Source organism: Telluria sp. ZB4P34, from assembly GCF_059686055.1.
Window position 1 is genome coordinate 1 of the sequence record NZ_JCASIF010000013.1, and the last position, 56,715, is coordinate 56,715.

Sequence of the window (56,715 nt, forward strand, 5' to 3'; positions counted from 1 at the left end):
GGCTATTGGTGCTGCCATGCGCAAACTGGCACATCTGTGCTTTGGTGTCGTCCACTCCGGCAAGCCCTATGATCCAAAATACGCGATGTAGGGCTTGACGGGCAAGACGGTATCTACGAAAAGCCCTTGTGCTACAGTTCTCAGCATCATGCTGAAACCACTCGCCATCTTCGCCGTTACCGCTGTCATCGCCAGCGCCGCCCAGGCAGCGGTCCCGATCTACGGCTTCGTCGTCAAGAACACCTACCCCCACGACCCCAAGGCCTTCACCCAGGGCCTGTTCTTCCGCGATGGCCACCTGTACGAGACCACGGGCCGCAACGGCACGTCCTCGCTGCGCAAGGTGGATCTGGCGAGCGGCAAGGTGCTGCAGAAGGCCGACATGCCGGCGGACGTCTTCGGCGAAGGCTCGACCCCGGTGGGCAAGGACATCGTCGCCCTCACCTGGACCTCGCAGGTGGGCTACGTGTTCGACATGAAGACCTTCAAGCTCAAGCACACCTTCAAGTATGTCGGCGAAGGCTGGGGCCTGGCCAGCGACGCCAGGCACGTGTACATGAGCGACGGCAGTTCCTTCATCCGCATCCTCGAACCGAAGACGCTCAAGGAATTGCGCCGGATCCAGGTGATGTATCAAGGAAAAGCAATTGCCCAGCTGAACGAACTCGAGATGGTCGACGGCGAGCTGTTCTCGAACGTCTGGGGCAGCGAGCTGATCATCCGCATCGACCCGGCCACCGGCGCCGTCAAGGGCGTGATCAACCTCGAGGGCCTGCTGCCGCCGGCGCAGCGCGGCACGCCGGACCCGGACGCGGTCCTGAACGGCATCGCCTGGGACAGCAAGGGCAAGCGCCTGTTCGTCACCGGCAAGCTGTGGCCCAAGCTGTACGAGATCGAACTGGTGCCGCAGAAACGCTGATCAGCCCTGGCTCGTGACCTCGATGACCACCTTGCCGAAATGCGAGCCCGATTCCATGTAGCGGTAGGCGTCCGCGGCTTGCGCGAACGGGAACACGCGGTCGATCACGGGCTTCAGGCCGGTAACGTCGGCGAAGCGCATCACGTCTTCCAGCATGCTGCGGCTGCCCACGAAAATGCCGACCATGCGCTTGGCCGTCGCCAGCAGCGAGGCCGGGTTCACTTCGCCGCCGAAGCCGCTGACGCCGCCGATGATGGCGATCGTGCCGCCCATCGCCGCCGCCGACACCGAGCGGTTCACCGTACCCTTCCCGCCTACCTCGAGCACCACGTTCGCGCCCCTGCCCTGCGTCATGGCCAGCACTTCCTCGTGCCACTCGGGGATGGCCTGGTAGTTGATGGTGTGGTGGGCGCCGAGCTCGCGGGCGCGCTGCAGTTTCTCGTCGCTCGACGAGGTGATGATGGTGCGCAGGCCCGCCGCCCTGGCCAGTTGCATGCCCAGCACCGATACGCCGCCGGTCCCGAGCAGCAGCACCGTGTCGCCCGGCTTGAGCCCGTTGCTGGATACGAAGATCGCATTCCAGGCCGTGACCCCCGCGCAGGGCATGGTCGAGGCTTCGACGAAACTCAGCGAACCAGGGATCTTGGCCAGCGCATCCTCGTGCAGCACCACCTCTTCGGCCAGCATGCCGTCGATGTCGCCGCCGAGGGCATGGCGGATCTTTTCCGCCGAGGTCATGCCGTCCTGCCAGTAGGGGAAGAAGGAACCGGCCACGCGGTCGCCCACCTGCACGCGCGTGACGCCGGGGCCGACCGCCAGCACCTCGCCGGCGCCGTCCGAGCAGGGAATGATCGGATCGTCCACCGTGACCAGGTAGTTGCCGCTGGCGACCATCAGGTCGCGGTAGTTCAGCGACACGGCATGCACGCGCAGGCGCACCTCGCCATGGCCGAGTTGACGGTCGGGGTAGTCGATGCATTGCAACCCGTCGATGTTGGCGCCGGGGAGGATCTGGTAAGCCCGCATGCTGTTCTCCTTGAAAGGTGTCGAGGTAAGGATCACATCGGGGTCACATCGGCTTGGCCACCATCAGCCAGAAGATCACCACGAAGGCGATAAAGGCCGGCACGCCGAGCGTGACCCAGATTCGGAAGTAGCGCCAGTACTGCGGCGTGAGTTCGGTCCCCAGGCGCGCCGCCTCCTGCGCGATGTCGCGCATGCGGATCTGCAGCCACACCACGGGTAGCCAGCAGGCGCCGGCCAGCACGTACAGGATGATCGACCACATGATCCACTTGCTGTGCAGCGGGTAGCCGGCCAGGTGGATCATGTAGAAGCCCGTCAGGGGCTGGGCGATGGCGGTGGTGGCTGTGAACAGCCAGTCGGCCACCACCACGTACTTGGCCACGACGGCGATCGCGCGCACGTCGCGGCTGACGTTCGCGAACAGCATGTACCAGGCCGAACCGATGCCGGTCCCGAACAGGAAGGTCGAGGACAGGATGTGCAGCCATTTCACGACGACGTAGTCCATCTATTTTTCCTCCAGTTCGTAGAGCAGCCAGATGGCCGCCAGCATGGGCAGGTTCTTGGTGAGCGGCCCGTAGGGATGCAGCAGGAATTCCGGCAGCCGGATGGCGATGACGACCGTATAGAAGCCGATCAGGCCGAGTTGCGCCAGCCATAGCCAGCGCCGCCTTGCCAGGAACAGGATACCCAGGCCGAGCGCCAAATCGAAGGTGGCGGCGCCGTACAGCATCAAGGGCTGCAGTTCCGACGGGACGCCGGTACGTGCCAGCAGTTCGTAGCTGGCCTCGACCGGATACAGGCCGAAGGACACGATAGCGGTGATGATCCACACCGCCACGATGGAGAGGCGCAGCACGGGCAGCAGCCAGCCCAGCTTCGCGCGGGTTTGTTCGGCGCCGGGATCGCGGATGAATTCCTGCACAGGGCGCGGTGGATGCCCGAGCAGCTGGGTGGTCATGCTCACGTCGCCCGCATTGCCGCGGTTGAGCATGCGCAGCGCGTCCTCGTCCAGCAAGGCGCCCGGCAGCACGCGGCCGAACTTCGCCATCATGCGCGCCAGTGGACCGGGCAGCGGCGCCACCAGCTGGCGTCCCATCCCCATGGCCGTGCGCAGCGCCTGCAGGTAGTCGGTGAAGGGCATCGCCTGCGGTCCCACCAGGGGCACGCGCAAGGCCGTGCCGGCGCCCGGCGGCAGCGGCAGGCGATGCTTGAGCAGGCCGACGATGGCGGCGACCAGGTCGTCGACGTGGATCGGCTGCACCAGCTGGGGCGCGCTGCCGAAGCGCAGCGTGAGCGGCATGCTGGAAAGTACGCGGAAGGCCTTGCTGCTGGCGCCCTCGCTGCCGTACACCAGCGAAGGCTGCACGATGTAGGCGCGCACCGGCAGCGAGGCCAGGTAGTCGTCGGCCGCCTTCTTGGACAGGTGGTAACGGGTGTCGGCGTTGCGGTCCGCGCCCAGGGCCGACAGCTGGACCACCATCTGCACCTCATGCGATTCGGCGCAGGCGGCGAACAGGGCGCGCGGCGTCTCGGTATGCAGGCGCTCGAAGGTCTGGCTGCCCGATTCGCGGAAAATACCCACCGTGTTGATCACCACGTCGACCCCGCCGATCTCGTTCATGCGCGCCAGCCAGACGGATTTATCGGTATCGTGGGCGAAGTCCGCATGGATGGTGGACAGGCGCGGTTCCGTACCGCTGCCGGGCCGGCGCTGCGCGCACACGACGTGGTGGCCTTCCGCCAGCAGCGCCTGCAGCAAATGTTGTCCGATGAAACCGCTGGCTCCCGTCAGCAAGATCCGCATCCATGCTTCCTTTCACTCAAGCAAACTTAATCAAGAGGACCATATGCAAACGCAACCCTGGAACTCGGCAATTCAGCGCGGCCTCGTCGGCGGCGCCGCCTCCAGCATCCTGTCGACGGTGGCGCTGGCGGCCCTCGGCAAGAAGGAAGTCGGCAGCGTCTATGCGCCCACCAATGCGATCAGCCACTGGATCTACGGCGACAAGGCAGCGCGTCACAGCGGTCTGTCGATGCGCTACACGGCGCCGGGCTACCTGATCCACCATGCCAGCGCCACCTTCTGGTCGGTGCTGTTCGAACGCTTCGCCGGCAAGTATCTCGATCGCAATTCGCCGGCCGGCATGCTGACCGCGTCGGCGGCCACCGCCGCCTTTGCCTGCTTTGCCGACTACAACCTGACCCCCAAGCGCTTCCACCCCGGCTACGAAAAGCACCTGTCCAAGCCCTCGCTGGCGATCGTGTATGCCGGCTTCGCGCTGGGGCTGGCCGCAGGCGCTGCGCTGATGCGTCGCAAGTAGTCTAGAGCAGGCGGGAAAAACGTGCCGCCGTATGTCTATGCCGCATTACATCTACCCATTGATAGCACATGGGATCCTCGGCTTCCTCGACGTGCTGGTCAACCACGAATGGCTGTCGAAACTGCCGTCGCGGCCCGAGTGCGTCGCCGAGGAGCGCCTGCACAGCGCGCGCGAATTCATGTTCGCGGCGCTGTTCGCCTCGCTGGCCTGGTTCGAGTGGCACGGCGCCTTCGTGTGGTGGATCGTGGCGCTGTTCGCCGCCGAACTGCTGGTATCGGCGCGCGACGTGGTGGTGGAGGGCGACGTGCGCCAGTTGCCGGCCAGCGAACGCTTCCTGCACCTGTTCCTGTTCATGAATCTCGGGATCATGTATACGCTGACCGGGCAGGTGCTGACCGGCTGGCATGCGCTGCCGACCGGGCTGGCGCCGGTGTATCACGGCTGGGCGAGCTGGGTCTTGAGTGCGATGGCGCTGGGCGCGCTGGGATGGGCGATGCGGGATGGGCTGGCCGCGGTGCGGCTGGCGCGCAAGGCGGCTGTCGTATAAGTAAAGTAGGGTGGGCAGGTTCCCTGCCCACCCTACGAATTTAGTGAGCGGCTTTTTTGCCGCGCATGCGCTGTACGACCATCACGACCGCGAGCACGAGGGCGCCGACCACGACGCCGGCCAGCGCATCGACCAGCGTCGGGGTAATCGCCGCCAGCACGCCGCCGATGCCCGGCACGCCCGCCGTCATGTGGGCCGCGCTTTCCGAGAAGTGGTGCAGCGGGGCCCAGGCGTGGGCGATGATGCCGCCGCCGACCATGAACATGGCCGCGGTGCCCGCGATCGACAGGAATTTCATCAGCTTGGGCGCGGTGGCCAGCAACAGCTTGCCGGTGCCGCGCGCCAGGCCGTTCGCCTTCTGGCTGAGCGAGATACCGGCGTCGTCCATCTTGACGATGGCCGCCACCAGGCCGTACACGCCTACCGTCATGGCCAGCGCAATGGTGACCAGCACCATCACCTGCCGGTCGAAGGACGCGCCTTCCACGGTGCCGAGCGAGATCACGATGATTTCCGCCGACAGGATGAAGTCGGTGCGCACTGCGCCCTTGATCTTCTCCTTTTCCATCGCAACCATGTCCACAGCCGGGTTGGCCACGGCGGCAACCAGTTCGGCTTTGTGCTGGGCGTCCTCTTCCTTGCTGTGCAAGAACTTGTGGGCCAGCTTCTCGAAGCCCTCGTAGCACAGGAAGGCGCCGCCGATCACCAGCAAGGGGGTGATCAGCCAGGGAACGAAGGCCGAGATCGCCAGCGCCGCCGGCACCAGGATCGCCTTGTTGACGAAGGAGCCTTTTGCCACCGCCCACACCACCGGCAGTTCGCGCTCGGCATTGACGCCGGTAACCTGCTGCGCATTGAGCGCCAGGTCGTCGCCGAGCACGCCGGCGGTCTTCTTCGCCGCCACCTTGCTCATCGCCGCCACGTCGTCGAGGATCGTTGCAATATCGTCCAGTAATGCGAGCAAACTGCCTGCAGCCATTGGTCATACTCCAATCATGTCAAGTTCGCCACATCTTACCCGAGCCCGTAAAGCCAGTCACACGGTTCAGCGCGGCTTTTTGCATTTCAGTCGCGTAAATCTGCATCTCGTCGCTTTTGGCGGGCGGACCAGTACGTACGTATCTATAGTGCAAGCTGTTGGCTGCGGTACTGCAGCCTCGCCACCGAAGGAGATGCCATGAATACCGAATCGACCCTGCAAACCGCACACGTTGCGGCCCCCGTGCGCCGTGCCCGCCCGCCGAAGCGCAAGACCCGCATCACGATCTACCTCGACGACGAAGTCCTGAGCGAATTCCGCAACCTGTCGGAACGCTGCGGCACCGGCTACCAGACCCTGATCAACGCTGCGCTGCGCCACCGCCTGGCAGTGCCGAGCGTCGAAAGCAGCCTCGCCTGAGACCTGCAAGCCTGGTCCTCTCGCGTTCGCCTCCGGGGGAGCTGAGTTGGTCGCTCAGTTGGCCGCTCAGTTCCCCACTCGGTTCCCCACTCAGTTAGCCAATTACATAGAGCAATAATTATGCTAATCTTCCTCCTCTTTTAACCCCGGAGGGACTTATGAAAAAAGGCGAACTGATCGCGGAATTCGCGAAGCGCACCGAGATGTCCAGCGCGGCCGCCAACGGCGCCGTCAACACGATCATCGAGATCATCACCGAACGCCTGAAAAAGGGTGACACCGTCGGCATTACCGGCTTTGGCACCTTTTCGATCACCAAGCGCGCTGCGCGCAAGGGCCGCAATCCGGCAACCGGCGAAGTGATCAAGATCGCTGCATCGAAGACCCCGCGCTTCGCAGCCGGCGCCACGCTGAAGGCAGCCGTCAACCCGAAGAAGAAGTAAGCAGTACCTGGCCACCAGCGCAGCGCGCCGGCCCACCCGGACGCGCGCGCTGGCCCGCTTTGCCGTATTCTCCTTCGCTTCTCCCTTTCCCTCTCTCCCCCATTCCCGCAGCAGCATGAGCTTCGCCACCTGGATCGCCTTCGTCATCGCCGGTTCGCTGATCGCCATTTCGCCCGGTTCCGGCGCCGTGCTGTCGATGTCGCACGGTCTCGCCTACGGCCTCAGGAAAGCCAGCGCCACCGTGCTGGGACTGCAGTTCGGCCTGATCCTGGTGCTGGTCATCGCCGGCGCCGGCGTCGGTTCGCTGTTGCTCGCATCCTCGCTGGCCTTCACGGTCGTGAAGATCGTCGGCGCGCTGTACCTGATCTACCTCGGCATCTCCCAGTGGCGCGCGCCGGCGGTGGCGGCTACCGATGCCGGCGCCGTAAGTACCGCCGGCCTGCCCGCGCATCCGGGCTTCGGCAAGCGCGTCATGACCGGCTTCCTCACCAACGCCACCAATCCGAAGGGCATCATCTTCATGGTGGCCGTGCTGCCGCAGTTCATCACGAAGGACGCACCGCTGCTGCCGCAGCTGGCCATCCTCGGCGTCACCATGGTGACCATCGATTCGATCGTCATGCACGGCTACGCCGCGCTGGCCTCGTCGATGCAGCGCTTCTTCCGCGACGTACGCGCGGTGAAGCTGCAGAACCGCATCTTCGGCGCCGTGCTGGTGCTGATGGGCTCCCTGCTTTTCCTGGTCGAGCCCGGCCGGCGCGCCTGACAGCCAGGTGGCAGCGTCCAGGCAGGCCTGAGTTTCCCGGCAGTTTTGAAACTTTCTGTAAGTTACGTATTCCCTGCAGGCCTTCGTGCGTTGTAATCAGGTGCCGTCCTTCGTCCCTACCTAGCGGAGCCATCCATGAAGATCAGAATCGCCAAGACCGCCGTGATGCTTGCCATCGCGGCCTACTCCACTGTCGCCCTGGCGCAGGATAGCTCGTTGGAAACGGAGCCGCCGGGGCGCGTGGGCCGCGTCTCCCTCGCCCAGGGCAAGGTCAGCATCAATGGCGGCGTGGGAGATACCGCGACGGACGCCCTGGTCAACTGGCCAATCACCACCCGCAACCTGATCACCACCGAGCCGAACGGACGCACCGAGCTGCGCATCGGTTCGACCGCGATCCGCCTCGATGGCGACAGCTCGCTCGAAGTGACAGAGCTGGACGACGACAGCGTACGCCTGCGCCTGCACTACGGCAGCGCTAGCATCCGCATCCTGAGCGAGGACGTGCTGCCCGAATTCGAACTGAGCACGCCCCAGGGCCGGGTGCGCATGACCCGGCCCGGCCGCCTGCGCGTGGACGCCGAGCGCGTGCGCGACACCAGCGTGGTGAGCGTATTCGACGGCCAGGCCCAGGTGGATGGGGGCGGCGCCAGCCTCACCATCCGCGCCGGCCGCAGCGCCGAACTGCGCGACGACGACGTGCGTACGCTGCAGGCGCGCCGCGATGCCTTCGATGACTGGGCGCTCGCGCGCGACCGCGCAGTCGATGGCGCGCGCTCGGCGCAATACGTCACCACCGAGATGACCGGCTACGAGGAACTCGACCGCCACGGCACCTGGCAGGAAGACCTCGAGTACGGCCCGCTGTGGATCCCGAGCGTATCTACCGGCTGGGTGCCCTACCGCGACGGCCGCTGGACCTGGGTCGCCCCGTGGGGCTGGACCTGGGTCGACAACGCGCCCTGGGGCTATGCGCCCTTCCACTACGGCCGCTGGGTGCACGTGCGGAACCGCTGGGCCTGGGCGCCGGGCCACAAGGAATACCATGGCCGCCGTCCGGTCTGGGCGCCGGCGCTGGTCGGCTGGGTCGGCGGCAGCGGCTGGAGCGTGAATTTCCATGCGCACGGCTCGCGCCCGGCCACCGGCTGGTATCCGCTTGGCCCGCGCGACCACTTCGTGCCGCACTACCGCCTGTCGGACGAGCGCCTGCGCCGCCTGAACAGCTGGCGCTGGCATGAGCGCAAGGACCGCGGCGACCGCCCGCGCCGCGACCGCAATAAAGACGGCATTCCCGACTACCGCCAGCGCGGCCTGACCGTGGTGCCGCATGCGAACTTCGGCCAGCGCGGCCCGGTCGTGGTGCCGAACGCGCCGCGCGCCACGCCGCCGCAGGGCCTGCCGCATACGCCGGGCACGGCGCCGCCGCCGCCTCAGGGATGGCGCGACCGCGCCGCGCGCCGCGATATCGACCGCGACGGGATTCCCAACCGCGTCGACCGCGACCGCGATGGCGACGGCATCCCGAACCGCGTCGACCGTGACCAGGACGGCGACGGCATCCGCAACCGCGTCGACCGTGACCGCGACGGTGACGGTATCCGCAACCGGGTCGACCGCGACAGGGACGGCGACGGCATCCGTAACCGCTTCGAGCGTGACCGCGACGGCGACGGCATTCGCAACCGGGTCGACCGCGATCGCGACGGCGACGGCATCCCGAACTATGTCGACAGCGACAACCGGGGCCGTAGCCGCTCCGACCGCGGCCAGCGTCCGCCGCTGCTGACGACCGACCCGGCGCCGCGTGCGCCGGTGGTGGCTGCACCGATCGCGGCGCCGGGCCAGGCGCCCTTCCAGCCCGGTGCGGTCACGAGCTCGCCCGCGCCGGCGCCTGCCGTGCAGGAGCCCTCCCGTCCGCAGCCGTGGGTGCGTGGCAACCGTGGTGATGGCGACCGTCCGGATCGCTGGGAGCGTGGCGACCGGGGTGAACGTGGCGAACGTGGTGAGCGTTTTGAAGGCCGCCGCGAGCGTCCGCAGCCGATGGCGGCAATGCCGCAGCCGTCCGCGCCGAGCATGCCCCCGCAACAGGCGGTCGCTCCGCCGCCTCCGCGCGTGATGGCGCCTCCGCCGATGGCTGCGCCTGCGCCTGCGCCGGAAGCGCCGCGCGCGCGCCTGGAGCGCCGCTCCGAGACGCTGGACAACGACCGTCCAAACGAGCGGGCGCGCTGACCGACCTGCCAGGATGAAGAGCCGGACGAACTGTCCGGCTTTTTTTCGCGCGCTCCCGTCGCCCGCCGCGCCGTCTATTCCGCGCCTGGCGTCGCTTATCGGCCAAATCTGCAGTCCGTCACATTCCGCTCGCGGCGTGGCGGGCAGCCCGGTACAGTGGCATTACTCGCTCGTAGGCAGCAGGGCTGCTCCGAGCGAACCCCTGTCCCGCTATTCCCTCCCAATCAGGAAATAGTTTAGGCCGGCCACAGCGCCGGCCTTTTTTTTTACGACAGTGCGGCACCATGTGAGAAGGGCTACAATGCCGCTTTGCACAGGACGAACGCCATGGACCCCAAAGAATCCCTCATCGAATACCCGAGCGACTTCCCGATCAAGGTGATGGGCGCCACGCACATCGATTTCGAAGCGACGATCGTCGAGATCGTCACGAAGCTGGATCCGACTTTCCATGCCGGCAAGGTGGAAAGCCGCCCATCCTCCAAGGGCAACTACACCGGCCTGACCGTGACCGTGCGCGCCACCAGCCGCGAGATGCTGGACGAGGTCTACCGTGCCCTTTCCTCGCACGAAATGGTGAAAATGGTCCTGTAAGGATCAACAGGGCGGCGGGCACAACGCATCGCGCTGACTTATAATGACAGGGCTGTCCATATTCCCGCCCTATATCCACATGTCCGCTACCCGTCCCGCCACGCCGCTGATCCGCGAGCTCGGCCGCGCCGACTACGAACCGACCTTCGCCGCGATGCGCGCCTTCACCGATGCGCGCACGCCCGAGACGCGCGACGAATTGTGGATCGTCGAACATCCTCCCGTGTTTACGCTCGGCCTGGGCGCCGACCGCGCGCATGTGCTGGCCCCCCACGGTGTGGCGGTCGTCCAGACCGACCGCGGCGGCGAAGTGACCTACCACGGTCCCGGCCAGGTCGTGATCTACCTGCTGATGGACCTGCGCCGCAACAAGCCGGGCGGCAAGCTGTATGCGCGCCAGTTTGTGGAAAAAATCGAACAGGCGGTCATCGAGGTGCTGGCGGCGTATAATCTCGCGGGCGAACGCGTGGCCGGCGCGCCCGGCATCTACATGGCGGACGGCCCCAGGAAGGGCGCGAAGATCGCCGCACTCGGCCTCAAGGTGCGCGGCAACGGCTGCACCTACCACGGCGTGTCGCTGAACGTGGCGATGGACCTGGCCCCGTTCACGTGGATCAACCCGTGCGGCTACTCCGGGCTGGCCACGGTCGACATGCGCAGCATGGGCGTGGAAGTCCCGCTGGCGGATGTCCAGCAGGCGCTGGCGCTTCAGTTGATACATCAGCTTGGGCGCCAACTGGACTCGACCGAAGCGGCCGTCCCGGAAACGAACAACCTCTGAATGGAAGCCCGCCAGGGCTCGAGCCAAATGACCACCGATACCAACACCGGTACTGCCCAAGCAGCCTACGACGCCACTGAAAAGCAGAAGGGCGCCAGCAAGACCTCGCGCATCCCGATCAAGATCGTCCCGATCGCCGACGCCGAGCGCCTGAAAAAGCCGGACTGGATCCGCGTGAAGGCAGCCACTGCGTCCTCGCGCTTCTACGAGATCAAGGACATCCTGCGCGCGAATAAACTGGTGACGGTGTGCGAGGAAGCCAGCTGCCCGAACATCGGCGAATGCTTCGGCAAGGGCACCGCGACCTTCATGATCATGGGCGACAAGTGCACCCGCCGCTGCCCGTTCTGCGACGTCGGCCACGGCCGCCCGGACCCGCTGGACGTGAACGAGCCGGCCAACCTGGCCAAGACCATCGCCGACCTGCGCCTGTCCTACGTCGTGATCACCTCGGTGGACCGCGACGACCTGCGTGACGGCGGCGCCGGCCACTTCGTCGAGTGCATCCAGAAGACCCGCGCCCTGAGCCCGAGCACCAAGATCGAAGTGCTGGTGCCTGACTTCCGCGGCCGCCTGGAAAAAGCCCTGAACATCTTCGCCGATGGCCTGCCGGACGTGATGAACCACAACCTGGAAACCGTGCCGCGCCTGTACAAGGAAGCGCGCCCGGGCGCCGATTACCAGCACTCGCTGGTGCTGCTGCGCGACTTCAAGAAGATGTACCCGAACGCGGTCACCAAGTCGGGCCTGATGGTGGGCCTGGGCGAGACCGACGAAGAGATCCTGGAAGTGATGCGCGACATGCGCGCCCACGACATCGACATGCTGACCATCGGCCAGTATCTCGCCCCGTCGAACTCGCACCTGCCGGTGCGCCGCTACGTGCACCCGGACACCTTCAAGATGTTCGAAGAAAAAGCCTACGAGATGGGCTTCGTGCACGCTGCCGTGGGCGCGATGGTGCGTTCCTCGTACCATGCCGACCAGCAGGCGCACGAGGCGGGCGTGGCGGCATAAGCTGTTCCAGGACCACGGTGTTACCCGATCCGGCCGGCCCCGCGACATGCGGCGCCGGCCGGTTTGTTTTGTCAGGGCCTGTGCGCGTGCGCCTGCCGCCGGTAGCGCGCCGGCGACGGCAGCCCATGCAGGCGGAAGTGGCGCCGCAGCGATTCGGCCGAGCCGAGGCCGGACAGGTCGGCGATGGCGTCGATCGCCAGGCCAGGACGCGTTTCCAGGATCTGCGCGGCAAGCGTGACGCGTTCGCCCACCAGCCAGGCCAGCGGCGACAGTCCCGTGCGCTCCTTGAAATGGCGCTGGAAGGTGCGCGTGCCGAGCCTGGCCCGGACCGCCATCGAGGCCACCGTATGGTCCGCACGCAGGTTCTCGCGCACCCAGTCCATCAGGTGGGCGATGCCGTTCGCGCCGGGCGAGGGCACGGGACGGGCCACCAGCTGCGCCTGGTCGCCGTCGCGGTGGGCGGGAATCACGAGGCGCTGGGCCACGCGGCCGGCCAGCTCGACGCCGTAATCCTGACGCACCAGGTGCAGCAGCATGTCCAGGCCCGCGGCCGACCCGGCCGAGGTGACGACCTGCCCATCCTCCGCATACAGCACGCCCTGCTGCACGGCGATCCTGGGAAAGGCCTGGGACAGCCGCTCGAGGTAGCGCCAGTGGGTTGTCGCTTTTTTACCGTCCAACAGGCCCGCATGCGCCAGCACGAAGACGCCCGAACAGATGGTGCACAGGCGTGCGCCGCGGGCGTGGGCCCGTCGCAAGGCGTCGACCAGCGCGGCAGGAGGCGCTTCGGCGGGGTCGCGCCAGCCGGGGATCACGATGGTGTCGGCTGCATCGATGGCTTCCAGGCCGTGGTCCACCTGCACGCGCAGGCCGCCGAGGGCGCGCAAGGGCCCGGGTTCGGCCGCGCAGACGGCATAGGTGTACCAGGGCACGCCGAGTTCCGGCCGCTCGAGGGCGAACAGTTCGACGGCGCACCCGAATTCGAAGGTGCACAGGCCGTCGTAGGCAAGGATGGCGACATGGTGGAGCATGGCGCGATGTTACCAGTTTCTGTCACGCCAGCCACTACCCGGCCGCCCAGCCGGCTGCGACACTGCAGGCTCTTTCATTGAGGAGTACATGATGGCATCGAAGGTTTCCGCAATCCCGGCAGCAGCAAGCGACAAGGCCCTGGCGCACTTCAGTGCGGCCCTCGAGTTCGAGACCGACTGTTCGGACGTTTATCACGCGATGGCGGACGGTGAGCAGGATTTCGTCCTGCTCGACACCCGCAGCCATGCGTATTATGCGCAAGGCCACGTACCCGGCGCATTCAGTCTCCCGGCCGGCAAGATCATCGCCAGCAAGCTGCAGGAGTATCCGATGGACACCCTGTTCGTGGTGTACTGTGCCGGACCGCATTGCAATAGCGCGCACCAGGGCGCCAAGCGGCTGGCCGGGTTGGGGCGTCCGGTCAAGCTCATGATCGGCGGCATCACCGGCTGGCTGGACGAAGGGTATGCCCTGGAAACCGGAGACGCGTGAAGGCGATACGCCTTGCGCTTGGGAACCGGAGCCGCGCCTGATGGTTCGCTGCGATATAGTAATGTCAACCAGACATCACGCAAGCGAACATGAGCCATTCCGATTCGACTACCGACGACACCCAGCACGACGACACCTTCCTCGAACGCGAACTCGACTTCGCCGAACGCGGCATCGAACTGGTCAAGATGGAAGGCCGCGTCTTCCTGCGCTTCTCGGGCGAGGTGCGCTACGAGGGCCTGCGCGTGCCCTACCGCCTGGTGCCGTCGCGCGGCGTGCTGGCCAAGCCGAGCAAGTGGCGCAAGATGGACATGCTGGCGCGGCGCGACCTGCTCGCGGAGCGCGCCACGGCGGACGCCCTCGAACAGCTGCAGACCGAGGCCGAGGCCTTCGTGCGCGCGATCGCGGAAGAAGCCGACGACTTCGGCTGGGACCCGATGCTGTTCCTGGACGTGCTCGACGAGCTGGAAACCTCGGAGCCCGCCGAATACGTGTTCCAGCGCATCTCCCAGCGCCTGACCCACGCCGTCGAGCGTGAGCAGGAAGAGCGCCACGCCGCGCGCACCAAGGAAAGCATCAACCTGGCCGAGTACCCGGAATCCTTCGAGGTGGCCAGCCGCATGCAGCGCAAGTTCATTGCCCTGCTCGGGCCCACCAACTCCGGTAAAACCCACCGCGCGATGGAGACGCTGGCCAAGGCTGCCAGCGGTGTGTATCTCGCGCCGCTGCGCCTGCTGGCGCTGGAGAACTACGAGCGCCTGCAACATGCGCGCCCGCACGGTAAAGAGATCAAGGTCAGCCTGGTTACCGGCGAAGAGCGCCGCATCGCGGAAGATGCGACCCACGTCGCCAGCACCGTCGAGATGCTGGACACCAGGACGCCGGTCGAGGTAGCCGTGATCGACGAGATCCAGATGCTGGCCGACCGCGACCGTGGCGCCGCCTGGACCGCGGCCGTGTGCGGCGCGCCTGCATCGACCGTGTTCCTGGTCGGTGCGCCGGAAGCGCGGCGCGCGATCGAGGCGCTGGCCGCGCGCCTGGAGGTGCCGCTGGAAGTGCACGTATTAAAACGCATGGCGCCGCTGGCGATGGAGCCTTCGCCTGTCCGTAAGCTCGGGAACCTGCGCCGCGGGGACGCCGTCATCGCCTTTTCGCGGCGCGAAGTCCTGATGTGGCGCGACATGATCACCGAGAAGGGCATGTCGGTCGCCACCGTGTACGGCAACCTGTCGCCGGAAGTGCGGCGCGCCCAGGCCGAGCGCTTCCGCGAAGGCCAGGCCGACATCGTGGTCGGCACCGACGCGCTGGCGATGGGCCTGAACATGCCGATCGCGCGCATCGTGATGACCACCGCCGTCAAGTACAACGGCGTCGAGGAAGAAGAGATTTCGGCGGCGCTGGCGAAGCAGATCGCCGGGCGGGCAGGGCGCTACGGCGTGCACGAGGAGGGTTTTGTCGCGGGCTACGACGACGACACCCACGAGGTGATGCGCGCGCTGATGAAGGAGAAGATCCCGCCGGTGGCCGCCACCGGTTTCGCCGTGGCGCCTTCGCTCGAGCAGCTGCACCGCATCTCGTCGGTGACGGGCGAGACCTCGCTGGTAAAACTGCTGCGGCGTTTCGTGCACAACATCGACGTGCCGGACGGGTTCTTCTATCCGCGCATCACCGAGGAGCAGAACGAGCGGGCCGAATGGCTCGACACCCTGCCCCTGTCCGTGGCGGAGAAATTCATGCTGTCGCTGGTGCCGATTTCATCCAGGGTGCCGGTGCTGCAGAGCGCCTGGGAGCACTGGGCGCTGTCGCTGGCCAAGAAGAAGATCTGCAAGCTGACGCCGCCGACGCAGGAGCTGTACTACATGAACCTGCAGGAGGTCGAGGATACCTGCCGCATGTACTCGGCCTACGCCTGGCTGGGCTACCGCGAGCCCGAACACTTCCCCAGCATCGCGCTGGCGCAGCAGCTGGCGCGCGAGGCGTCGGAGCGGGTGGATGCGATGCTGCAGCAGCAGAATACGGCGGCAAGGCAGCGGGGTGGATCGTCGGGCGGAGGCAAGCGCAGGCGCTGAGCCTTCGCCGGCACAGGAGGGGCACACGGTGTACGATGCCGCTTTTAATCAAAGCGACCACACCGTGAATCCGAAATACACTCCTGCTTCCTTCAACGAATTCGGCAAGTCCTTCCTTCCGGGACATCTCGGCATCGAGATCAAGGAAGTGGCCGAAGGCCGCGTCTGCGCCGAGCTCCCCATCCAGCCCCACCTGCTGGCCCCGAACGGCTACCTGCACGCCGGCAGCGTCGTCACGCTGGCCGACACCGCAGCCGGCTACGCCTGCGTCGCCCACCTGCCGGAGGGCGCGAACAGTTTCACCACGATCGAGCTGAAATCGAATCACCTCGGCACTGCGCGCCAGGGCACGATCGCCGTCGTGGCGACCGCCGTGCACCTGGGGCGCACGACCCAGGTGTGGGATGCGACCGTCACCGACAAGGACAGCGGCAAGACCATCGCCCTGTTCCGCTGTACCCAGATGATCCTGTATCCGAAGGCTTAAGAAGCCAGTTCTTTTTCGATCAGCTTGTGCAGGGTCGGGAAATCCGGCTCGCCCACGTACTGCTTGATGATCTTGCCGTTCTTGTCGATCACGAAGGTCGTCGGGGTCAGGCTGACGTCGCCGAACTGCCTGGCGATGTCGCCGGCCGAGTCGATCGCGACGGTGAAGGGCAGCTTGCGCGTCTCGGTGAAGTTCAGCACGTAGTTGGGCGGGTCGTACTGCATCGCCACCGCCACGAACTCCAGGCCCTGCGCCTTGTACTTGTTGTAGGTCTCGACCATCTGCGGCATCTCCTTGACGCAGGTGACGCAGGAGGTGGCCCAGAAATTCACCATCACCACCTTGCCGCGCAGCGACTCGGTAGAGATCTTGTCGCCGGTGATGCTGATGAAGGTGACGTTCGGCGCGGGCGTGCTGCTGAGGGTGGTGTAGCCGACCCCGGCCAGCGCCAGCACCACGGCACAGGCGATGGCGGGCTTGATCCAGGGGCGGACGGGTTTGGATGCGGTGGATGCGGTCATGGCGGAAGCGGATGAAGAAACGGCAGGACCGCAGTCCTGCCGTTGGCATTAGCTCTGTGCGGGAGCACTCTGGTTGGCGCGGGGATCTTCGTCGGCGATGTACTCGAAGATCTTGACGACCCGGACTACACCCGGCACGCCCTTGGCGACGTCGGCCGCGACATTGCCTTCACGCGGGGTGACGAGGCCCTGCAGGTACACCACGCCGCGTTCGGTCGTCACCTTGAAGGCGGTGGCCGAGACGGTCTTCCTGTCGACCAGGCTGGCCTTGACCTTGGTGGTGATCAGGGCGTCGTTCGAGCGCGAGGTATAGCTCGACGGGCCGGCGATTTCCAGCTCGTTGATCACGGAAACGACGTTCTCGACCGCGCGCACTTCGCGCTCGGCCGCCTGCTTCATGGCTTCGTCGCGCACTTCGCCGGTCAGCAGCACCTTGCGGTTGTAGCTGGTGACGTTGACGTGGCCGTTCTCGCCGGTGAGCTGGCGCAGCTTGAGCTCGGCCTTGACGTTGATTGCCTTGTCCTCGGTCTGCATGCCGATCGTGCGGCGGTCGTTGGCCGACAGGACCGCGGTGGCGGCGCCGCCGACGGCCATGGCCACGCAGCCCGACAGCGAAGCCGCCAGCGCAGTGCCCAGTACGATTTTCGACAGCAGGCCGGCCAGCGGGCGTGGTTTGGTCATTCTTCTTCTCCTCCGAACAGTGCGACGTCGATGCCGTCGCAGATGCAGTGAATGGCGCACAGGTGGACTTCCTGGATGCGTGCAGTGCGTGCGTGAGGCACGTTGATATGGATGTCGGCGTCGGTCAGCAGCTTGGCCAGTGCGCCGCCGTCCTTGCCGGTGAAGGCGACGATGCGCATCTCGCGTTCCAGCGCCGCCTCGACCGCGGCCAGCACGTTGGCCGAATTGCCCGAGGTCGAGATCGCCAGCAGGACGTCGCCGGCCTGGCCGAAGGCTTGTACCTGCTTCGAGAAGATTTCCTTGAAGCTGTAGTCGTTGCCGACCGCCGTCAGGATCGAGGTGTCGGTGGTCAGCGCGATCGCGGGCAGCGGAAAGCGCTCGCGCTCGAAGCGGCCAACGAGCTCGGCAGCAAAGTGCTGGCAGTCGGCGGCGGAACCGCCGTTACCGCAGGCCAGGATCTTGTTGCCGTTGGACAGGGCGCCGAACATGAGTTCGACGGCCTGCGAAATGGGTTGTGCCAGAGCAGCAGCCGATTTCATCTTGAGATCGGCGCTCTCCTGGAAGTGAGCAAGGATGCGTTGAGTATTCATAACCGGGAATTATAGTGCAGTGGCAACCCAGCTCGGGCAACCACCGTAAGATTTGCTTACATTTCAATGAGCTTGGGTCAAACTCCGATCAAACTCAGTTGATCACGTCCTGCAACCATTCCAGATTGTCAGCATCGATGGCAACCACGTCGAAGCGGCAGGGCGGGGTGACGGGAAAACGCAACAGGTAAAATTGTGCCGCCCGTACCAGGCGGCGTATCTTGGCCGGCGTGATGCTGGCGGCCGCGCCGCCGTGCCCGCGATCGGCGCGCTGGCGCACCTCGACAAACACCAGGGTATCGCCATCGCGCATCACCAGGTCGATTTCACCGCCCTTGCAGCGAAAATTCTCCTCGACCGGCTGCAAGCCGTGGCGCCGCAGGTGGCGCAGGGCGACCTGCTCCCAGTCGCGGCCCTGGGCCTGCCGTGGGGACAGGCGCAGCGGCCACATAATTAGAACCTATCCCAGTAGGGAATGAGTCGTTGCTGACGCGCCTGACAAGCGGGGGCTGTGTAGCATGGCACCCCATGCCATGCTACCTCGTCGTTGCATGGCATAGGGTACGGCCTCCTCGCGCCTTGCCCGCGCTTGTCATGCATCGCATACGCGCATGTCGTCATCAACTTCGTCCTCCCTACTGGTATAGGTTCTTAGCGTCCGAAAGCGACGGTCTCGTACATGCCGTCGCGGTAGACCGTGCCGGTCTCGACGCGGCGGAATGCGGGGGCGCCCCCTCCTGCGCCCATGTCGATCGACAGGCGTCCGGTCACCCCGTCCAGCTCGAACGATCCGTCCGGACGCAGGGCCAGTTCGCGCGCGATGCGGAAGGCGTCGATGCCGAGGGCGTACAGGCGCTGCATGTCGAAGCCGTCGGTGGCGCCGCCCCAGCGCGGGTAGCTCGCCACCAGCGGGTGTTCGGGCTGCACGGTCCAGGGCAGGTCGAGGACGCGCACGCCGCTGAGCTCCGGCGCGCTCATGGCCGGATCGCGGCCCGGGTTGATCGAAGCGGTGCCGTAGGTCGGCAGCGAGGTGCCGATCGCGCTGCGCACCTGGCGCAGCCCGACGGCGTCGAGCGCGGCAAATACCAGCTGTGGCGGATCGACCTGCATGCGCGTGCGCAGTTCGGCCAGCGCGTTGGCGTCGATATAGCCTTCGCTGCTGGGCAGCTCGACGACCGCGTTGTTCAGGCCCAGCTGCGACCAGCGCGCCGTAAATGCGCCCGACAGGCGCTGTTGCCAGGCTGCCTTCCCGGTCAGCACCAGGGCGCGGCCGGCCGGCTGTTCGGCGGCGGCCCAGTCGGCCACCTGGCGGGCTTCGTCCTCGAGCGACAGGCCGACCACCAGCATGCGGCGCGGCAGTGGCCCATCGACCTGCGGATGGTTGAGGGCAATGGTCGGTTTCGTCACGGCGCCGCTGGCGGCAAGCGCGGCCACGGCAGGACGGGCGAGGGGACCGACCACGATGTCGTGCTGCTCGGCCGCGCGGGCATAGGCATCGAGCGTCGCCTGGGCCGAGTCGCCGGTGGGAATCACGTTGACCGTCACGCCCGTGCGCTCGCGTTCGTAGCCGGCCAGGAAGCCGGCACGGACCGCTTCGGCGGGCTGCGCCAGCGCGTCGGATTGCAGGGGCAGCAGCAGGGCGATGCGGGTGCCGGTGCGGGTGAGGTCGGACGCCAGGGGGCGGCCATCGGCGCCCGGCGGCAGGTCGACCGGGTTGGTGCGAACCGGCGCGGCCGGTGGCGGAGGAAGATAGCCGGGTTCGGCAGGCGCCGGGCTTGCGCTCGGCGCGGCGGGCGCGCAAAATCCGCCCGGTACGCCACAGCCCCTGTCCGGCGGCAAAGGCGTACTGGTGCACGCAGTGAGCGACCCCGTCAGCAGACCCATCGCTGCAGTTGCCAGCAGCACCCTGATTTTCTTTTTCTTCAGCATCGGAACCCCTTATGACAGAACAGCAGACCATCGACATCGCCCGGCTACCCGTCATGGGCGAAGCGGCCCAGCAGTCCTATCCTACCGCAACGCTGTATGTCGTGGCTACACCGATCGGCAACGTCACCGACATCACGCTGCGGGCACTGCACCTGCTGGCGCTGGCGGATGTCGTGGCCTGCGAAGACACGCGCAAGACCGGCGCCCTGCTGCAACGTTTTGGCCTGAGCAAGCAGACCATTGCCGCCCACATGCATAACGAGCGCGAGGTGGCCGACAAGATCGTCGAACGCCTGCAGGGCGGGCAGCGGGTGGCGCTGGTGTCGGACGCCGGCACCCCGGCCGTGTCGGACCCGGGCGCGCGCATCGTCGACGCGGTGCGCGCGGCAGGCCTGAACGTGGTGCCGCTGCCGGGACCGTCGGCGGCGATCACGGCCCTGTCGGCAAGCGGGCTGGTGAACGACCGCTTCCATTTCGTGGGCTTCCTGCCGGCAAAATCGAAACAGCGCGACAGCGCGCTGGCGGCACTCGCGCGCGAGACCTCGACCCTCGTCATCTACGAAGCACCGCACCGCATCGTCGATTGCGTCGAAGGATTGATGAGCGCGTTCGAGCCGACCCGCCAGGTGGTGTTCGCGCGTGAGTTGAGCAAGATGTTCGAGGAAATACACCGTTGCCCGCTGTGCGAGGCGCGGGCCTGGGTCACGGCCGACCAGCATCGCGAGCGCGGCGAGTTCGTCTTGCTGGTGGAAGGAGCGACCCTGGAAACCGATGCGCAGGATGCGGAAGCGGAACGCATCCTGCAGATCCTGTTGACGGAGTGCTCGGTCAAGCAGGCGGCCAACCTGGCGGCGCAGATCACGGGACGCAAGAAGAACGCCTTGTACGAACGGGCGCTGCAGATCAAGGGCGAATGAAGGCGAATTAAGGCCGACGAGGGGGCCCACGCTCACCACTTGCAGCCGTGGTCCTTCTTGTCGAGCGCCAGGAACAGCGGCGCCAGCAAGCCACCCGGCAGGCCGTCCTTGCAGTCACGGCGCTTGGCCTTGCTGATGGCTTTCGCGGCCTTCGATTCCGTCTCGAGCGGCGGGTCAGGAAATTGTGCGTTCGCCATTCCTTCACGGCCGAGCTTGGTTTGACTTGCCAGTTGGCGGGCCGTTTGCCTTGCGTCGCCCAGGCTGAACTGCGGCGCCTCGTTCGTCGCCGGCTCTTCGGTCTGCTGTACCGTGAAGGCGTCCGGTGCGTTTTCCTGCTGCGGCAAGCTCGGTACGGCGATGACCGGCTTGGGCGTGGACTTGCGGGTGCTGCGGGAGGCGGGCGCTTCGGCGCGCGGCGGCGGTACCGGTTCCGAACGTGGTGCAGGCGGCGGTGGCGGGAGGATGCGCACGGCGATCGGGGCGGCGGAATCGGCGTCCGGCGGAGGCAGGGCCGGCCCCGGCCCGCGAAAGGCGAGCACGAGCATCAGGTGCAAGGCAATGGAGACCCCGACACCTGCGAGGAAGCGTGTATTTCCCGGGTTCCGGACAGCACCGGCGCCGTGTCGTGCTGCGAAACTCACAATGTTTCCCGTTTGGTCATCGGAGAAGAATGCCACAAACTTGCTTATTTTCTCCTTAATCCTTGACCAGATCACCGTCGACGCGCTATGATCGCTGTCTTCGGAGTGTAGCGCAGCCCGGTAGCGCACCTGGTTTGGGACCAGGGGGTCCAAGGTTCGAATCCTTGTACTCCGACCAGCATTAAGAAAAAAGCCGACAGCGAAAGTTGTCGGCTTTTTTCGTTCTGCGTTGCGTAGGGTGGTCGGCTTGTCCGACCGCGCGTTCAAACCACATATGAACAGCGCTAGCTCTGTCCACCCTGTAGTTGAACGCGCGGTCGGCGGAGCCGACCACCCTACGAATCACCCAGCGCGCTTGGCCAGCAGGGCATTCCCCGCCCGGCTCGCACCCTTGCGGCCCAGCTGCTGCGAGATGAACTGTCCCGCATCCACCACCTGGTCGAGGTCGATGCCGGTCTCGATGCCCAGCCCGTTCATCAGGTACAGCACGTCTTCGGTGGCGACGTTGCCGGTCGCGCCCTTCGCATACGGGCAGCCGCCCAGGCCCGACACCGACGAGTGGAAGATGGCCACGCCGACTTCCATCGCCGCGTAGATATTCGCCAGCGCCTGGCCGTAGGTGTCGTGGAAGTGGCCCGACAGGCGTTCCAGCGGGAATTCCTGCGCCGCGCGCAGCATCACGGCCTGGGTCTGGCGTGCCGTCGCGACGCCGATGGTGTCGGCGATGTCGATTTCATCGACGCCGAGGTCGCGCATGCGGCGCACCACGTCGGCCACGCTGTCCAGCGACACCTCGCCCTGGTAGGGGCAGCCGAAGGCGGTGCTGATCGACGCGCGCAGGCGCAGCTTGTGCGCCTTGGCGGCCTTGGCCACCGGCTCGAAGCGGGCGATCGATTCGGCGATCGAGCAGTTGATGTTCTTCTGCGAAAAGGCTTCCGAGGCCGAGCCGAAGATTACGACTTCATCGGCCTTGCTTGCTAACGCCGCTTCGAAACCCTGCATGTTCGGCGTCAGCGCCGAGTAGATCGTGCCCGGCAGGCGGTCGATGCCGGCCATGACTTCGCTGCTCGTGGCCATCTGCGGCACCCACTTGGGCGACACGAAGGAGGCCGCCTCGACATTGGGGAAGCCGGCGCGCGCGAGCCGGTTCACCAGCTCGATCTTGACGGCGGCGGACAGTGCTTCCTTTTCGTTCTGCAAGCCGTCGCGCGGACCCACTTCGACAATCTTGACCTTCTTCGGCAGGCTGGCTTGCTGGCTCGTTTGCTGACTCATGCTTTCAATATCCTAGATCGCGGTCGACGACGTCGTCGACGGGTTGGCCGCTCTCCAGCTTCGCGATCTTGTCCCGAATCTGGACCACGGCGTCGTGGCGCACGGTGAGCGCCGAAATATGCGGGGTGATGCTGATGCGCGGCTCGTTCCAGAACGGGTGGGGTGCTGGCAGCGGTTCATGGCGGAACACGTCGAGCGTGGCGCCGGCGATGTGGCCGGAACGGATCAGCGTCATCAGGTCGGGTTCGGCCAGGATGGCGCCGCGCGAGACGTTGATGAGATATGCGCCCTGCTGCAGCTTGCCCATGTTGTGGCGGTCGAGCAGGTTGGCCGTCTCGGGCGTGAGCGGCAGCATGCAGACCAGCACGCGGGTGCCGCGCAGGAAGGCATCCAGCCCCTCCTCGCCGTGGAAGCATTCCACGCCCGGGATGTCCTTGGGCGTACGGCTCCAGCCGCGCACCGGGAAGCCGAACAGGCGCATCGCCTCGACCACCGGCAGGCCGAGCTTGCCGAGGCCCATGATCCCGACCGCGAACTCGCTCTTGGGCGTGAGCGGCAGCGGGTCCCACACGCCGTGGCGCGCCTGCTGTTCGTAGTCGTCGAAATGGCGGTAATAGCGCAGCACCGCGTGCGCCACGTACTCCGCCATCTGCACGCCCATGCCGGCGTCGCCCAGGCGCACGATCGGCACCGGCGGCAGGGCCTCGCCCAGCTTGAGCAGGGCGTCGACGCCGGCGCCCATCAGGAAGATCGCACGCACGTGCGCAAGCTGGTCCAGCAGGGCCGGCGTGGGGCTCCACATGACCGCGTAGTCGCATTGGGGCAGGGCCTCGCCCTCCTTCCATGCGATGGTTTCCGCTTGCGGCATGACGGCGGCGAATTCGCGCGCCCATGGCTCGATCACGCCGTCTCCCCGGTACAGGAGTATGCGCATGTCTCCCCCTCTCATTTTTTTATGGTTGTGCGAGCCTCGCTCGTTACGCCGCCTTGAACGCCAGCAGCGGCGCGCCATCCGCCACCTGGTCGCCGACCTGGTACAGCACTTCTTCCACCAGGCCGTCGCTCGGCGCGGAAATCGTGTGCTCCATTTTCATTGCTTCCATGATGACCAGCGGCTCGCCCTTCTTGACTTCCTTGCCGGATGCGGCCAGCACGGCCACCACTTTACCCGGCATCGGGGCGGTCAGGCGCCCACCCGCAGCCTCGGTTTCTCCCGCGTGCGCCATCGGGTCATTGTACGCCAGGGTGACATGGCGGCCACCCGTGAACACGTGGAACAGGTCGCCGTCGCGGCGCACGCTGCCGTGCATCGAGGTCTCGCCCAGGCGGATGGTGAGTTCAGCGCCCTCGTGGCGGACCAATTCGAGGGGCTGGCGCTCGCCGTTGGCATCGATCTCCCAGCCGTGGGCACCGTAGGTCAAGCCTACCTGATAACCAGCTTCGCCGCTGAACTCGTCGGCAAAGGACAGCACGCGGCGGTAGGCGCTGTTCATGCGCCAGCCGCGGGCCTGGGCCCAGGGGTCGGCCGGATTGACCGAGCCGCGCACGGTTTCGCCGCTGCTCAGCGCCAGCGCAGCCAGGGCCAGCGCGCCCAACGGGGCGCTGGTGGGAGCAGGGAACAGCGTATCGCCGTGGCGGTCGATCAGGCCGGTGTCCAGGTCCGCGGTCGAGAAGGCTTCGCCTTCCACCAGGCGCTTCAGGAAAGCGATGTTGGTGGCCAGGCCGACGATCTGGAACTCCGCCAGCGCCTGCGACAGCCGCGCCAGGGCCTGGGTGCGGTCGGCGCCCCAGACGATCAGCTTGGCGATCATCGGGTCGTAGAAAGGAGAAATGGCGTCGCCTTCGCGCACGCCCGAGTCGACCCGCACGGCCGCCGGATTCGTGCCGTCGGCGCCCAGCTGGAACTCGACGGCATGTGGGGTATCCATGTGGCGCAGCGTGCCGATCGAGGGCAGGAAGCCCTTTTCCGGATTCTCCGCATACACGCGGGCTTCGATCGCGTGGCCGTGGATCGCCAGCTCGCCCTGCTTCTTCGGCAGCGGCTGGCCGGCGGCGACACGCAGCTGCCACTCGACCAGGTCGGTGCCGGTAATCATTTCCGTCACCGGGTGTTCCACCTGCAGGCGGGTGTTCATTTCCATGAAGTAGAACGAACCGTCCTGGTTGGCGATGAATTCCACCGTGCCGGCGCCCACGTAGCCGACGGCGCGCGCGGCGTTCACGGCCGCTTCGCCCATCGCCGCGCGGCGGTCCGGGGTCATGCCCGGGGCCGGGGCTTCTTCCAGCACCTTCTGGTGGCGGCGCTGCACCGAACAGTCGCGCTCGTGCAGGTAGACGCAGTTGCCGTGGGTGTCGGCGAACACCTGGATCTCGATGTGGCGCGGACGAATAAGGTATTTCTCGACCAGCACCTTGTCGTCCCCAAAAGAGCTGATCGCCTCGCGCTTGCACGACGCCAGCGCGGCCTCGAAGTCTTCCGAACGCTCGACCACGCGCATGCCCTTGCCGCCGCCGCCTGCACTGGCCTTGAGCAGCACCGGATAGCCGATGCGGTCGGCCTGTTCGCGCAAGAAGCCCGGCTCCTGCTCGTCGCCGTGGTAGCCCGGCACCAGCGGAACGTTGGCGCCTTCCATCAACTGCTTGGCGGCCGACTTCGAGCCCATCGCGCGCATCGAGGAACCCGGCGGGCCGATGAACACCAGTCCCGCGGCCTGCACGGCTTCGGCGAACTCCGCGTTCTCCGACAGGAAGCCGTAGCCCGGGTGGATGGCCTGTGCGCCGGCGGCTTTCGCAACCTCGATGATCTTCTGGCCGCGCAGGTAGCTGTCCTTGGCCGCGCTGGGGCCGATCAGGACTGCCTCATCGCAGACCGCCACGTGTTTCGAGCCCGCATCGGCTTCCGAATACACGGCGACGGTGCGGATACCCATGCGGCGCGCGGTAGCGGCGACACGGCAGGCGATTTCGCCACGGTTGGCGATGAGGATCTTGGTGAACATGCGTTGGTCTTTCGCTTTTTGGTTATCGGTTCGGCGCGGCCGTCTCCCCGGCCGCGTTCACAAAATCAGCAGCCGCAAGCGGCCTTCGGCGCCGACTCCAGCGTCGCCGCACGGGTTTTCAGGCCCAGCTTCTCGAGCAGCACGCGGTCGTCGTCTGCTTCCGGGTTGCCGGTGGTGAGCAGCTTGTCGCCGTAGAAGATCGAGTTGGCGCCGGCCATGAAGCACATCGCCTGCACGGCCTCGCCCAGTTCGCGGCGGCCGGCCGACAGGCGCACGCGCGCCTGCGGCATGGTGATGCGGGCCACTGCGATGGTGCGCACGAATTCGATCGGGTCGAGCTTCTCGATGCCATGCAGCGGCGTGCCCTCGACCTGCACCAGGTGGTTCACCGGCACCGATTCAGGGTAGGGATTCAGGTTGGCCAGCTGGGCGATCAGGCCGGCGCGCTGCTCGCGCGTCTCGCCCATGCCCACGATGCCGCCGCAGCAGACCTTCAGGCCGGCGCTGCGTACGCGGCCCAGGGTATCCAGGCGGTCCTGGTACTCGCGGGTCGAGATCACGTTGTCATAGAAATCCGGCGCGGTGTCGATGTTGTGGTTGTAGTAGTCCAGGCCCGCCTTTTTCAGCTGTTCGGCCTGTCCTTCTTCGAGCATGCCCAGGGTGGCGCAGGTTTCCATGCCGAGCGCCTTTACTTCGCGCACCATGGTTTCCACTTTCTCCATGTCGCGCTCCTTCGGGCTGCGCCATGCGGCGCCCATGCAGAAGCGGGTGGCGCCGCTGGCCTTGGCCTGGCGGGCTGCATCCAGCACGGTGTCGAGGTCGAGGATCTTCTTTGCTTCGACACCGGTGTCGTAGCGCGCCGCCTGCGGGCAGTAGCCGCAGTCTTCCTCGCAGCCGCCGGTCTTGATCGACAGCAGGGTGGCCAGCTCGACGTCGCCGTCGGGGAAGTTGGCGCGATGCGCCTGCTGTGCACGGAACATCAGCTCATTGAAAGGCAGCTCGAACAGGGCCTGCACGTCCTGCAGCGGCCAGGTGACGTGTTCCGGCTGCTTGATGGCGACGGGACGATGCAATGCGATGGTATTCGATTCGGACATCTTGGTTTTCCTTAGGTCTGGACGCGCGGAGAATGCCAGCCCGGCAGCCCCGCTAGGTCGATATGGTCGGCGGCGGCCTGCGCCGTCGCTTGCTCCAGGCGGGGCACGTGGCCCAGCAGTGGCGCCGGAATGCGTTGTTCCAGCGCTTCGATGTTCTCGCGCATGAAGCGCATGTTCGGGTCGACCGTATTGGCGACCCAGCCGGCCAGCACCAGGCCGCGTTCGACGATTGCTTCGACCGTCAACAGGGCGTGGTTGATGCAGCCCAGCCGCAGGCCCACCACCAGGATCACCGGCAGGTTGAGCTGGGCCGCCAGGTCGGCGCTGTCGAAGTCGTCGTTGAAGGGCACGCGGAAACCGCCCACGCCTTCCACCACCACGGCATCCGAAGCCGCCTGGATCTCGGCATAGGCCGCCAGGATCGGCACCGCTTCGATGACCACGCCTTCGAGCGCGGCGGCGATGTGCGGTGCGGCAGCTTCCTTCAGCATGAAAGGCGTCGTGATGTTGCCTGGCAGGTGCACGTTGCCGGCGGCGCGCAGCATGTCGGCGTCTTCGTTGCGCAGCTCGCCATCGATGAGCTCCGCACCCGCGGCGACCGGTTTCATGCCGCAGGCGCGGCGTCCGCTTGCCGCCAGCTTGTGCAGGATGGCGCTGGAGACCAGCGTCTTGCCGATCTCGGTATCGGTGCCCGTCACGAAACAACAGAAGCGCAAGGGCAGGCCTTCGGCGGCCAGCGGTTCAGGTTGCGGCGCGGCGGCCGGGGCGCCGCTGGTCGCGGGGACGGCCACGGCGACGCCTGGCGTCAGCGCCAGTGGCTGGTCCGGCTCGTTCAGGTTTTTCATGCGATGGCCCTTTCCAGTTCGTTCAGCGCGCGCGCCAGTTGCGCCACCTCTGCGTGGGTGTGCGCGGCCGACAGGGTCACGCGCAGGCGCGCCGTGCCCGGCGCCACCGTGGGCGGGCGGATCGCCGGCACCCACAGGCCCTGCTCGTGCAGGGTGGCGGCCACCCGTAGCGCCTCGTCGTTGCTGCCGACGATGACCGGCTGGATCGCCGTATTCGATGCCGGCAGCTGCCAGCGCTGCAGGCGCAGCGCATCCTGCAGATGGTCCACCAGTGCCGTCAGGTGGGCGCGGCGGCGCGCGCCTTCCTCGCCGCCGATGATATCAAGGCTGGCCTGCAGCGCATGGGCCAGCGCCGGCGGCGCCGCCGTCGTGTAGATGTAGGGACGGGCGCGCTGCACCAGCAGTTCGATCACGCTGGCATGCGCCGCGATGAAGGCGCCGCCCACGCCGGCCGCCTTGCCGAGGGTGCCGATGTAGACCAGGTGCGGCGAGCGTACATTGAAGTGCTCGAGCGCGCCGCGGCCGCTCTCTCCCAGTACGCCGAAGCCGTGGGCGTCGTCCACCACCAGCCAGGCGCCGTGGCGCTCGCACAGTTCCAGCAATGCGGGCAGGGGGGCCAGGTTGCCGTCCATGCTGAAGACGCTGTCGGTGACGACGATCTTGGTGCCGGCCGTGCTGGCGCGCAGTTGCGCCGCCAATGCATCGACCTCGCCGTGCGGATAGACCGTGACGCCGGCCCTGGCCAGGCGCGCGCCGTCGATCAGCGAGGCGTGGTTCAGCGCTTCCGAGAAGATCTGCGCGTCGGCGTCGGCGCCGAGCGCGGTGAGCACGGCCAGGTTGGCCATGTAGCCGGTGCACAGGTACAAGGCGCGCGCATGGTCGATATAGGGCGCCATCCACTCGCCGAAACGCGCTTCCAGCAGGGCGTGAGCGCGGCTGTGGCCGCTGACGAGGTGGGACGCGCCGCTGCCGGCGCCATAGCGTTCGGCCCCTTCCTGCAGCGCCGCGATCACGGCCGGGTGCGAAGCCAGGCCGAGGTAGTCGTTGCTGCAGAAGCCGAGCATGTCGCGGCCGTCCACGACCTGGCGCGGCGCGCAGGGGCTGTCGGCCACGCGCAGGCGGCGGGTCAGGCTTTGCGCGGCCAATGCGTCCAGCTTGCGGTCGATGCGGTCGATGAGGTCCATGGTGTCAGCTCGCGATCACCGATTCGAACACCTTCTGCGTGCGCGCGGCCAGGCCGGCGACCTCTTCGTGATCGAGCACGTAGGGCGGCATCAGGTAAACCGTGCGTCCGATCGGACGCAGCAGCAGTTCGTTTTCCACCGCCGTGGTGAAGAAACGGCGCGCGAAGGTCGAGGCGCGCGCCGGGTCGGGCTCCAGCGCGTCGAATGCGAAGATCATGCCGCGCTGGCGGAAGTGATGGGCGCGCTCGTGCTCGGCCAGCGGCGCCAGCGCGATGGTGAGCCTGGTGGCCAGCTCGCGGTTGCGGTTCAACACGTCGTCCTGCTCGAAGATGTCGAGCGTGGCCAGAGCCGCTCGGCAGGCCAGCGGGTTGCCGGTGTACGAGTGCGAATGCAGGAAGCCGCGCGTGATGTCTTCGCTGTAGAAGGCCTGGTAGATGGCGTCACTGGTGAGCACCAGCGAGAGCGGCAGGTAGCCGCCGCTGATCCCCTTGGACAGGCACAGGAAGTCCGGCCAGATCGCCGCCTGCTCGCAGGCGAAAAAGGTGCCGGTGCGTCCGCAGCCGACCGCGATCTCGTCGGCGATCAGGTGCACATGGTGCTCGTCGCACAGCGCGCGCAGCAGCTCCAGGTAGAGCGGGTCGTACATCGCCATGCCGGTGGCGCACTGCACCAGCGGCTCGACGATGATGGCGGCGATCCTGTCGCCGCGCGCCTCGAACAGGGTGCGGACAGCTTGAATAGCGCGGCGGGCCACGTCCTGGGCCGATTCGCCTTCGGTAGCGTTGCGGGCATCCGGCGCCGGCACCACGTGCGCGGCGCGCAGCAGCGGGCCATAGGCATCCTTGAACAGAGGCACGTCGGTGACAGCCAGTGCACCGATGGTCTCGCCGTGGTAGCTGCCCTGCAGGCAAACGAATTCCTGCTTGGCGGCATAACCGGCATTGCGCCAGGCGTGGAAGCTCATCTTCATCGCGATCTCGACCGCCGACGCTCCGTCGGAAGCGTAGAAGGCGTGGCCGAGGTTGTGGCCGGTGAGGGCCGCCAGTTTTTCGGACAGCTCGATCACCGGCTCGTGGGTGAAGCCGGCCAGCATCGCGTGTTCGAGCTTGTCCAGCTGGTCCTTCAGGGCCGCGTTGATGCGCGGGTTGGCGTGGCCGAACAGGTTGACCCACCAGGAGCTGATGCCGTCCAGGTAGCGGCGGCCTTCATGGTCGTACAGCCACGGCCCCTTGCCATGGCTGACCGCGATCAGCGGCACCTCTTCGTGGTGCTGCATCTGGGTGCAGGGGTGCCACACGCTGCGCAGGCTGCGTGCGATCCAGTCGGAAGAGGTCTGCTGCTTCACGGTGGTTCCCATCGATGCTCAGTTCAGCCAGCCCGGCTTGCGCTTCTCGAGGAAGGACGCCACGCCCTCGCGGCCTTCCAGTGAAGCACGGATTTCCGCGATGCGCGTGGCGGTATCCAGCAGCAGCGCGTCGTCCACCTGTTGGCCCACCACCTCGCGCACCAGCTTCTTGGCCTCGCGTACGGCGTTCGGGCTGTTCGTCACCAGGCTCTTCACGATGCCGGCCACGGTGGCGTCCAGCGCCTCGGGGGCGACCACCTCATGCGCGAAACCGATGCGCTGGGCTTCCCGGGCGTCGAAACGCTCGGCCGTAAGGAAGTAGCGGCGCGAAGCCTGCTCGCCCATGGCCTTGATGACATAGGGAGAAATCGTGGCCGGGATCAGGCCCAGTTTTACTTCGGACAGGCAGAAGTGCGCTACCTCGCTGGCCACCACGATGTCGCAGGCCGCCACCAGGCCCATGCCGCCGGCGTAGCAGTCGCCCTGCACCTTGGCGACCGTCGGCTTCGGGCACAGGTAGATGGTGCGCAGCATGTCGGCCAGGCGCGCGGCGTCCTGCTGGTTCTCGCCGTGCGAGTAGCCGGCCATCTTCTTCATCCAGTTCAGGTCGGCGCCGGCGCAGAAGGCCGGGCCGTTCGCGGCCAGCACGATGGCGCGCACCTGTTCGTTGCGGCCGAGTTCATCGAAGGCCAGCGCCAGCTCGGCGATGGCGTGCTCGTTGAAAGCGTTGCGCAGGTCCGGGCGGTTCAGGGTGACGGCGGCCACCTTGTCGTCGATCGCGACGGTGAGAGTCTGGTATTCCATAATGTCAAGTTCCCTTTACATCCGGCGTTACATCCGGAACACGCCGAACTTCGTGTCTTCGATCGGCGCATTCAGCGCGGCCGAAAGTCCCAGGCCCAGCACGGTGCGGGTGTCGGCCGGGTCGATCACGCCATCGTCCCACAGGCGCGCGGAGGCATAGTAGGGATGGCCCTGGTGCTCGTACTGCTCCTTGATCGGCTGCTTGAACGCGGCTTCTTCCTCCGGCGACCACTGGCCGCCCTTGCCTTCGATGCCGTCGCGCTTGACCGTGGCCAGCACGGAGGCCGCCTGGTCGCCGCCCATCACCGAGATGCGCGCGTTCGGCCACATCCACAGGAAGCGCGGGGAGAAGGCGCGGCCGCACATGCCGTAGTTGCCGGCCCCGAAACTGCCCCCGATGATGACGGTGAACTTCGGCACCGATGCGGTGGCGACCGCCGTGACCATCTTGGCGCCGTTGCGGGCGATGCCTTCGTTTTCGTACTTGCGGCCGACCATGAAGCCGGTGATGTTCTGCAGGAACACCAGCGGGATCTTGCGCTGGCAGCACAGCTCGATGAAGTGGGCGCCCTTCAGTGCCGACTCCGAGAACAGGATGCCGTTGTTGGCGATGATGCCGACCTTCATGCCATAAATGTGGGCGAAGCCGCACACCAGCGTGGTGCCGTAGCGCGCCTTGAACTCGTCGAACTCGCTGCCGTCGACCACGCGCGCGATCACTTCGCGCACGTCGAAGGGCTTGCGGGTGTCGACCGGAATCACGCCGTACAGCTCTTCCGGCGCATATTTCGGCTCGGCGCTTTCGCGCAGCGCGCCCTGCACCGGCTTGACGCGGTTCAGGTTCGACACGATGGTGCGGGCCAGCGACAGCGCATGCAGGTCGTCCTTAGCCAGGTGGTCGGCCACGCCCGACAGGCGGGTGTGGACGTCGCCGCCGCCCAGGTCTTCGGCGGTGACCACTTCGCCGGTGGCCGCCTTTACCAAGGGAGGGCCGCCCAGGAAGATGGTGCCCTGTTCCTTGACGATGATCGATTCGTCGCTCATCGCCGGGACGTAGGCGCCGCCGGCCGTGCAGGAACCCATCACCACGGCGATCTGCGGAATGCCTTTCGCCGACAGGTTCGCCTGGTTATAGAAAATGCGGCCGAAGTGGTCGCGGTCCGGGAACACGTCGTCCTGGTTCGGCAGGTTGGCGCCGCCCGAATCGACCAGGTAGATGCAGGGCAGGTGGTTCTGCTCGGCGATCTCCTGGGCGCGCAGGTGCTTTTTCACCGTCATCGGGTAGTAGGTGCCGCCCTTGACGGTGGCGTCGTTACAGACGATCACGCATTCCTGGCCTGCCACGCGTCCAATGCCGGTAATGATGCCGGCGGCCGGGGCCGCGCCTTCGTACATCTCATAGGCGGCCAGCTGGGAGAATTCGAGGAAGGGCGTGCCCGGATCGAGCAGCATCTGCACGCGGTCGCGCGGCAGCAGTTTCCCGCGCGCGAGGTGCTTGGCGGACGCGGCTTCACCGCCGCCTTGCGCCACTTGCGCGACCTTGGCGCGCAAATCGTCGACAATGGCCTGCATGGCCGCGGCATTCGCCTTGAAGTCTTCGCCGCGCGGGTTGAGTTTGCTCTCGATCTGGGGCATCGCCGTCCTCTGTTGTCTCTTGCGTTTTGTTTACTTGGGGAAACTACCGTCCACGTAGTACCAGCGCGGCATCCGGGTGTCCGGGTCCGGCTCGCGCAGGAAACGGCTCACTTCGTGCAGCCGGTGCGCCCGTCCGCCCACCTTGAAGCGGGCCACGAATTCCACGGTATCGCTGTCTGGATCGTCCGCTGAATTTACTTTACGTTGACGTAAACGTAAAGCAGATTTTACCTCAAGTCCTAGCCAGCGAATCGGCTCTTTCTCATCGATGACGGGGTCGCGCGGACGGGTGCTCGGGTGCCAGGTCGCCAGCAGATAGGCTTCGTTTTTCTGGACGTAGGCGGTGTAGCGCGATCGCATCAGGGCCTCGGCCGTGGGTGGCAGGGCGTTACCCGCGATGAAAGGGCCGCAACAGGCGGCCGGCGACGGCCCGCCGCAGGGGCAGGCCTCGGAAGTGGTCGTTTTGGACATGGCCGTCATTATCTGCCATTTTCAATGGCGGCACGGGAGCCGGGCATCCGTGGCGGATCAGCCGCCCAAGCGCAGGCCATCCAGCGCGAAGGGCGGCGCCTTGCCCTGCATCGCCCCCGCCAGCAGGCTGGCGCTGCCGCAGGCGAAGGTGAAGCCGAGCGGGCCGTGGCCGACGTTCAGCCACAGGTTGCCGTAGGGCGTGGCGCCGATGATCGGCGCGCTGCTCGGGGTGGCGGGGCGCAGGCCGGCCCACACCGACAGCTTCGAGTAGTCGGCTGCGCGCGGCATGGTTTCCTTCACCTGGCGCGTCAGGCCGTCGACGCGCTTCCGGTTGTGGCTGAGGTCTTCTCCCACCATGTCGACCATGGCCGCCACCCGCAGCTTGTCGCCGATGCGCGCATACAGCACCTTGCGCTCGAAGTCGGTCACGCTGATCTCCGGCGCCACGTCGTCGGCGCGGATCGGGGCCGTCAGGCTGTAGCCCTTCAGTGGATACAGCGGCAGCGCGATGCCGACCGTATCGGACAAGCTACGGCTCTGGATGCCTGCCGCCAGCACATAACTGTCGGCGGACAAGCTGCCCTGGTCGGTCTCGATGCCGGTGATGCGGCCGCCGCGCCCTTCCTGGGCCAGCAGGCGGCGCGCTTCGGCGTTGACGAAACCATGGAAATTCGGGTGGGCGCGAAGGCGTTCGGCCAGCGCCAGGCAGAAGGCGTGGCAGTCGGCCACCGCTTCGCCGCTGTTGTAGATGCCGCCGGCCAGCAGGGGTTCGGCCGCCGCCAGCGAGGGTTCGCGCGCGGCGCATTGCGCGGCGGTCCAGACATCGCCGGCGCCGGCCTTGCCGGCCGCCTTCTCGAACACGTCGCGCGAGCGGTAGACCACCAGCTTGCCGGCGTCGCGCCAGTCGAACTCCTCGAGCGGGATGGTGAGCTCGAGCTGCTTCATGCCCTGGCGCGACAGCTCGCCCAGCTCCAGCAGCTTGGCCGTGGTCTTGCGGTTGACGTCGGCGCGGCAGTGCGCCAGGAAGCTGGCCAGCCAGCGGTACTGGCGCAGGTCGGCCTCGGGGCGGAAGTGCAGCGGCCCCGTGTCCTGGAACATCCATTGCAGGGCTTTCAGCGGGACGCCCTCGTCGGCCAGGGGCGACACATAGCGGTAGCTGAGCTGGCCGCCGTTGCCGTAGCTGGACCCGCTGCCCACGCCTGGTGCGCGTTCGAGGACGGTGACGCGGTAGCCGGCTTCCGCCAGCCACCAGGCCGACGTGAGGCCGACCACGCCGCCACCGATGACAATTACTTGCTGCATCCTGCACTCTTCTTGTTGGTTACGTGGGTGGAGCTTAGGCCCCCGGCCTGGCCAGGGCCAATGAAAGTCGCGCCGGGCGCCATAACCGGCATATATGTACGCTTTTGTGGTCGGTTTGGCATCAGCTCGATGCGCGTTGGCCGACGATCGCGTGGCGATACAGCGCCGTGAGGATCCGTTCCTCGTAGCGCGCCATGGCCGAATAACGTCCGTTCTGCTGTTCCGGATCCGCCGAGCTACCGCCCGTCAGGACGATCATGCCGTTGCCGCGCGCGGCATCCAGCGCGAACACCGAGCGTAAACCATAGGCTTCGCCCAGGTGGCCGAGCGCCTCGAATCCGCCGCCTTCGACCAGGCCCATGCCCGGACGGTCGGGGAAATGCTGGTTGCCGAGACCCCAGGCACGGTACAGGCCGTTCAGGGTGTCGCCGTTGCCGCCATTGCCACTGCGGCCATCATGGGTCCAGTGGCGCGCGAACATGCGCTCGAGCGTGGCGCGCTGGAACAGGCGGGTGGTCCCATGGACGCCGCCATTCATCAGCATGCGCATCACCACGCCCATGCCGGTGGCTGAAATGCGCAGGCCGCCGGTCGGGCTGAACGGCGTGGCATTGCTGCCGGGCGCCGCGGTGGCGGTACCGGCAGGCAGCACCGGCGCCCTGGCGCCGTAGTCGTCCACCTGCGGGATCCACGGCCCGGCCGCATTCCAGATCTCGGTGTCGACCGTGCGCTTGCGGTACAGCGTCGCGAGATTGTCCAGCGCACCAGGGGCCAGGCCCGCCGGGTTGTAGCCTGCCTGGATGCCGAGCGGCTGGAACAGCAGGCGCTCCATCAGGCGGTCGAAACGCTCGCCCGTGATGCGCTCCATCACGGTGCCGATCACGCCCCAGGCCAGGTTACAGTAAGTGAAGTAGTCGCCCGGGCCGGCGCGGTCGGACCACATCTTGCCTTCGCCGTACAGCGCGCCGCCCGGCACCAGCACGTCTTTCAGCGACACCGGCAGCTGCCAGGAATAGCCGGCATCGTCGCGCAGCGACGAGGTATGGGTGAGCAGGGTGCGCAGCGTGACGGGGCGTCCCGGGAAGTGCGGGTTGCGCACGCTGTAGCCGAGGTAGTCCGACACGTCGGCATCGAGCTCCAGGCGGCCCGCTTCCACCAGGCGCATCAGGCCCAGCGTGGTCATCATCTTGGAAATCGACGCGATGCGGTACAGCGACTCCGGCGTGGCGGGACGGTCGGGCAGGGGGCTGCCGCCGCCGTTGCCACCATCCTTGCCGATATAGCGGCGTCCGAAAGCCTGCTGGTACACCGGCTGTCCCGCCCGCATCGCCAGCACGGACAGGCTGGCCAGCTGCATGGCCGGGTCGTTGGCAATGGCGGCCAGTTCGGCGTCGAGGGCCTGGCGCACGGCGGCCGGGAGGGCGGGCGTGGCAGCGGGCGAAGGCGGCGCCGCGAACAGGGGCTCGACCGTGCCCAGCAGGGCCATGCCCAGCAAGCTTCGCCTGCGCTCGTTCATCCCGACTCCTTTCGCCACCACGGCCTGTTATCTGTGAAATGTGCTACCTGTTCCGGTCGAGGATACGGAGTGACAGGGAAGATTGCCAAATGAATAGCCGTAGCCTTGGCATAACCCTTTTATATTGGCATCAAGTGGTATGCTCATAAGCCAGGAGAATGCATATACGAAGCTTTTTCATGGACCCTGCCGCGCCGGTAATGCAGGTTGCCATTACACTTTCCGTCACACCTGAACGATACCGATGACGACAACCAGCCCTGCCTTCCAGGTCGACCTGAACGACAACTCGCCACTGTACATGCAGCTGGCGCGCAAGCTCGCGCAAGACGTGCGCGACGGGCGTTACCAGGCCGACCAGGCCTTGCCTTCGGAACGCACGCTGTCCGAGCAGCTCGACGTCTCGCGCGTTACCGCCCGCAAGGCGATCGACCAACTGGTCGAACAGGGCCTGGTGGTGCGCCGGCGCGGTTCCGGTAATTACATCGCGCCGCGCATCGAGCAGCCCTTGTCCGACCTGTCGAGCTTTTCCGAGCAGCTCCAGCAGCGCGGCTATACGCCCAGCAGCCACTGGCTGCGGCGCGAGGTCCTGCAGGCCGACGCAGACGAGCAGCTGTCGCTCGGCCTGTCGCCGCACACGCGCGTGGCCCGCCTCGAGCGCCTGCGCCTGGCCGACGGGGTGGTGATGGCTTATGAAATCAGCGTGATCCCGGCCACCGTGCTGCCTCGTCCCGAGAACGTCGGCGGCTCGCTGTATTCCCACCTGTCCAAGACCGGGCACATGCCGGTGCGCGCGTTGCAGCACCTGCGCGCGATGAACGCGTCCGCCGAACTGGCGGCGCGCCTCGACGTGCCGGAAGGCCGCGCGGTCCTGTACATCACCCGCGTCGGCTACCTGGAATCGGGCGAGCCGGTGGAGCTGACCCATTCCTACTGCCTGAGCGACCACTACGACTTCGTCGCCGAATTGCGCCGGCCGGGCGTCTAAGGACCCTCATGGCTCCGTCGCATCGTCTTGCCCTGGGGCTGTCGGTCGCCCGGCAGCATAACTTTTCGGCATGATGACGGGCGCAGCTTTCATGGGCCTCTTGCGACAATTGGTATTACACTGGTTTCATCGATCACTCCGCACCAAAGAAGACAGGCAATGCTGAAAACCGAAACCCCGGCCCAGGACCATGCGTCCCTCGACCAGTACCCGACCGTGGATCTGGTCAACGTGCTGGTCGACGACCAGCTCAATGCGGTCAAGGCCGTGCGCGCCGCCGCGCCGCGCATCGCCGCCGCCGTCACCGCCGCGCTGCCGCGCGTGGAAGCGGGCGGGCGCCTGGTCTACGTCGGCGCCGGCACCTCGGGCCGCCTGGGCGTGCTCGACAGCGTCGAGCTGTACCCGACCTTCTCATGGCCGCACGAGCGCGCGGTGGCGCTGCTGGCCGGCGGCCTGGAAGCGATGTTCGTCGCGGTCGAAGGCGCCGAGGACGACTTCGACCAGGGCGCGGCCGACCTGCGCAAGGTGGACGTGGGCCCGAACGACGTGGTGCTCCTGATCGCAGCCTCGGGCTTCACTCCGTATGTACTGGGCGCCTTGCAAGCCGCGCGCGCAGCGGGCGCGCTGACGATCGGCTTCGCCAACAATGCCGACGCCCCGGTGGCGAATGAGGCCGAGATCGGCGTCACGCTCGATACCGGCCCGGAAATCATTTCCGGCTCCACCCGCCTGAAGGCCGGCACGTCGCAAAAGATCGCGCTGAACACGTTTTCGAGTGCGCTGATGGTCCGCCTGAACAAAGTCTATGGCAACCTGATGGTAGACTTGAAGGCGACCAACGCCAAGCTGGTGCGGCGCGCCGTCCGCCTGACCGTGTTCGCCACCGGCGCCGACGAGGCGGCCGCGCAGGCGGTGCTGGAGCAGTGCGGCTACCACGTCAAGACCGCAGTGGTGGCCCTGATCAAGCAAACCGGCGTCGAGCAGGCGCAGGCGCTGCTGGAAGCCGCGCACGGCAGCGTGCGCGACGCCATCGCGTAATACCCAACTAAGACGCAACTGAGACGCAACTGAGACGCAACTGAGGCGCAACCGAGATTCGTCCGATGCGCACCCGGGGTGCGCATCACCTGCCGACCACGAAAGACCTATGCAGACTTCGCTCGACAAACGTTCGTCCACTGCCAGCCCGTCGCAGTCCAATCCGTGGTCCTGGATACCATCGCTGTACTTCTCGCAGGCCATCCCCTATGTGGTGGTGATGAGCCTGTCGGTCATCATGTACAAGGACATGGGCGTGTCGAACTCCGATATCGCCTTCTACACCAGTCTGCTGTACCTGCCCTGGGTGATCAAGCCCCTGTGGTCCCCGGTCGTCGACATGTTCGGCACCAAGCGCCGCTGGACCGTGTTGCTTCAGCTGGGCGTGGCCGCCTCGCTGGTGGCGGTGGGCCTGTCGCTGCAGCTGCCGAACTTCTTCATTGCCAGCCTCGCCGTGATGTGGGTGATGGCCTTCAGTTCCGCCACCCACGACATCTCGGCCGACGGCTTCTACATGCTCGGCCTGCGCCAGCAGCAGCAGGCGGCCTTCGTCGGCGTGCGCTCCACCTTCTACCGCCTCGCCACGCTGTCGGTGCAGGGGCCGCTGGTGGTGCTGGCCGGTTACCTGGCGACCCGGCTTGGCAGCGTCCACCAGGCCTGGTCGATCGTGTTCTTCGTGCTCGCCGCCTTCTTCTTCGCGGCCTTCCTGTGGCACCAGCTGATCCTGCCCAGGCCGGACAGCGACCACAAGGTGCCGAGGACCAGCAATCCCCTGCGCGACTTCTTCGTCACCTTTGCCCTGTTCTTCCGCAAGCGCGACATCTGGCTGATCATCGGCTTCATCCTGACCTTCCGCCTGGGCGAAGCGCAGCTGCTGAAACTGGTGGCGCCCTTCCTGAAAGACCCGCTGGCCGCAGGCGGCCTGGGGCTCACCACCGAGCAGTACGGCATCGCCTACGGCACCATCGGCATCGCCTTCCTCACCATGGGCGGCCTGGCCGGCGGCTACCTGATCTCGCGCCTGGGCCTGAAGCGCTGCCTGTGGGTGATGGTGTTCGCGATCCACCTGCCGGACCTGGTGTTCGTCTACCTGTCGCAGACCCAGCCGACCAGCTTCGCCCTGGTGTGCAGCGCGCTGGCGGTCGAGCAGTTCGGCTACGGCTTCGGCTTCACCGCGATGATGCTGTACATGATCATGGTCTGCGAGGGCGAGCACAAGACCGCCCACTACGCGATCTGCACCGGCTTCATGGCCCTCGGCATGATGGTTCCCGGCATGTGGAGCGGCGACCTGCAGGAATACCTCGGCTACAAGAATTTCTTCATCTGGGCCTGCCTGTCGACCATCCCGGCCTTCATCATGGCGGCGCTGGTGAAGATCGATCCGGAATTCGGAAAGAAGTAGGGTGTTCGGCTTCGCCGAACGCGCGTTCAACAAGGGCATGAACAGTGGTCGCGTCCATTCATGTGCTGATTGAACGCGCGGTCGGCGAAGCCGACCACCCTACAACATCAAGGTATGGAGACCCTGCAGCAATGCCCGACGCCCCCGTGCGCCTGACCTCGCTCGACGCCTTCCGCGGCTTTACCATTGCCGCGATGGTGCTCGTGAATAATCCGGGCGACTGGGGCAACCTGCATGCGCAGCTGGCCCACGCCAGATGGCATGGCTGGACCTTCACCGACTGCATCTTCCCCTTCTTCCTGTTCATCGGCGGCGTCGCCATGACGCTCTCGCTCGGCCGCCTGGCGGCAGGCGGCGCCGACAAGCCGCGCCTGCTGGCCAAGCTCGCCAGGCGGGCCGCGCTGATCTTCCTGATCGGCTTCCTGCTGAACCTGATCCCGCGCTTCGACTTCGACAGCGTGCGCATCCCCGGCGTCCTGCAGCGCATCGCCCTGTGCACGCTGCTGGCCGCGCCGCTCGTCGTCTATCTCGGCTGGCGCGCGCAGCTGGCCGTGATCGCGGCGTTGCTGGCGCTGTACACGGCCCTGATGCTGTGGGTGCCGGTGCCTGGCATCGGCGCCGGCGTGCTGGAGCCGGGCAAGGACTTCGGCGCCTGGATCGACCGCATGGTCCTCGATGGCCACCTGTGGGTGCAATCGAAGACCTGGGACCCGGAAGGCCTGGTCAGCACCATCCCGGCCCTGTGCAGCCAGCTGTTCGGCGTGCTCGCCGGCCGCGTACTGGCCGCGAACCTGCCGCGCATCGAGCAGGCCGTGTGGATGCTGTTCGCCGGCCTGGTGTTCCTGGCGCTGGGCTCGAGCCTGGATGCGCTGCTCATGCCGATCAACAAGAGTCTGTGGACGGTGTCGTACTGCCTGTGGATGACCGGCTGGGCGCTGCTTGCCTTCGGCAGCGTCTACTGGCTGCTCGACGCCAATCCCCATGCCCGCGTGCGCGAGCGCGCCGCCGCCTGGGCCAGGCCTTTCGTCATCTACGGCATGAACGCGCTGTTCATCTTCGCGTTCTCCGGCTTCGTGGCCAAGATGCTCGGTTTTATCAAGCTGGTGCAGCCGGACGGCAGCCAGCTCTCGCTCGGCCGCACGCTGTATGCGCCGATCGCGGCGCTGCCGCTGGGCGCTGCCAACACATCCCTGTTATACGCCATCCTTTTCAACGCCTGCATGTTCGCGATCGCGTATGGCATGTGGCGCAAAGGGTGGTTCGTCAAAGTCTAGAACAACTATGAAGGAGGCGATTTGAAGCCCAATCTGCATAAACGCGCATTCACGCTTGGCGCCATGACCGGTGCGCTGGCGCTGGCCGGATTCCTCACCGCCTGCACCACGCAGCCGACCGCCCCCGACGGCGCGGGCACGGCCGCGGGCTCGGCCGATACGCCGCCGCCGGCCCCGCGCGAATTCCGCGCCGCCTGGGTGTCGACCGTCGCCAACATCGACTGGCCCAGCAAGCCGGGCCTGCCGAGCGGCCAGCAGCAGGCGGAAGCCATCGCCATCCTCGACCGCGCGGTCGCGCTCAAGCTGAACGCGATCGTGCTGCAGGTGCGCCCGGCGGCCGACGCGATCTACCCGTCGAAGATCGAGCCGTGGACGGAATACCTGACCGGCGCCCAGGGCAAGCCGCCCATGCCGATGTACGACCCGCTTGCGTTCTGGATCAAGGAAGCCCATGCGCGCGGCCTCGAGCTGCACGCCTGGTTCAATCCCTACCGCGCGCGCCACGACAATGCGCGCTCGCCGAGCGCCCCGAACCACATCACCAACGCCATCCCGTCCGCGGTCAAGCGCTACGGCAAGTTCATGTGGATGGACCCGGGTGAAGAAGCCGCGTCGAAGCAGACCATGGACGTGATCCTCGACGTGGTACGCCGCTACGACATCGACGGCGTGCACATCGACGATTATTTCTATCCGTACCCGATCCCCGCGCCGGAAGTGGCGGGCAACGCAGCGGCCCTCGACGGCAAGCCGGCAAGCGCCCCCGAACTCGACTTCCCCGACGGCCCGGCCTGGGAGCGCTACCTGGCAAGCGGCGGCAAGCTCGATCGCCCGTCCTGGCGCCGCGACAACGTCAACCGCCTGATCGAGGCCATGTACAAGGGCATCCATCGCGAGAAGAGCTGGGTGCGCTTCGGCATCAGCCCCTTCGGCATGGGCCGTCCGGACCGCCGCCCGCCGGGCATCTCGGGCTTTTCCCAGTACGACAAGCTGTATGCGGACGCCGAGCTGTGGCTGGAGAAGGGCTGGCTCGACTACTTCGTGCCGCAACTGTACTGGCCGATCAAGCAGACCGCCCAGTCCTATCCGGTGCTGCTCGACTACTGGATTTCGCAGAACCCGCAGGGCCGCCACATGTGGCCCGGCCTGTTCACCAGCCGCATCGGCGCGCCGCCGCCGACCCTGAACTACGAGCCGCAGGAAATCGTGGACCAGATCGCGCTGACGCGCCAGCGTCCGCTGGCCACCGGCCACGTCCACTTCAGCATGGTGGCGCTCACGCAGAACCGTAAGGGCATCAGCGACCAGCTGCGCGCCACGACCTATAACGGCCAGGCGCTGGTACCGGCGACCACCTGGCTGAAGTCGGACGGCCCCGGCACGCCGCTGGTAGCGGCCAAGCGCGGCAAGGACGGCGTGCAGCTGCAGCTCAAGGCCGGCAAGTCGACAGCCCTGTATGCGATCTGGGCGCGCCACGGTGGCGAGTGGCGCTTCTCGGTGGCGCCGGCCGTACGCGCGAACTGGACCGTGGCGGACGACGCGAAGCTCGGCGCCGCCGACCTGGTGGTCGTGAGCGCGGTCGACCGTCTCGGCAACGAAGGCGCGCGCGTGCATGCATGGCGCAAGCCGTCATAATATTGAACGGCAGCGGATGAACATCGCTGCATAAGCTTTGTTCATGCAAGGACCGCCAGCATTCATTGGCTGCCGGCGGACCGACAACGTACACTCGCGGGCTATGCGACATCCCGAACAGCAGCAAGATCACGAACTCGGCCTCGGCATCGATGCCGGCGGCACCCAGACCCGCTGGGCCCTCGCGGCGCCCGGCGGCCGTATCCTTGCCGAAGGCACGGTGGGCGGCCTGTCGGCCCTGCAGATGGGCAGTGCCGAGGGACGCGAAGCCGTGCAGGCCACCTTCGGCGCCATCGCAGGGGCCGTGCTGGCGCATGGCCGCCCGGTTGCCGTGCGCGCCGGGGTGACCGGCTATGGCGGCGACGGCGGTCCCCTGCAGCGCTGCCTGGCCGAACTGCTCGGCCTCGATCCGAAGGCGGTGGTGCTGAGCAACGATATCGAAATCGCCTACCTCGCCAGCTTCCAGCCGGGCGAGGGCTACCTGGTGTACGCGGGCACCGGCTCGATCGGCGCCTTCATCGACGCCGGCGGCGGCTTTCACCGCGCCGGCGGGCGCGGCGTGGTGCTGGACGACGGCGGCGGCGGCTTCTGGATCGCGCGCGAAGCGCTGCGCCACATCTGGCGGATCGAGGACGAGCATCCCGGCGCCTGGGAAGCCTCGCCCATGGCGCATGCCGTGTTCCAGCACGTGGGGGGCTCGGACTGGTCGTTCTCGCGCCAGTTCATCTACGGCCGCGAACGCGGCGAGGTCGGCAAGCTGGCGATCGCGGTCGCCGCGACCGCCGAGCGCGACCCGGCGGCCGCCGCCATCCTGCGCGAAGCGGGCCGCGAACTGGCCCGCCTGGCCATGGCACTGGTGAGCCGCTTCGGCCCGCGCCCGGTGGCGCTGGCCGGCCGCGCCGCCGAACTGCATCCGACGATCGTCCAGAGCATGCGCGCGGCGCTGCCGCCCGATACCATTCTTACCCAGACCGGCATGCGCGCCCATTACGCCGCCGCGCGCCTGGCAGCCGACCCGACCCGTGGCGCCGCCCCATGATTGCGCCACCCGATAACACAGGATTGCCCCCGATGAAAAACCTGATCGTTCCCGTCATTCTCGCCTTGCTGGCAGGCTGCACCACCACCCCGGTCGCCCCGGTCGGTCCGAAGATCGACACCACCTACACGGCCAAGGGCCAGTCGAGCCGCGCGCGCTTCCTGGTGCTGCACTACACGGTGTCGGACAATCCGACCTCGATCAAGATCCTGACCGAGCAGCAGGTAAGTTCCCACTACCTCGTCACCAACCACCCGCAGCCGATCATCTACCGGTTGGTGGACGAGAACCGCGCGGCCTACCATGCCGGCGTCTCGAGCTGGAAGAACTACACGCAGCTGAACAACAGCTCGATCGGCATCGAGATCGTAAACCCGGGCTGGACCGCAACGCCCGAGGGCGGCAGGATGTTCTATCCCTTCCCGCAGGCCCAGATGGACGTGCTGATCCCGCTGCTGAAGGACATCGTGCAGCGCCATGGCATCGCGCCCGAGAACGTGGTGGGCCACAGCGACATCGCGCCGCAGCGCAAGCAGGATCCGGGTCCGCTGTTCCCGTGGGCGCGCCTGGCCCGGGAAGGCCTGGTGCTGTGGCCGGACGCTAACCGCGTTGCTGCCGTACGCCCGATCTTCAATGCGACCCTGCCCGATATCTTCTGGTTCCAGCGCAAGCTGGCCACCCATGGCTACGCCATCCAGCAGACCGGAATGCTGGACCAGCAGACCCGCACCGTGCTGCAGGCTTTCCAGATGAAATACCGCCCGGCCGACTTCGCCGGTAATCCGGACGCCGAAACCGCCTCGCTGCTCGAAGTGCTGACCACGCCGGCCAATGCGCCGCTGCCCGTGATTTCCACACCGATGACGACCTCGCCGGTGCCGGCGCTGCCGCCGGCGACTCCGCCTGCGCCCGTGGTGCCGGAAACCGCCCCGGCCCCGGCCGCCCCGCTGCCCGTGCCGAATCCGGCCGTGCCTGTGCCGCTGCCGACGCCGGCCTCTCCGACCGTGCCGGCGATGCCGGCGGTCCCTGCCGCGGCGCCCGCCACGGGAGCGCCCGCCGGCCCAGTTGCCGGGAACACGCCGTGACCGTCGCCGCAGCCATGTTTTCCCTGTATCCTTCGGAAAATCCGCGCCGTGCGCGGATTCTCTACTGAAGGATAAAAGCGATGCGCCTGCGCCATATCGAAGTTTTCCACGCCATCATGCAGGTCGGCACCATCAGCGGTGCCGCCCAGGTTCTCCACATCTCGCAGCCGGCGGTGACGAAAGTCCTGCAGCATGCCGAGCTGCAGCTGGGCATGCCCTTGTTCGAGCGGGTGCGCGGCAAGCTGTATCCGAAACCGGAAGCGCACCGCCTGTTCGCCGAAACCGAGAAGCTGAACCGCGACCTGCAGGGCATCCGCCGCCTGGCGGCCAGCCTGAAAGGCCGCGCGGTGGAGACCGTGCGCCTGGTATCGACGCCGACCATCGCGATCAGCGTGCTGCCGCAGGCGATGACGATGTGGCGCCGCGACTTCCCGCAGGCGCGCTGCGAACTGGCCACCCACCACACGAGCGAGATCGTGAACGCGCTGCGCCTGGGCGAAGCCGACCTGGCGCTGTCGCTGCAGGACCCGCGCCATCCGGGCATCGTGGCCGAGCCGATCGCGCACGGCAATCTCACCGTGATGGCCCCGCGCGGCACCTGGACCGAGGAAGAACTGTCGACACCCTTCGGGGCCGAAGGCCTGAGCGGGGAACTGATCGGCCTGACCGACGGCGACCCGCTGGGCGAGATCGTCGTGGCGGCCTGCGAGGCCCAGGGCGTGCAGCCGGTCTACCACACCGTGGTGCAGACCTACCAGATCGCCCGCTCGCTGGTGGAAGCCGGCGCCGGCCAGGCCGTGCTGGACCCCTTCACCGCCGCCTCGGCCGACCCGGCCAAGGTGCAGTGCCGTCCGTGGTCGCCCGCGATGCACGTGCACCTGTATCTCCTGAGCGCCAGCCATTCCCCCTTGTCGCACGGGGCGCGGGAGCTGGCCAACTGTATCGGCGCGACCGCGCGCGCCTGTCTCGACAAATCCGATTCATGACCTCGACCGGGCCGCAACAGGCTGTCGCCAGCGAAGACATCGCCGGCAGCCCTGAATTCCGCCATCTCACCAGCATCGACGGCATCGCGATCGACCTGCGCTATGCCACCAGCAACAACTTCGTCGGCCGCGACCTGTATTCGCCCTTCGATTGCGCCTGGCTGCACCGCGACGCCGCCGAAGCCTTGGAACAGGTCGTGGCCCGGCTCAGGGAGCGCCATCCCGGCCTCACCCCCCTGGTGCTCGACGCCCTGCGCCCCCAGCGCGTGCAGCAGCAGCTGTGGGACGCGCTCGAAGGCACTGGCCTGCAGATGTACCTGGCCAATCCCGCGCGCGGCTCGATCCACTCCTATGGCATGGCGCTCGACATCACCCTGCTCGACGAGAACGGCCGCGAGCTCGACATGGGCACCGGCTTCGACGACATGACCGAGCTGTCGCACCCGGCGCTGGAAGAAGGTTTTCTCACGGCCGGCAAGCTCACCGATGAACAGGTCGGGAACCGACGCCTGCTGCGCGAGGCGATGCTGGAAGCCGGCTTCTTCGGCATCAACACCGAGTGGTGGCACTTCGATTGCGGCGACCGCGAGCTGGTGCGCGCCACTTACCGCCGCGTGCTCTGATGCGAAACGCAGGCCGCCTGTCCACGTTTTCCCTTGGTCGCTGGCTGCGCGGCGCGATCGCCGCGGCCTGCCTCGCCGCTGCTCCGCAGCTGCTCGCCCAGTCGGTTGCCCTGAGCTTCGACGACGGTCCTGGCCTGGAGGCGACCCCGCGCCTGTCGCCGCAGGCGCGCAACGAGGCGATGCTGGCGGCGCTGGCCCGGCACAAGGTGAAGGCCGCGCTGTTCGTCACGGCCGGCCGCGGCGCCGTCAAGCCGGAAGGGCTGGCGCTGGCGCGCGCCTGGGGCGAGGCCGGGCACGTGCTGGCCAACCACACCATGACCCACCCGGACCTGAACAAGGCCGCGACCACGCTGGCGCAGTACCAGCAGGAGGTGCTCGATTGCGAGCGCGTCCTGTCCACGCTGTCCGGATACCAGAAATGGTTCCGCTTCACCTACCTGCGCGAAGGGAATACGCCGGAAAAGCGCGACGGCATGCGCGCCTTCCTGCGCGAGCAGGGCTACCGCAACGGCTACGTCACGCTCGACACCAGCGACTGGCGGCTGAACGACAAGCTGGTCGAGGTGCTGACAAAGGATCCCCGGGCGAACGTCGAACCGATCCGGCAAGCCTACCTGTCGCACATCCGCCAGCGCGCACTGGCCTACCGCGCCCTGTCGCAGCGGCTGCAGGGCAGGGACATCGCGCAAGTCATGCTGATGCACCATAACCTGATCAATGCGCTGTGGCTGGACGACGTGATCCGCCAGTTCCGCGAGATGGGCTGGACCATCGTCACGCCGGCCGAAGCCTATGCCGATCCGGTCTACCGGCTGGAACCGCAGCGCACCGCGCCCGGCCAGAGTCTCCTGATCTCGATGGGGCGCAGCCTCGGCCTGGGCACCCAGGACATCGGCCTGCGCCTGATGGACGACGGCGACGCCGAGATCGAGGCGCTGGGGCAGCAGGGCTTGTAGAGCGGAAATTGTATGGTTGATATTTCTTGTATATCATCAACCATCCTTTCCCCCTTTCCCTGCGAGCCATGAGCCTGTGGACGATCTCCATCCTTGACCAGCAGGACCTGCTGGACAGTCCCACGAAGTCGCTGATCGACGCCAACGTCCGGTACGTGATGCAGTACCTGGACCGCTTCATCGACTGGAAGGGTACGCTCGACGTGGTGGTACGGATCAAGTCCCACGCCGATCTCGAGCGTGAGCTGGGCTGGAAGATGGATGGCATCATCCCGGCCACCGAGATGTCGTGGGTGATCGACACGAGCGATCCCAAGGGCACCAGCAAGAGCAATTTCGTCGAAATGAAGACCGGCGTGGACGTGAACGGCGACGCGTCCGATGCCGGCTTCACGATCTATCTCGGCAAGGACGGGACGATCCGCAACTACGGCTTTCCGGTCTGGCTTGACCCCGCACCCGGCGCACCCGGCGCGGCAGGATCGGCCGCAAATTCGGCCGCCGTCCCGGCCGGCGCCCACGACTTCATTTCGATTGCCTTGCATGAAGTGCTGCACACGCTGGCCTTCGACCAGGCTAACCTGTCCTTCAGCACGCTGGGGCGGCAAGTGGTGCAGCGCGACGGCGTCTATTATTTCGAAGGCAAGGCCACGGTGGCGCTGCTCGGCGCGCCGCTCGCCTTCGATGCGGTCGGCCACGTGATCAGCGCGAAGACGCCGGCCTACGCCGTCAGCGGGATGATGGGCGACCAGGGCAACTACGAGCAGAACCGCTGGGACATCGGACGGATCGAACTGGCGGTGCTGGAAGACCTGGGCTTCGACGTCCATGCGTCCCATGCCGGCCTGCCTTACACCGACCTCGACGACAAGGCGCCGCACCTGGTCGGCGGCGACGGCGCCGACCGGCTGTACGGCGACTTCCACGCCAACGTCCTCGAGGGCGGGGCCGGCGACGATGTGCTGGACGGAGGCGCGGGCATCGACACCGCGGCCTTCGGTGGCGAGCGCGCCAACTACACCATCAAGCGCACCGGATCCACGACCACGGTCACCGACAAGACCGGCGCCGACGGCAGCGACACGCTGCAGGACGTCGAACGCATGGCTTTCCATGGCGAGATGTTCGCCTTCGACATGGATGGCAGCGCAGGCAAGGCCTACCGCATCTACCAGGCCGCATTCGACCGCCAGCCCGACGCCGCCGGCATCGGCTACTGGATGAATTTCCTGGACAAGGGCGCAACCCTGGCCGACCTGGCCTACGGCTTCGTCAACAGCGCCGAATTCGCCGCGCTGTACGGCAGCAAGCCGGGCGCGGAAGCCTTCGTTACCAAGCTGTACCGTAATGTGCTGCACCGCGAGCCGGAAGCGGAAGGCTTTGCCTACTGGGTCGAGGTGGTGCGGCAGCACGGCGCGGCGATGTACGACGAGGTGCTGGCCGCATTCAGCGAGAGCGACGAGAATGTCGCCCAGGTCGCCGCCATCATCGGCGAAGGTTTCAGCTTCAAGCCCTATACGGACGCCTGAAGCGTCCGTGTCTTCAGGGCGCCGCCGGCGCCGCCGGCTGCGGCGCCGCGCCGGAGCGCGCGACCCAGTCCACCAAGGCGTCGAGCACCGCGCGCCCGCGCCCGTTGCCTGCCTGCTCGCTGTTGACCATGGCGACGAACACGTTCTGAACGCCGTTCGCATCCGGCACGTAGCCGGCCAGGGCCACCACGTTGCGCAGCGTTCCCGTCTTCAGGCGCGCCCGTCCCGCCGCGGCGCTGCCCAGCAGGCGCCGGCGCAGGGTGCCGTCGATGCCGGCGATCGGCATGCTGGCCTGGAATTCGGGCGCCCAGTTGCTGCGCAGGCCGGCCTGCAGCAGGTAAGCCATCTGCTGCGGGGTGATGCGCTCCAGGCGCGACAGTCCGGAACCGTTCTCGATCACGAAGCCGGCGTCGTCGATGCGGTGGCTGCGCATCCATTCGCGCACGGCGGCGTCGGCGCGTGCGCCGGTCGTCTCGCCGCTGGCCGGTGCGGGGAAGCTGCCGGCGACCGGATCCGGCAGCAGGCTGCCCAGGCTCAGGAACAGCGTGCGCGCCAGCAGGTTGTCCGAAGGCTTGTTGATGTCGCGCACCAGCTCGGGCAACAGGCGCGAGCTGTGCTCGGCCAGCAGGGTCGAATCCGGCGGCGTCGCGCCTTCCACCGTCTTGCCGCTGAATTTGCCGCCCAGCTCCTTCCACTTCTGGCGGAACAGGCGCTCGATGTAGTCGTTCCGGTCCAGCACATTGATGCTGTAGCTGCGGGCGCAGTCCTTCGGGAAGCTGCCGTGCAGGACCACCTTGATGCGGCCGTCCTTCTGGCGCACCGCTTCCGGCAGCTTCCAGCCGTCTTCCCATTTCGCGCAGTCGGCGTCGACCAGCGTCATGCCTGATGCAATGCTGACCCGGTCGAGTGCCGGGTGCATCTGCAGCTTCAGGCGCTTGTTCGTCGAGCGCATGTCGATCTGCAGCATGTTCTTGTTGACCAGCAGCGGGTCGGGAATGACGTTGTAATACGCCTCCGGCGATTCGTCGAAGGGCGGCTGGCCCACGTCCAGGCGCGCCGGCTGCCACAGGCTGCGGTCCAGCACCAGGTTGCCCTCGATGCGGCGGATACCCTGGTAGTGCAGGGCGCGCAGCATGGTTTCCAGGTCGTCGCCGGACAGGTCGGCGTCGGCGCCGCCCTTCAGGATCAGGTTCCCGCGCAGGACGCTCCCGTCGATCTCGCCGGTGGTGCGCAGCTCGGTACGGCCGCGGAAGCCGGGCCCAAGGCGTTCCAGGCTGGCCAGGGTGGTCACCAGCTTCATCGTCGACGCCGGCTGCATCGGCCGGTCGGCCTGGTGCGCGAGCACCACGCTGTCGCCCTTGAGCACGAGCACGCCGAGGGCGTCCTCCGGCAGGCCCTGCTGCGCCAGCGCCGAGGCCACCGGGGCCGGTAGCTGGGCGTGGGCGCTGAACGAAGCGAGGAGGAGGGTGGCAAGCGCGAGACGGCGAAGCATGGATATATCCTTAACCGAAGAAGAGATAGGCGACGAAGATGGCGCCGACGACGCCGGCCAGGTCGGCCAGCAGGCCGTAGCCGATCGCATAGCGGGTCTTGCGGATGCCGACCGAGCCGAAATACAGCGCGATGATGTAGAAGGTGGTGTCGGCGGCGCCCTGCAGGATGCTGGACAGGCGGCCGACGAAGGAATCGACCCCGTAGGTGGTCATCGCATCGATCATCATGGCGCGCGAGCCGCTGCCCGACAGGGGTTTCATGAGGGCGGTCGGCAGCGCGCCGACGAAGTCGGTCGGCAGGCCGAGCGCAGTGAAAATCCAGGCGAAGCCGCTCACGATCAGGCCCAGGATACCCGAGTTGCGCACCACGCTGATCGCCACCAGCATGCCCACCAGGTAGGGAATGATCCTGAGCGAGGTCTCGATCCCGCCCTTGGCCCCTTCGATGAAGGCTTCGAATACGTTCACTTTCCTGGCCAGCGCGCCGACCATGAAGGCGGCAATGATCGAGAACAGGATCAGGTTGGCGGCAACCACCGAGACCAGCTGGATCTGCGCCTTGTCGAGGAAGACCGTGAAGTACCAGACCAGCAGGGCGATGAGGGCGGTCAGGCCGCCGATCCAGCCAAAGACGGCGGGGTGCAGCAGGTTGATACGCTGGCGCAGGCTGACGGCGATGATGCCGGTCATGGTCGAGCAGTAGGTCGCGATCAGGGTCGGGATGAAGATGTCGGCCGGGTTGGCGGCGCCCAGGATCGCGCGCTGGGCCATGATCGCCAGCGGAATGATGGTCAGGCCCGAGGTCTGGATCACCAGGAACATGATCTGGGCGTCGCTGGCCTCCTCCTTGCTGGGGTTCAGCGTCTGCAGGCTTTCCATGGCCTTCAGGCCGAAGGGCGTGGCGGCGTTGTCCAGGCCGAGCATGTTGGCCGAGAAGTTCATTACCATGTGGCCGTTGGCCGGATGGTCTTTTGGCACGCCGGGGAAGATGCGGGAGAAGAAGGGGGCGATGACGCGCGCGAACAGGTTGATCGCGCCGGCTTTCTCGCCGACGTTCATGATCCCGAGCCAGAGCGTCATGACGCCGGCCAGCGGCAGGGCGATGTCCATCACCGCCATCTTGGCCGACGAGAAGGTGCCGTCGATGATGCGCTTGAAGATCTCGCTATCGCCTAAAAACAGCCATTGCGCGAGCGCTGCGACGAAGCCGACGAGGAAGAAGCCAGTCCAGATGTAATTGAGTGCCATAGAGATTGCGCCGCTGAGATCGTACGATTGTGCAGCGGAGAGTATAGGCCGGGAATAAGCTGCGCTGATGAAAGAATGCGCCTGAACCATGTTTAAAAGTTATAACTAGGCGCCCGGCTATAGGGGAAACCGCCTTGTCATGCGCATTGTGGCCGGCGTTTTTGTTTGCTCAATGGCATGCGAATCAGGGCATAATCTTTTCCCTGAAGTTGCGCTTACCGGAGAGAGACCAGCATGCACCGCCCACTTCGCCCTATCCTGTGCAGCCTTCTGTTCGTGCTTGGCAGCGTCGCCCTCGCGCCTGCTCATGGGCAGGCAAACCCGCCGGCTGCGAGCCGGAGCGAACGCGTGGCCGCGCTCCTTCCCCAGATCGACAAGATGTACACCGAGCTGGCCGGCAAGGAGCACCTGCCGGGCCTGGTGTACGGCGTGGTCCTCGACGGCAAGCTGGTGCACCTGCGCTCGCTCGGCCTGGCCGATGTGGAACGCAAGACCCCCGTTACCAGCTCCACCGAATTTCGCATTGCTTCGATGAGCAAGAGCTTCGTGGCGATGGCGGCGCTGAAGTTGCGCGACGCCGGCAAACTGCGGCTCGACGATCCGGTCGCCAACTACCTGCCTGAACTGCGCCGCGTCAAACTGCCGACCACCGACTCGCCCGCGCTGACGGTGCGCCACCTGATGACCATGACCGCCGGGCTGCCCGAGGACAATCCCTGGGGCGACCGCCAGATGGCCTTGTCGAACGCCGCCATCGCGCAGCTGGTCGGCGCCGGGCTGTCGTTCTCCAATGCGCCGGGACACAGCTTCGAGTACAGCAACCTCGGCTATATCATGCTGGGCAAGGTGGTGAGCAAGGCCTCCAGCATGCGCTTCCAGGATTACATCACCCGCCAGATCCTGCGGCCGTTGGGCATGCACGACACGCGCTGGGAATATACGCAAGCGGCGCCGGGCCGGCTGGCGCTGGGCTACCGCTGGGACCGCGACCACTGGGAGCGCGAGCCGATCCTGCCCGACGGCGATGGCGCCGCAATGGGCGGGCTGATCACGACGGCGGATGATTTCGCGCGCTACATCGCCTTCCACCTGGATGCCTGGCCGGCGCGCGACGATCCCGAGCGCGGACCGCTGCGGCGCGCCTCGCTGCGCGAGATGCACCTGCCGCAAGCGTTTGGCGGCTTGTCGCCCAAGGCAACCCTGCTTGACGGTAAAACGCCGAATCCACGGGTCAGCTTCTACGGTTACGGCCTGCGCTGGGTGCGCGACAGCCACGACGTCGTGTCGCTCAGCCATGGGGGCGGACTGCCCGGCTTTGGCAGCCAGGTCAATTTTGCGCCCCACCACGGGGTGGGCGTATTCGCCTTCACCAACCTGCGCTATGGACCGGTATATGGACCTACCAACAAGGCGGTGTTCATGCTGATCGAGGGAGCCGGTCTCGGGCCGCCGCCAGTTGCCGTATCGCCGATCCTGGCCACGCGCCATGGGCAGGTGGCGCAGCTGGTGCAGTCGTGGGACGCGTCCCTGGCAAGCGCGATCGCAGCCGGAAACCTGTTCCAGGACCGCTCGCGCGACGACTGGATCGCGCACGCGCGCGAACAGCTCGAGCCGATCGGGAAGATCACCTCGGTTGGCCCGATCAAGGCCGAGAACTGGCTGCGCGGCAGCTTCCCGCTGGTCGGCGAGCGCGGCACGGTCGACGTCCGATTCACGCTCACTCCGGAACGCGATCCGAGGGTGCAGGAAATCGAACTCACGCCGGTGAAGCAGTAGCACCGCCGCTTGCGCCTTTAACCCCGCCCCGCCATGTCCTTTCGCCTGACCGCAGCCGCTCTCCTGTTTCCCCTGCTATGCGCCGGCAGCGCAGGCGCGCAGCCGCCCGCGCCTGAAAAAGTCCTGCGCATGTTCCTGTCCACCAGCGAGACCGGCCTGGACCCGGCCGTGGCCTCGGACAACGCCACCCTGTCGCTGCTGGAGAACCTGTTCGACCCGCTGCTGCGCTACGACTACCTGGCGCGCCCGGCGAAGCTGCGCCCGAACACGGCCACCGCCATGCCGGAAGTGAGCGCCGACGGACTGACCTACACCTTCCGCCTGCGCCCCGGCATCTACTTCACGCCGGACCCGGCCTTCAAGGGTGTGAAGCGCGAGATGACGGCCCAGGACTACGTCTACAGCATCAAGCGCCTGTACGACCCGGCGCTCAAATCTCCTTGGGCGTATATGTTCGAAGGGAAGATCCTGGGTGACGAAGTGCTCAAGGCGCCCTACGACGTCGACAAGCCGGTGGCGGGCCTGCAGGCGCCGGACCGCTACACGCTGCGCATCCGCCTCAAGGCTCCCGACAACAACTTCCTGTTCTACCTGGCGGTGCCGGCCGGCGGCGTGGTGGCGCGCGAGGTGATCGAGGCCTATCCGGGCCAGGCCGGCAACCACCCCGTCGGCACCGGCCCCTTCATGGTCGGTGAATGGAAGCGCAGCGACCGTATCGTCCTGCTGGCGAACCCCTATTCGAGCGCCGTGTTCCATGCCGCGCCCGGAGAGAAGTACAGTGCGGAAGACCGGGCGATCGCCGCCGCCCTCGACGGCAAGCGCCTGCCGCGGGTGGACCGGATCGAGCTGCGCGTGGCCGAGGAATTCCAGGGCCGCATGCTCGGCTTCCTGAACGCCGAGTACGACTACCTCGAGCAGATTCCCGAGTCGATGACTGACATGGTGGTGCGCGGTGGGCGCCTGAAACCGGAACTGGCGGCGCGCGGCATCGTGCTGTCGCGCTTCCCGGTGCTGCAGACCTACTACATGTGGATGAACATGACCGACCCGGTGGTGGGCGGCTACGGCAAGGAACGGGTGGCGCTGCGGCGCGCGATCTCGCTCGCCTATAACAATGCCGAGGACATCGCGCTGCTCAAGAAAGGCTTCGCGATCAAGGCCGAGTCGCCGCTGCCGCCCAACGTGCTGGGCTACGACCCGGACTACCGCAGCCCCGTGCCCTACGACCCGGCGCTTGCCAACGCGCTGCTGGACCGCTACGGCTATACCCGGCGCGACGCCGATGGGTTTCGGCGCACGCCGGACGACAAACCGCTGACGCTCACCATGCACAGCGAAGCCACGGTGAGCGGGCGCCTGCGCGACGAGTTGTGGCGCAAGTGCCTGAATGCGATCGGCCTGCGCGTGGCATTCAAGTCCGATAAAAAAACCGAGATCATCAAGGCCTCGCGCCTCGGCACGGTCCAGATGTTCGAGAGTAACTGGATCGCCGACTTCCCCGACGGCGACAATTTTTATCAGCTGCTGTACGGCCCGAATGCCGGCCGCGCGAATTATTCGCGCTTTAACCTGCCGGCCTATAACGAACGCTACGAGCAGGCGCGCCAACTCAGCGACGGACCGGTGCGCCAGAAGCTGTATTTCGAAATGAACCAGCTGATTCACGCTTACAACCCCTGGGTGCCGCTGACCCATGTGCTGTCGGGCGATTTGCGCCATCCGTGGCTGAAAAACTACAAACGCCACCCTGTCGAATTCACGACCTGGCGCTATCTGGACGTCGATGTTGCGCAAAGGGCACGCTCTGGCAGAGTGAGCCGCCAGGTTCCGTGACTTTTTCCCAAATTAAATATTCCTGTTAGTTATACTGGCCGCCGGATATTTCATTGGATGGCGCCAAATACCTGGGCGTACTCTGAAAATCGAACAATAAGGTAATGACATCACATTACTAAAAGAGAAGTCGGCCAGGCAGTCTTCGGCCGCCAAGGGAAAACGTTAGGAGAAACGCGTGAAGTTAAACAAGCTCGCCCATTTGATCGCCCTGATCGGCATCGCCAGCCCGGCAGTCGCACAAAACGTGCAGGTCTCCGGCCCAATACAGCGTGTCGAGATCACCGGCAGTAGCATCAAGCGCATCGCCAAGGAAGGCGCCTTGCCGCTCGAGATCATCACCGCCAGGCAGCTGGAAGCACAGGGCATCGTCACCGCCGAGCAGCTGATCGCGACGCTGAACGTGAACGGCAATGGCTCGGACAACCTGGCCTCGAACGCCGACGTCACCTCGGGTGCGCAGCGCGGCAACAACGGCGCCTCGTCGGCCAACCTGCGCGGCCAGGGCGCCGACTCGACCCTGGTGCTGCTGAACGGCCGCCGCGTGGCGACCCACGGCATGAAGGGTTCGGCGGTCGACCTGAACTCGATCCCGATGGCGGCGGTGGACCGCGTCGAAGTCCTGAAGGACGGCGCGTCCGCGATCTACGGCACCGACGCGATCGGCGGCGTGATCAACTTCATCCTGAAAAAGAACTACAAGGGCCTGGAAGCCCAGGCCTTCGTCGACGTCCCCGAAGCGGGCGGCAGCGAGATCGGCCGCGCGTCGATCACCGGCGGCTGGGGCGACCTGCAGACCGACGGCTGGAACGTGCTCGCCACCGTCGCACACAGCCAGAACAAGGCCCTGCGCGGCGACCAGCGCGACTTCGTGAACACCTTCCAGCCCGATCGCGGCGTGTCGGTGGACACCCGCGGCTCGCCGCACGCCAACGTGTTCGCCAGCACCGTCGGCCCGTCGCTGCTGTCGCGCACCGGCACCGGCCCGGTCATCCCGGGCGGAGGCACCACCACCTATAGCGGCATCAGCATTCTCGACCTGCCGGGCGGCGCGGGCTGCACCAGCATCGACGGCCAGGGCCCGTACGACGAGAAATTGTGGAACAGCGCCGGCGCCGCCTACGGCTGCGCCTGGGACACCGGCCGCGCGGCCGTGCTGCAGCAGCCGGTCAAGAACAGCAATGCGCTGGCGCGCGCCACCTTCCAGTCGGGCGACCACCAGTTCTTCGCCGAAGCCGTGGGCTCGAACGTCGAAGTGGCCAAGCGCTTCTCGCCGAACCAGATTTCGCCGGGCGCCACCACCTTCCCGGTCACCTCGTGGTATCCGCGCACCGGCGCAGCCTACGACACCGTGTACAACGCACTGGTCAAGGTATTCCCGAGCATCTCCGCCAACTACGGCCTGCCGATCGCCTACCGCTGGCGCTGCATGGAGTGCGGCAACCGCGAGATCGTGACCGAGTCCAAGGCCGGTCGCGTGCTGGTCGGCGCCGACGGTCCGGTCAACCTGTTCGGCCGCAGCTTCGACTACCGTGTCGGCGCCTCGCGCGCCTTCAGCGAGTCGGAGTCGACCCTTGGCACCGGCTACAACTACACCAAGGCCCTGGCTGACGCGCTGGGCACCGGCAAGATCAATCCCTTCCTGCTGCCCGGCCAGACCCAGTCGCAGGAAGCGCTCGACCTGATCAAGAGCACGTCGGCCGAAGGCGTCGTCATGTATGGCGGCAAGACCACGCTGACCCAGGTCGACGGCGCGCTGTCGGGCGAGCTGTTCGCTCTGCCGGCCGGCACCGTGATGGGCGCCGTCGGCTTCGACCTGCGTCGCGAAGAGTACGAGTTCAATGGTGACCTGCGTGCCGCGTCCGCCCGTCCGGTGATCCTGAACGCGCCCTTCGACGACGTGAACGCGCTGGACGGCGTGCACCGCGAC

The 56,715-nt window shown here is 66.6% G+C and carries 52 protein-coding genes, 1 tRNA gene and 1 pseudogene (1 of these 54 only partly in view); 29 read left to right on the forward strand and 25 right to left on the reverse strand.

The genetic code is table 11. The features are described 5' to 3' along the window. Positions 1-148 precede the first annotated feature (148 nt). Positions 149-919: a glutaminyl-peptide cyclotransferase gene (locus AC56KL_RS18130; RefSeq protein WP_497181567.1), complete on the forward strand. Its 771-nt coding sequence runs from the start codon at positions 149-151 to the stop codon at positions 917-919. On the opposite strand, the gene AC56KL_RS18135 is transcribed toward AC56KL_RS18130, so the two are convergent. From AC56KL_RS18135 to AC56KL_RS18145, 3 genes are read right to left on the reverse strand one after another with little or no spacing between them, the layout of a single operon-like run. Then, positions 920-1,945 carry a zinc-dependent alcohol dehydrogenase family protein gene (locus tag AC56KL_RS18135; protein WP_497181568.1) on the reverse strand — a complete coding sequence of 342 codons (1,026 nt, stop codon included), beginning with the start codon at positions 1,943-1,945 and terminating at the stop codon, positions 920-922. A gap of 43 nt (positions 1,946-1,988) precedes the next feature. Beyond that, entirely contained in the window at positions 1,989-2,453 is a 465-nt protein-coding gene (locus AC56KL_RS18140) for a DUF2269 family protein (protein ID WP_497181569.1), read from the reverse strand. After that, positions 2,454-3,752: an SDR family oxidoreductase gene (locus AC56KL_RS18145; RefSeq protein ID WP_497181570.1), complete on the reverse strand. Its 1,299-nt coding sequence runs from the start codon at positions 3,750-3,752 to the stop codon at positions 2,454-2,456. A 43-nt stretch (positions 3,753-3,795) separates the two neighbouring features. Between AC56KL_RS18145 and AC56KL_RS18150 the strand changes: the two genes are divergently transcribed. Both AC56KL_RS18150 and AC56KL_RS18155 read left to right on the forward strand, forming a co-directional pair. After that, complete coding sequence (locus AC56KL_RS18150) at positions 3,796-4,269, forward strand: hypothetical protein (protein ID WP_497181571.1); 474 nt, start codon at positions 3,796-3,798, stop codon at positions 4,267-4,269. Positions 4,270-4,327: 58 nt separating this feature from the next. Beyond that, positions 4,328-4,816: a hypothetical protein gene (locus tag AC56KL_RS18155; RefSeq protein ID WP_497181572.1), complete on the forward strand. Its 489-nt coding sequence runs from the start codon at positions 4,328-4,330 to the stop codon at positions 4,814-4,816. A 40-nt stretch (positions 4,817-4,856) separates the two neighbouring features. Here the strand turns inward: AC56KL_RS18155 and AC56KL_RS18160 are convergent, their stop codons facing one another. Then, entirely contained in the window at positions 4,857-5,795 is a 939-nt protein-coding gene (locus AC56KL_RS18160) for a DUF808 domain-containing protein (protein ID WP_497181573.1), read from the reverse strand. A gap of 198 nt (positions 5,796-5,993) precedes the next feature. Between AC56KL_RS18160 and AC56KL_RS18165 the strand changes: the two genes are divergently transcribed. From AC56KL_RS18165 to lipA, 7 genes are all read left to right on the forward strand, one after another. Continuing rightward, complete coding sequence (locus AC56KL_RS18165; protein WP_497181574.1) at positions 5,994-6,215, forward strand: BrnA antitoxin family protein; 222 nt, start codon at positions 5,994-5,996, stop codon at positions 6,213-6,215. A 158-nt stretch (positions 6,216-6,373) separates the two neighbouring features. Next, complete coding sequence (locus AC56KL_RS18170; protein ID WP_497181575.1) at positions 6,374-6,658, forward strand: HU family DNA-binding protein; 285 nt, start codon at positions 6,374-6,376, stop codon at positions 6,656-6,658. 115 nt (positions 6,659-6,773) lie between these two features. Beyond that, positions 6,774-7,424: a LysE family transporter gene (locus tag AC56KL_RS18175; protein WP_497181576.1), complete on the forward strand. Its 651-nt coding sequence runs from the start codon at positions 6,774-6,776 to the stop codon at positions 7,422-7,424. Between the two features lie 135 nt (positions 7,425-7,559). Next, a complete protein-coding gene (locus tag AC56KL_RS18180) occupies positions 7,560-9,653 on the forward strand; it encodes a DUF6600 domain-containing protein (protein ID WP_497181577.1) in 2,094 nt (697 codons plus the stop codon). Between the two features lie 327 nt (positions 9,654-9,980). Further along, positions 9,981-10,247 (forward strand): HP0495 family protein, encoded by a 267-nt coding sequence (locus AC56KL_RS18185; protein ID WP_497181578.1) that lies wholly within the window; start codon positions 9,981-9,983, stop codon positions 10,245-10,247. Between the two features lie 79 nt (positions 10,248-10,326). Then, entirely contained in the window at positions 10,327-11,028 is a 702-nt protein-coding gene (lipB, locus tag AC56KL_RS18190) for a lipoyl(octanoyl) transferase LipB (protein ID WP_497181579.1), read from the forward strand. A gap of 27 nt (positions 11,029-11,055) precedes the next feature. Continuing rightward, positions 11,056-12,045 (forward strand): lipoyl synthase, encoded by a 990-nt coding sequence (lipA, locus tag AC56KL_RS18195; RefSeq protein WP_497181580.1) that lies wholly within the window; start codon positions 11,056-11,058, stop codon positions 12,043-12,045. A gap of 71 nt (positions 12,046-12,116) precedes the next feature. Here the strand turns inward: lipA and ftrA are convergent, their stop codons facing one another. Continuing rightward, the gene (gene ftrA / locus AC56KL_RS18200; RefSeq protein ID WP_497181581.1) at positions 12,117-13,076 is read right to left on the reverse strand and encodes a transcriptional regulator FtrA; all 960 of its coding nucleotides are present in this window, start codon (positions 13,074-13,076) and stop codon (positions 12,117-12,119) included. Between the two features lie 88 nt (positions 13,077-13,164). Between ftrA and AC56KL_RS18205 the strand changes: the two genes are divergently transcribed. The 3 genes from AC56KL_RS18205 (at position 13,165) to AC56KL_RS18215 (ending at position 16,125) form a co-directional block, all read left to right on the forward strand. Next, a complete protein-coding gene (locus tag AC56KL_RS18205; RefSeq protein WP_497181582.1) occupies positions 13,165-13,569 on the forward strand; it encodes a rhodanese-like domain-containing protein in 405 nt (134 codons plus the stop codon). Between the two features lie 89 nt (positions 13,570-13,658). Beyond that, positions 13,659-15,638: a helicase-related protein gene (locus tag AC56KL_RS18210; protein ID WP_497181583.1), complete on the forward strand. Its 1,980-nt coding sequence runs from the start codon at positions 13,659-13,661 to the stop codon at positions 15,636-15,638. 64 nt (positions 15,639-15,702) lie between these two features. Beyond that, positions 15,703-16,125: a PaaI family thioesterase gene (locus AC56KL_RS18215; RefSeq protein WP_497181584.1), complete on the forward strand. Its 423-nt coding sequence runs from the start codon at positions 15,703-15,705 to the stop codon at positions 16,123-16,125. Here AC56KL_RS18215 and AC56KL_RS18220 read toward each other — a convergent pair. From AC56KL_RS18220 to AC56KL_RS18240, 5 genes are all read right to left on the reverse strand, one after another. Continuing rightward, on the reverse strand, positions 16,122-16,646 hold the full coding sequence (locus tag AC56KL_RS18220) for a peroxiredoxin family protein (RefSeq protein ID WP_497181585.1): 525 nt from the start codon (positions 16,644-16,646) through the stop codon (positions 16,122-16,124). The two genes, AC56KL_RS18215 and AC56KL_RS18220, sit on opposite strands and share 4 nt — an antisense overlap. A 48-nt stretch (positions 16,647-16,694) precedes the next feature. Further along, positions 16,695-17,327 (reverse strand): BON domain-containing protein, encoded by a 633-nt coding sequence (locus AC56KL_RS18225; protein WP_497181586.1) that lies wholly within the window; start codon positions 17,325-17,327, stop codon positions 16,695-16,697. Next, complete coding sequence (locus AC56KL_RS18230) at positions 17,324-17,917, reverse strand: phosphoheptose isomerase (RefSeq protein ID WP_497181587.1); 594 nt, start codon at positions 17,915-17,917, stop codon at positions 17,324-17,326. The genes AC56KL_RS18225 and AC56KL_RS18230 overlap by 4 nt, the downstream gene beginning before the upstream one ends. Before the next feature lie 94 nt (positions 17,918-18,011). Further along, complete coding sequence (locus AC56KL_RS18235; RefSeq protein WP_497181588.1) at positions 18,012-18,368, reverse strand: YraN family protein; 357 nt, start codon at positions 18,366-18,368, stop codon at positions 18,012-18,014. Positions 18,369-18,568: 200 nt separating this feature from the next. Next, on the reverse strand, positions 18,569-19,846 hold the full coding sequence (locus AC56KL_RS18240) for a penicillin-binding protein activator (RefSeq protein ID WP_497181589.1): 1,278 nt from the start codon (positions 19,844-19,846) through the stop codon (positions 18,569-18,571). Between the two features lie 11 nt (positions 19,847-19,857). Between AC56KL_RS18240 and rsmI the strand changes: the two genes are divergently transcribed. Beyond that, positions 19,858-20,763, forward strand: coding sequence for a 16S rRNA (cytidine(1402)-2'-O)-methyltransferase (gene rsmI, locus AC56KL_RS18245; protein WP_497181590.1), 906 nt, complete (start codon positions 19,858-19,860; stop codon positions 20,761-20,763). A gap of 32 nt (positions 20,764-20,795) precedes the next feature. Here the strand turns inward: rsmI and AC56KL_RS18250 are convergent, their stop codons facing one another. Next, entirely contained in the window at positions 20,796-21,317 is a 522-nt protein-coding gene (locus AC56KL_RS18250; RefSeq protein WP_497181591.1) for a hypothetical protein, read from the reverse strand. Positions 21,318-21,505: 188 nt separating this feature from the next. Between AC56KL_RS18250 and AC56KL_RS18255 the strand changes: the two genes are divergently transcribed. Continuing rightward, positions 21,506-21,582, forward strand: a tRNA-Pro gene (locus AC56KL_RS18255). 164 nt (positions 21,583-21,746) lie between these two features. Here the strand turns inward: AC56KL_RS18255 and AC56KL_RS18260 are convergent. The 12 genes from AC56KL_RS18260 to AC56KL_RS18315 form a co-directional block, all read right to left on the reverse strand. Further along, a complete protein-coding gene (locus tag AC56KL_RS18260; RefSeq protein WP_497181592.1) occupies positions 21,747-22,679 on the reverse strand; it encodes a hydroxymethylglutaryl-CoA lyase in 933 nt (310 codons plus the stop codon). 4 nt (positions 22,680-22,683) lie between these two features. Then, a complete protein-coding gene (locus tag AC56KL_RS18265) occupies positions 22,684-23,613 on the reverse strand; it encodes a 2-hydroxyacid dehydrogenase (RefSeq protein ID WP_497181593.1) in 930 nt (309 codons plus the stop codon). Between the two features lie 43 nt (positions 23,614-23,656). Continuing rightward, positions 23,657-25,678, reverse strand: coding sequence for an acetyl/propionyl/methylcrotonyl-CoA carboxylase subunit alpha (locus AC56KL_RS18270; protein WP_497181594.1), 2,022 nt, complete (start codon positions 25,676-25,678; stop codon positions 23,657-23,659). 65 nt (positions 25,679-25,743) lie between these two features. Further along, positions 25,744-26,775, reverse strand: a complete 1,032-nt coding sequence (bioB, locus tag AC56KL_RS18275; RefSeq protein WP_497181595.1) for a biotin synthase BioB — start codon at positions 26,773-26,775, stop codon at positions 25,744-25,746. A gap of 11 nt (positions 26,776-26,786) precedes the next feature. After that, positions 26,787-27,620 carry a dethiobiotin synthase gene (bioD, locus tag AC56KL_RS18280; protein WP_497181596.1) on the reverse strand — a complete coding sequence of 278 codons (834 nt, stop codon included), beginning with the start codon at positions 27,618-27,620 and terminating at the stop codon, positions 26,787-26,789. Next, complete coding sequence (gene bioF / locus AC56KL_RS18285) at positions 27,617-28,804, reverse strand: 8-amino-7-oxononanoate synthase (protein ID WP_497181597.1); 1,188 nt, start codon at positions 28,802-28,804, stop codon at positions 27,617-27,619. The genes bioD and bioF overlap by 4 nt, the downstream gene beginning before the upstream one ends. A gap of 4 nt (positions 28,805-28,808) precedes the next feature. Further along, on the reverse strand, positions 28,809-30,161 hold the full coding sequence (bioA, locus tag AC56KL_RS18290; protein ID WP_497181598.1) for an adenosylmethionine--8-amino-7-oxononanoate transaminase: 1,353 nt from the start codon (positions 30,159-30,161) through the stop codon (positions 28,809-28,811). Between the two features lie 6 nt (positions 30,162-30,167). Then, positions 30,168-30,953 (reverse strand): enoyl-CoA hydratase/isomerase family protein, encoded by a 786-nt coding sequence (locus tag AC56KL_RS18295; protein WP_497181599.1) that lies wholly within the window; start codon positions 30,951-30,953, stop codon positions 30,168-30,170. Between the two features lie 27 nt (positions 30,954-30,980). Beyond that, the gene (locus tag AC56KL_RS18300; RefSeq protein ID WP_497181600.1) at positions 30,981-32,588 is read right to left on the reverse strand and encodes a carboxyl transferase domain-containing protein; all 1,608 of its coding nucleotides are present in this window, start codon (positions 32,586-32,588) and stop codon (positions 30,981-30,983) included. Positions 32,589-32,618: 30 nt separating this feature from the next. Continuing rightward, on the reverse strand, positions 32,619-33,059 hold the full coding sequence (locus AC56KL_RS18305; protein ID WP_497181601.1) for a YchJ family protein: 441 nt from the start codon (positions 33,057-33,059) through the stop codon (positions 32,619-32,621). Positions 33,060-33,116: 57 nt separating this feature from the next. Next, on the reverse strand, positions 33,117-34,361 hold the full coding sequence (locus AC56KL_RS18310; RefSeq protein ID WP_497181602.1) for a D-amino acid dehydrogenase: 1,245 nt from the start codon (positions 34,359-34,361) through the stop codon (positions 33,117-33,119). Between the two features lie 121 nt (positions 34,362-34,482). Then, the gene (locus tag AC56KL_RS18315; RefSeq protein WP_497181603.1) at positions 34,483-35,877 is read right to left on the reverse strand and encodes a serine hydrolase domain-containing protein; all 1,395 of its coding nucleotides are present in this window, start codon (positions 35,875-35,877) and stop codon (positions 34,483-34,485) included. Between the two features lie 244 nt (positions 35,878-36,121). Between AC56KL_RS18315 and AC56KL_RS18320 the strand changes: the two genes are divergently transcribed. From AC56KL_RS18320 to AC56KL_RS18370, 11 genes and pseudogenes are all read left to right on the forward strand, one after another. Then, positions 36,122-36,865, forward strand: a complete 744-nt coding sequence (locus AC56KL_RS18320) for a GntR family transcriptional regulator (protein ID WP_497181604.1) — start codon at positions 36,122-36,124, stop codon at positions 36,863-36,865. 159 nt (positions 36,866-37,024) lie between these two features. Next, the gene (locus tag AC56KL_RS18325; RefSeq protein WP_497181605.1) at positions 37,025-37,903 is read left to right on the forward strand and encodes an N-acetylmuramic acid 6-phosphate etherase; all 879 of its coding nucleotides are present in this window, start codon (positions 37,025-37,027) and stop codon (positions 37,901-37,903) included. A gap of 109 nt (positions 37,904-38,012) precedes the next feature. After that, positions 38,013-39,308 carry an MFS transporter gene (locus AC56KL_RS18330; RefSeq protein WP_497181606.1) on the forward strand — a complete coding sequence of 432 codons (1,296 nt, stop codon included), beginning with the start codon at positions 38,013-38,015 and terminating at the stop codon, positions 39,306-39,308. A 131-nt stretch (positions 39,309-39,439) separates the two neighbouring features. Next, entirely contained in the window at positions 39,440-40,582 is a 1,143-nt protein-coding gene (locus AC56KL_RS18335; protein ID WP_497181607.1) for an acyltransferase family protein, read from the forward strand. Positions 40,583-40,645: 63 nt separating this feature from the next. After that, complete coding sequence (locus AC56KL_RS18340) at positions 40,646-42,217, forward strand: glycoside hydrolase family 10-like protein (RefSeq protein ID WP_497181668.1); 1,572 nt, start codon at positions 40,646-40,648, stop codon at positions 42,215-42,217. A gap of 103 nt (positions 42,218-42,320) precedes the next feature. After that, the gene (locus AC56KL_RS18345) at positions 42,321-43,256 is read left to right on the forward strand and encodes an N-acetylglucosamine kinase (RefSeq protein ID WP_497181608.1); all 936 of its coding nucleotides are present in this window, start codon (positions 42,321-42,323) and stop codon (positions 43,254-43,256) included. 32 nt (positions 43,257-43,288) lie between these two features. Then, positions 43,289-44,074 (forward strand): annotated as a pseudogene (locus AC56KL_RS18350) (N-acetylmuramoyl-L-alanine amidase); the annotation flags it as partial. 347 nt (positions 44,075-44,421) lie between these two features. Further along, complete coding sequence (locus tag AC56KL_RS18355; RefSeq protein ID WP_497181609.1) at positions 44,422-45,327, forward strand: LysR family transcriptional regulator; 906 nt, start codon at positions 44,422-44,424, stop codon at positions 45,325-45,327. Further along, positions 45,324-45,950: a M15 family metallopeptidase gene (locus tag AC56KL_RS18360; protein ID WP_497181610.1), complete on the forward strand. Its 627-nt coding sequence runs from the start codon at positions 45,324-45,326 to the stop codon at positions 45,948-45,950. Before AC56KL_RS18355 ends, AC56KL_RS18360 begins: the two co-directional genes overlap by 4 nt. Continuing rightward, positions 45,950-46,906, forward strand: coding sequence for a polysaccharide deacetylase family protein (locus AC56KL_RS18365; protein ID WP_497181611.1), 957 nt, complete (start codon positions 45,950-45,952; stop codon positions 46,904-46,906). Before AC56KL_RS18360 ends, AC56KL_RS18365 begins: the two co-directional genes overlap by 1 nt. Before the next feature lie 68 nt (positions 46,907-46,974). Continuing rightward, the gene (locus AC56KL_RS18370) at positions 46,975-48,435 is read left to right on the forward strand and encodes a DUF4214 domain-containing protein (RefSeq protein ID WP_497181612.1); all 1,461 of its coding nucleotides are present in this window, start codon (positions 46,975-46,977) and stop codon (positions 48,433-48,435) included. A gap of 13 nt (positions 48,436-48,448) precedes the next feature. Here the strand turns inward: AC56KL_RS18370 and dacB are convergent, their stop codons facing one another. Then, entirely contained in the window at positions 48,449-49,927 is a 1,479-nt protein-coding gene (gene dacB, locus AC56KL_RS18375; protein WP_497181613.1) for a D-alanyl-D-alanine carboxypeptidase/D-alanyl-D-alanine endopeptidase, read from the reverse strand. Positions 49,928-49,937: 10 nt separating this feature from the next. After that, on the reverse strand, positions 49,938-51,176 hold the full coding sequence (locus AC56KL_RS18380) for a nucleoside recognition domain-containing protein (protein WP_497181614.1): 1,239 nt from the start codon (positions 51,174-51,176) through the stop codon (positions 49,938-49,940). A 348-nt stretch (positions 51,177-51,524) separates the two neighbouring features. Between AC56KL_RS18380 and AC56KL_RS18385 the strand changes: the two genes are divergently transcribed. From AC56KL_RS18385 to AC56KL_RS18395, 3 genes are all read left to right on the forward strand, one after another. Next, complete coding sequence (locus AC56KL_RS18385; protein WP_497181615.1) at positions 51,525-52,952, forward strand: serine hydrolase domain-containing protein; 1,428 nt, start codon at positions 51,525-51,527, stop codon at positions 52,950-52,952. Positions 52,953-52,985: 33 nt separating this feature from the next. Further along, complete coding sequence (locus tag AC56KL_RS18390; RefSeq protein WP_497181616.1) at positions 52,986-54,785, forward strand: ABC transporter substrate-binding protein; 1,800 nt, start codon at positions 52,986-52,988, stop codon at positions 54,783-54,785. A 178-nt stretch (positions 54,786-54,963) separates the two neighbouring features. Next, on the forward strand, positions 54,964-56,715 hold the 5' portion of the coding sequence (locus tag AC56KL_RS18395; RefSeq protein ID WP_497181617.1) for a TonB-dependent receptor domain-containing protein. The gene runs 1,101 nt beyond the window's last position; 1,752 of the gene's 2,853 nt are visible here — the first part of the coding sequence; its start codon is at positions 54,964-54,966; the stop codon falls past the right edge of the window.

Bases quoted from the DNA above. Each gene is read 5' to 3' on its own strand.
- AC56KL_RS18130 (WP_497181567.1), top strand. From the start codon at position 149: ATGCTGAAACCACTCGCCATCTTCGCCGTTACCGCTGTCATCGCCAGC.
- AC56KL_RS18135 (WP_497181568.1), bottom strand. From the start codon at position 1,945: ATGCGGGCTTACCAGATCCTCCCCGGCGCCAACATCGACGGGTTGCAA.
- AC56KL_RS18140 (WP_497181569.1), bottom strand. From the start codon at position 2,453: ATGGACTACGTCGTCGTGAAATGGCTGCACATCCTGTCCTCGACCTTC.
- AC56KL_RS18145 (WP_497181570.1), bottom strand. From the start codon at position 3,752: ATGCGGATCTTGCTGACGGGAGCCAGCGGTTTCATCGGACAACATTTG.
- AC56KL_RS18150 (WP_497181571.1), top strand. From the start codon at position 3,796: ATGCAAACGCAACCCTGGAACTCGGCAATTCAGCGCGGCCTCGTCGGC.
- AC56KL_RS18160 (WP_497181573.1), bottom strand. From the start codon at position 5,795: ATGGCTGCAGGCAGTTTGCTCGCATTACTGGACGATATTGCAACGATC.
- AC56KL_RS18165 (WP_497181574.1), top strand. From the start codon at position 5,994: ATGAATACCGAATCGACCCTGCAAACCGCACACGTTGCGGCCCCCGTG.
- AC56KL_RS18170 (WP_497181575.1), top strand. From the start codon at position 6,374: ATGAAAAAAGGCGAACTGATCGCGGAATTCGCGAAGCGCACCGAGATG.
- AC56KL_RS18175 (WP_497181576.1), top strand. From the start codon at position 6,774: ATGAGCTTCGCCACCTGGATCGCCTTCGTCATCGCCGGTTCGCTGATC.
- AC56KL_RS18180 (WP_497181577.1), top strand. From the start codon at position 7,560: ATGAAGATCAGAATCGCCAAGACCGCCGTGATGCTTGCCATCGCGGCC.
- AC56KL_RS18185 (WP_497181578.1), top strand. From the start codon at position 9,981: ATGGACCCCAAAGAATCCCTCATCGAATACCCGAGCGACTTCCCGATC.
- lipB (WP_497181579.1), top strand. From the start codon at position 10,327: ATGTCCGCTACCCGTCCCGCCACGCCGCTGATCCGCGAGCTCGGCCGC.
- lipA (WP_497181580.1), top strand. From the start codon at position 11,056: ATGACCACCGATACCAACACCGGTACTGCCCAAGCAGCCTACGACGCC.
- ftrA (WP_497181581.1), bottom strand. From the start codon at position 13,076: ATGCTCCACCATGTCGCCATCCTTGCCTACGACGGCCTGTGCACCTTC.
- AC56KL_RS18205 (WP_497181582.1), top strand. From the start codon at position 13,165: ATGATGGCATCGAAGGTTTCCGCAATCCCGGCAGCAGCAAGCGACAAG.
- AC56KL_RS18210 (WP_497181583.1), top strand. From the start codon at position 13,659: ATGAGCCATTCCGATTCGACTACCGACGACACCCAGCACGACGACACC.
- AC56KL_RS18220 (WP_497181585.1), bottom strand. From the start codon at position 16,646: ATGACCGCATCCACCGCATCCAAACCCGTCCGCCCCTGGATCAAGCCC.
- AC56KL_RS18225 (WP_497181586.1), bottom strand. From the start codon at position 17,327: ATGACCAAACCACGCCCGCTGGCCGGCCTGCTGTCGAAAATCGTACTG.
- AC56KL_RS18230 (WP_497181587.1), bottom strand. From the start codon at position 17,917: ATGAATACTCAACGCATCCTTGCTCACTTCCAGGAGAGCGCCGATCTC.
- AC56KL_RS18235 (WP_497181588.1), bottom strand. From the start codon at position 18,368: ATGTGGCCGCTGCGCCTGTCCCCACGGCAGGCCCAGGGCCGCGACTGG.
- AC56KL_RS18240 (WP_497181589.1), bottom strand. From the start codon at position 19,846: ATGCTGAAGAAAAAGAAAATCAGGGTGCTGCTGGCAACTGCAGCGATG.
- rsmI (WP_497181590.1), top strand. From the start codon at position 19,858: ATGACAGAACAGCAGACCATCGACATCGCCCGGCTACCCGTCATGGGC.
- AC56KL_RS18260 (WP_497181592.1), bottom strand. From the start codon at position 22,679: ATGAGTCAGCAAACGAGCCAGCAAGCCAGCCTGCCGAAGAAGGTCAAG.
- AC56KL_RS18265 (WP_497181593.1), bottom strand. From the start codon at position 23,613: ATGCGCATACTCCTGTACCGGGGAGACGGCGTGATCGAGCCATGGGCG.
- AC56KL_RS18270 (WP_497181594.1), bottom strand. From the start codon at position 25,678: ATGTTCACCAAGATCCTCATCGCCAACCGTGGCGAAATCGCCTGCCGT.
- bioB (WP_497181595.1), bottom strand. From the start codon at position 26,775: ATGTCCGAATCGAATACCATCGCATTGCATCGTCCCGTCGCCATCAAG.
- bioD (WP_497181596.1), bottom strand. From the start codon at position 27,620: ATGAAAAACCTGAACGAGCCGGACCAGCCACTGGCGCTGACGCCAGGC.
- bioF (WP_497181597.1), bottom strand. From the start codon at position 28,804: ATGGACCTCATCGACCGCATCGACCGCAAGCTGGACGCATTGGCCGCG.
- bioA (WP_497181598.1), bottom strand. From the start codon at position 30,161: ATGGGAACCACCGTGAAGCAGCAGACCTCTTCCGACTGGATCGCACGC.
- AC56KL_RS18295 (WP_497181599.1), bottom strand. From the start codon at position 30,953: ATGGAATACCAGACTCTCACCGTCGCGATCGACGACAAGGTGGCCGCC.
- AC56KL_RS18300 (WP_497181600.1), bottom strand. From the start codon at position 32,588: ATGCCCCAGATCGAGAGCAAACTCAACCCGCGCGGCGAAGACTTCAAG.
- AC56KL_RS18305 (WP_497181601.1), bottom strand. From the start codon at position 33,059: ATGTCCAAAACGACCACTTCCGAGGCCTGCCCCTGCGGCGGGCCGTCG.
- AC56KL_RS18310 (WP_497181602.1), bottom strand. From the start codon at position 34,361: ATGCAGCAAGTAATTGTCATCGGTGGCGGCGTGGTCGGCCTCACGTCG.
- AC56KL_RS18315 (WP_497181603.1), bottom strand. From the start codon at position 35,877: ATGAACGAGCGCAGGCGAAGCTTGCTGGGCATGGCCCTGCTGGGCACG.
- AC56KL_RS18320 (WP_497181604.1), top strand. From the start codon at position 36,122: ATGACGACAACCAGCCCTGCCTTCCAGGTCGACCTGAACGACAACTCG.
- AC56KL_RS18325 (WP_497181605.1), top strand. From the start codon at position 37,025: ATGCTGAAAACCGAAACCCCGGCCCAGGACCATGCGTCCCTCGACCAG.
- AC56KL_RS18330 (WP_497181606.1), top strand. From the start codon at position 38,013: ATGCAGACTTCGCTCGACAAACGTTCGTCCACTGCCAGCCCGTCGCAG.
- AC56KL_RS18335 (WP_497181607.1), top strand. From the start codon at position 39,440: ATGCCCGACGCCCCCGTGCGCCTGACCTCGCTCGACGCCTTCCGCGGC.
- AC56KL_RS18340 (WP_497181668.1), top strand. From the start codon at position 40,646: ATGACCGGTGCGCTGGCGCTGGCCGGATTCCTCACCGCCTGCACCACG.
- AC56KL_RS18345 (WP_497181608.1), top strand. From the start codon at position 42,321: ATGCGACATCCCGAACAGCAGCAAGATCACGAACTCGGCCTCGGCATC.
- AC56KL_RS18355 (WP_497181609.1), top strand. From the start codon at position 44,422: ATGCGCCTGCGCCATATCGAAGTTTTCCACGCCATCATGCAGGTCGGC.
- AC56KL_RS18360 (WP_497181610.1), top strand. From the start codon at position 45,324: ATGACCTCGACCGGGCCGCAACAGGCTGTCGCCAGCGAAGACATCGCC.
- AC56KL_RS18365 (WP_497181611.1), top strand. From the start codon at position 45,950: ATGCGAAACGCAGGCCGCCTGTCCACGTTTTCCCTTGGTCGCTGGCTG.
- AC56KL_RS18370 (WP_497181612.1), top strand. From the start codon at position 46,975: ATGAGCCTGTGGACGATCTCCATCCTTGACCAGCAGGACCTGCTGGAC.
- dacB (WP_497181613.1), bottom strand. From the start codon at position 49,927: ATGCTTCGCCGTCTCGCGCTTGCCACCCTCCTCCTCGCTTCGTTCAGC.
- AC56KL_RS18380 (WP_497181614.1), bottom strand. From the start codon at position 51,176: ATGGCACTCAATTACATCTGGACTGGCTTCTTCCTCGTCGGCTTCGTC.
- AC56KL_RS18390 (WP_497181616.1), top strand. From the start codon at position 52,986: ATGTCCTTTCGCCTGACCGCAGCCGCTCTCCTGTTTCCCCTGCTATGC.